The sequence below is a fragment of the Methanocella sp. genome (assembly GCF_035506375.1).
Lineage (GTDB): Archaea > Halobacteriota > Methanocellia > Methanocellales > Methanocellaceae > Methanocella.
Genome location: NZ_DATJPM010000048.1, coordinates 1 through 46,537 on the forward strand (window position 1 = coordinate 1; position 46,537 = coordinate 46,537).

Consider the following 46,537-nt stretch of genomic DNA (forward strand, 5'->3'; position numbering starts at 1 on the left):
GATATGTAGTTACTATCGGCAATAGCGTATACTCTGCACAGAGTATGATTGTTCAGCCCATGTCGCTTGGTAATACTATTTCACAGGGACAGACACAATGGGCACAAAAAACAATAAGCGGTTACTATACATCAATAGGATCTGAGTTATATTGGGGTAATCCATCGAACTCGTTAACGATGAGGATATATACCCCAGATGGATATGTCCTTGGTCCGTTTTATGATAACTTTGATGGTTTGCTCAATGGGGATATACCAGTAAAAATAACAAGAAGTTCCGGTGTTGCCCAGGGCACATATTACTACGAAATTCATGGTGATAGAGTATCGGGATCGCAATACTATACATTCTCGTAAACCTAATATAGCACATACTCTGAGAATATATTATGCATAAAATGCTCAATATCTTTTTTTTATCAATTTTACTTATTACCATTTGCTATACAGTAAATGCACAAAGTGCTGATTCAAATGGTGGATATACTACGACTCCATTTGATCCGCACAAAACACCAGAGATTAAAGATAACGGGGTTATTAGCTCAAATTTGGTATCATTTTGGCAATTGCCATTATGGGTCCAATTAACATATATTTCGCTAACTATCGTTGGAGCTTTAGTATTAATTAAGATGTTTCCATTTGTCTCCGGCCGCCTGAAGCACGCCCTGGAGAACCCTAAAACAAAGGAGATTTTCTATTTCATCCAGCGTAACCCCGGCATGACCATCGCCGAACTTTCCGAGGAGCAAAATATGAACCGGGGCACACTCAAATATCACTTGAGCCAGCTTCTCACGAATAATAAGATCGTTTTCATCCGAAAGGGTAAATTCTCAAGGCTATTCTATAATAGCATGTCCGCCATGGATAAGGAAAGCATCATATCCAGCTACTTAAGGAACGAGAAGAGCCGGGATATTATCTTTACCATCATGGACACGCCCGGCGTCACCAATCAGGAGCTATCCGGCAGGTTCGACTTAGCGAAGAGTACGACCCATGAGTACCTGAAGAGTCTCTCTGATGAAGGCATCGTCGAGTTTCGTCAGGACGGTAAGTTCAAGCGGTGCTACATTGTGCAGGACGCCCGCATGATCCTGCTGCGCTATAGGCCGCAATAAGCTATTATTCCAATAATTTTTCATAGAGCAGTGGATAGTCTTTTGCCTTCCATGCGGTTATGCCGCCCAGGACATTATAGACGTCTTTAAATCCAGCTTTTTTAAGTATGCTGGCCGCCAGGCTGGCTCTCAGCCCGGTCGAGCATACACAGGCTAGGGGCTTTCCCTGCGGCACTTCGCTAATGCGATTCCCGAGCTCGCCCACGTAAATATGCATCGCTTCCTTGATGTGGCCGTTTTTCCATTCGGCGTCGCTACGGACATCGAGCAAAGCCAATTTTTCGTGGGAAAGCATGCCGGCCAGGGCATCGGGCACGAGCAGGCCTAAAAATTCCGTGTCCAGAGCCTCGTTAAGCCAGGGCTGAAAGCCGCCGCAGAGGTATCCCTGCACGTTATCAAAGCCCAGCCTGTATAGATATGTGGCTGCGAGCGCTGCATCCTTATCCCTTTCGAGCAACAGATAAATGGGCTTTTTGTAGTCTCCGACCCATCCTGGCCACGTCGCCATGCCTTCCAGCCATATGCTGTAGGCGCCGGGGATATGGACTGAGAATGCCGGTGGCATGCGGGCATCGACGAGGAGGCCCGCGCCGATGGCAGCCTTGAATTTTCTGGTGGACATGGGGCTGCATACCGCAGGCCCGCCGGTGACCGGAGGGCCATTCTGGTTATACGATTCCATCATCCTAAAATAAGGCGGCGTCTCCAGTGGCTCGGCCTTCTTTTTCGCGATGAACGCTTCCTTCTTGAGCCGGAGGTCCGGATTAGCCAGGCGCTCGCCGCCGATAGAGCCCTCGTCTCGGTCGCTGAATCCGGTGCCGCAGACTGAGCCCGCACCGTGGGCCGGGCACAGGATCGTCTGGTCGCCCAGCGTGAGTATCTTATCATGCAGGCTATCATAGAGCAGGCCGGCCGCTTCTTCCGGCGTTCCCCACAGGTCCGTGCGGCCCGTGGTCCCGAAAAAGAGGGCGTCCCCGCTAAAGGCCATGAGGGGCACAGTACCGTTATCGTATAGGACATAAGTCATGCTTTCCGGCGTGTGGCCCGGCGTCTCAAGCGCTTTTATGATCAGGCCGCCGAGGCGGATAATCTCGCCGTCGCCGATACCCTCGCCATATTCGAAGGGCAGTCTTTTACCGTGGAGGATCCGGCACTGCGTTCGGGCTTCCAACTCCAGGGAGCCGACGACGTAATCCTCGTTGCGATGCGTCTCGAGGACGTACCTGATGCCCATGCAGTTCTCGCGGGCGATGTCCAGGTAGACGTCCACGTCTCTGCGGGGGTCGATGACCGCCGCCTCGCCGCCCGAGCCGATGAAATAGGATAGATGGGCCAGCCCTTCTGACTTGATGCGCCGGAAGATCATGAGTATCTCATTAATATTTATCGCAGGCAATATTTAAAATGCGTTCATTCTGCTTCAACTACCCCATTGTCCGGACAAATGTGTCACAACCTATATATTTGGTCGCAACGATACAATTGAATTAGTCATGAGCCAATCAGCCCTGAATATTGCTGCCCAGAGGTTTAGTTTTAACGGCAGCTTCGGCTATTGGTGGTTTAACTAAGGGACAACGCCGGCTGGCGCCTGTTTTTCGAGACTCTGCGGCTTTGTTGTCCCGTATTTTTCGAAGATCATCAGCGTCGGCCCCGTAAGGAAGGATCGAACATGGATGGCAAGATAATTCGAATGAATCGGATACTGGAATCGGGCCGGGCAGTCATCGTACCGATGGACCACGGCGTCAGCGAGGGGCCCATAGAGGGCCTGACCGATATGGGCCGCATGGTATCGCTCGTGGAAAAAGGCGGCGCCAGCGCCGTACTGTTACATAAAGGCGTCGTAAAATCGCTCAGGGTGCCGCCAAAATGCGGCCTCATCGTGCATATGTCCGCGGGCACGAAGCTCGGAGAGGACAAGAACAGGAAAGTGCTCGTCTCCTCGGTCGAGCAGGCTATACGCCTCGGGGCGGACGCGATCTCCGTCCACGTGAACATCGGCGGATGCAGCACCGAGAGCGACATGCTCTGCGACCTGGGCGAGATGGCGGACAGGTGCGACGCAGTGGGAATGCCGCTGCTGGCAATGACCTATGCAAGGGGCAAGAATACTACCGGCACTCCAGCAGAGATCGCCCACGTGGCCCGGGTCGGCGGAGAGCTGGGCGCGGACATCGTGAAATGCCCGTACACCGGCGACATTAAGTCGATGCGCCTGGTCACGGAAGGATGCCCGGCGCCGGTCGTCATCGCCGGAGGGCCGAAATGCGAGAGCGACTATGAAGTCCTGAAGATGGTCGAGGACGCTATGGCCGCGGGCGCGATAGGCATCTCCCTGGGCAGGAACATTTTCCAGCACGCCCGCCCCGACCTGATGACCGCCGCCCTCCGGGCCGTCATTATCGACGGCATATCGGCGAAGCAGGCCGCGTCCATTCTTACCGGGTATGTGAAGACCGCTACCGTGGAGCACGTGCCAGTGGCCATACATTAGGCTACTTCCTGGCCCATGCGAGCTTTAACGCGATGGCGATCCCTCCGATAGAGGCCAGGGCTGCCGAGCCATAGGCTATCCATGGAGGCGTGGCCTGGGCGCTTTGTCCGTCCTTCCTCACGTCCACGACAATATCGTGGCCCAGGCTTACGGCCTCCGAAATTCCGTCGTGCCGGACCAGGTAATCGCCTTTTTTAAGCTCCGGTATCCGGTAAGTCCCGTTGAATTTAAATGAAACGTTCAGGCCCGGCCCTGTGACGGTAACTTCCGCCGGGCTTTCGGACCAAAAGAACATCGTCGGTTTTTCTTTTACGGGCAACGGCACGCCGTCGCACAGGCTCAGCGTGTTCGGCTCGTCCAGGAGCGAGAGGAGCGTCGGCGCCAGGCACTCCTGGCCATAAGTTCCCCCGCCCGGGATACTCTCGTTCGAATAGATGAGTAATGGCGTCAGAATGCTTTCGTTGCGGCCTGCAACATCGGCGGACTGGTGCGCTCCTTTTGCCGTCGCGTTCTTAAAGCTCATGCCGTGGTCGCCCGTGATAAGCAGAAGGGTATTTGATCGTTCGCAGGTATCGATAAGGCTGCCCATATCGTCGTCCATGCCCGATAAGACGGCGCTGTAGCCGGAATATCCAAGGTTGTGGCCTGCGCTGTCCAGACCGCCGATGTTGACGATGAGGACATAATTCGTATCCGGATGATACCGGCTCATATTATCGACCAGGTCCCGGGTAAAATCGATCCCCCAGGCATTATAGACAATATATGGCCTGGAGGCGTCCTTGCTTTTAGCGGACTGCAATGCATGCGTATGGTCGCGCATCATACTTTCGATGTCCTGAGGCACGTCATGGCCATTCTCGACGAACTCGTAGTCGGGCGACATGACGGACTCGTTACTATTGTGCGCGATAGCGTCGAGCTCGCCCATCATTTCAGGCGTATCGCCGTTCACCATGATGCCGAGCGCGAGATATCCGTCGTCCCTCAGGACGTCGAAGACCGTTGAATGATAATCTGCGACCGTCTCCTGGGATGCGTTCGAGTATCCCGTAACGATCACCGCATGTCCGAATTCGGTGGCCGGGACGGGCACCTTAAGCTGATATCGGGCACCTGCCCTGTCGAAGGACTTTATGTCTACGGCGCTGATGGCGCCGCCGGTCGACGCATAGGTCGCGGTATTGGGGGCGATATATGACGACCCCAGCGCATCCACGACGAAAATTACCGCGCCCCTGGCAGAGGCGCTTGCCGGAATAAAAACTAAGGCCACGAGTATTATGAATATCAGGTAACGCATAGATACTTATTTTCATATTTTTGATATTTAGTCGTTACCCTAGAACGGCGAGAAAGTATTATGCCCCATCATAAAAATCTCATGATGATGAAGATAAAGAATGCCGAAGGCGTTATCCGGGACGATAAGCGAAGGGCGGACGCTTTGGCTATTCTGGAGGCGGGCATTGAGGCGGTGCTGCCTGAAAATGTCGTCCGGAACTCCGTCCGGCATGAGGGTAATAAGCTGTATGTGAAGGGCTGTGAATACGATCTCTCCCGGTATAAGCACATATACGTTGCTGGCGGCGGTAAAGCATCGGGCACCATGGCCGTGGAGCTGGAAAAGCTCCTTGATGGACGCATCACGGCAGGCATCGTCAACGACCGGTACGGGGTCGACGTAAAAACCCGTATCATAAAGGTCCATCATGCAGGCCATCCGCTGCCTACGGAGGATGGCAGGCGGGGAGTGAAAGAAATGCTTGAAATACTTTCGAACGCCGGCCCGGACGACCTGGTGATCTTTTTAATATCCGGCGGCGGCTCGGCGCTGCTTCCCTATCCCGCGAAAGGCATCAGCCTCGAAGAGAATATCCGGATGACCGATCTTCTTCTCAAGAGCGGCGCCCGCATCTCGGAGATGAATGCCGTCCGCAAGCACATATCGGCTATCAAGGGCGGGCAGATGATAGAGTACGTGGACGGGGCGACCATCATCAGCCTCATCGTTTCCGATGTCGTGGGCGACGATATCGGCTTTATTTCCTCGGGCCCCACGTCGCCGGATGCCACGACATACGAAAACGCTATCCGTGTCCTCAAAAAGTACGATATCTACGACCGGGCACCGGCAAGCGTGAAAGCCCACCTGAAAGCAGGTGTAAAAGGTGAAATCCCTGAAACACCCAAGCCGGGGGACCCCCTGTTCGATAAGGTTTACAATGTGGTCGTAGCGAGCAGCATAATTGCCCTCGAGGCGGCGGCGAAAAGGGCATTTGAGCTCGGCTATAAGCCGCTCATACTGGGCTCGGGCATTATCGGCGAAAGCCGTGAGGCGGGGCTGGTACTGTCGGGCATCGCAAAGGAATGCCTGAAGTCGGGCAACCCCGTGAAGCCGCAGGCCGCCATTATTTCGGGCGGCGAGACGACGGTGACGATAAAAGGAAAGGGCAAAGGAGGCAGAAACCAGGAGCTGGTCCTGGGATTCTTGCAGAACTACACGCCGGGCATCACAATTATTTCGGCCGATAGCGATGGCATCGACGGCGTGACCGATGCCTTTGGGGCCATCGCCGACGGCACAACGCTGGAGAGAGCGCATAAAAAGGGGCTGTCGATCACAGAAACGCTCAAGGAAAACGCCTCGTATGACTTTTTCGAGGCGCTGGGCGACCTCGTCTTTACCGGCCCGACCGGCACGAACGTGAGCGATATCCGCGTTATTCTCGTCTATGAGGATTGAGTCTCGTGCATTTCGTCCATCAGGCCTTCGGCTCGATGTAAATGGACTGCATCCTTCTTTTGTAAAGCCTCTTCGAGCTGTACCATCCTGGCGGCGAGCCCGCGGTAGTGGGGCAGGTAAGCCTCATAATAGAATATTTTCTCCGGGTCGACGCCCTCTATGGCGAGCGCTTTTTTAAGCTCGTCCACCCGCCTGGCCACGTTCGCCTTCACCGCCCCTTCGGGAGAGTTCGTCGTGCCATCGCCCAGGAATATGCCTGAAGCGCCTCTACTCAAAGCATAAAGCAGGTGTTTTGGCTCCAGGCGCATGATGGAAGGCACGCGGATTATGCGTATGGCGGAGGGATAGGCGACGCGGTTGACGCCGGCGTTATCCGCCGCCACGTAGGCGATATTCTCGTCCAGGAAGGCGATCACGCGGGGACCGCTGGCGAGCATGCCGTCGATCCTCGCGAGCAGGGCGTCGTCGCTACAGGACGGCAGGGATATGGCATGCTCCGGGCAGCGTAGTATACAGCCGCCCAGGCCGATACATGAAAGGGGGTCTATCGTGATCCGGCCGTTCGTGTAAGCGGCCCCATAGGGACAAAGCTTAACGCACGCGCCGCATTGGGTGCATTTCTCGGAATCGATGACGGCGTATCCGGGCTCGATCTCGACCGGGGCGCTCACCAGCTCCGCCGCCTTTGACGCTGCGGCCCTTGCCTGCAGGATCGAGTCGGTAATATCCTTAGCTCCCGCGGCCGTGCCGCAGACGAATATCCCCCGGGACGTCGTCGACACCGGGTCCAGCTTCGGATGCTTTTCCTTCACGAACAGCTCGGGCGTCAGCCCGATGCCCAGGGCCTTCGCCGTCTGCAGCGTTCCCGCGGACGGCTCGAGGGCACAGGACAGGACGACCATGTCCGCCTCCAGCTCCATGGGCCCGCCGCCCAGCGTATCCTCGACTTTGACGATGAGCGCGCCATCCTTCTGCACTTCGCCCACCCGCCCCCTGATGAATTTCACGCCCTTCTTCTGCACCTCGCGATAATAGTTCTCGTAGGAGCCGGGCGCCCGAATATCCGTATAGCATATATAGACCTCTGTCTCCGGGAAATGATCCTTTATGTAGCTGGCGTGCTTTAGCGCGACCATACAGCAGATCTTAGAGCAATATGGTATAGAGCCGGGCTTTTCATCCCGGGAGCCGACGCACTGCACCATGACCAGCCGACGCGGGGCCCGGCCTGTCGCCGGGTCTTCCAGCCTTCCCGAGGTCGGGCCGTTGATGGCAAGCAGCCTGGCCAGCTCCGTCTGGGTAAAGACGCCGCCGTATTTGCCATAGCCGAACTCGTATTTTGCCGTGGGGTCCAGCTCACGATGGCCCGTGGCCACGATAACGGTCCCGACGTGAAGCGTTTCTATCGTGCCTTCGGCGCTCAGGTCGATGGCTCCGGCCCCGCAGGCTTTCACGCAGCATCCGCACTTCTTGCAGCTCTTATCGTCAATGGTGAAAGTAGCGGGTACTGCCTGAGAGAATGGCTTGTAAACGGCTTTTCTGGTAGAAAGCATGGCGTTCCATTCGTCTTTTACATTAACCGGGCATGCCTTTGCGCACTGTCCGCAGGATGTGCACTTATTCGGGTCGATATACCGGGGCCCGGATTCGATGGTGACCGTTAGGTCTCCCACGTGCCCTTTTACATGAGATATCCAGGAGAGCGTCCTTATGTGAATGCGCTTATTCCTTGCGACTTCGCTCATGATGGGGGCCAGCGAGCACATGGCGCAATCCTCGGTGAGCCGGTCTGGCGAGAACACTTTGCCGATCCTGACCATGTTGCCGCCGATGGTGGGGCTGGACTCGATGAGATGAACGTGAATGCCCTGCCTGGCCAGCGCCAGCGCGGCGGTCATGCCGGCGATGCCTCCGCCGGCGACGATTGCGCTCTTCTCCGCGGTGATCGTGATGTTATCCAGAGGGATTGCTTTGCGAATGCCGTAAATCGAGGAGCGGACCTGGTCGATGGCCCGGGCCGTCGGGTCCTCCGAGGGCACCCAGGCACACTGCTCGCGGACGTTGGCGATGTCGAGCAGGTACGGGTTCAGGCCCGCCTCTTTTACGCACTCCCGGAACGTGTGCTCGTGAATGTTCGGCGAGCACGCGGCGACGACGACGCGTTCCAGGCCATGCTCACGGATAGCGTCCTTGATCAGCGCCTGTCCACCGGCCGAGCAGAGATATGGATAATCTTCGACGCGCTCGGCGCCTTCGGCGCAGGCCGCCTCTTTTAACCGACCTATGTCGATGGCGCCGCGGATATTATCGCCGCAGTGGCAGATGAAAACGCCTGTCCTGGGCCTCATGGCCGGCCCTCCGGAATGCCGAGCTTTTCGAGCAGCGGCTCGACGGGCACGGCGTGCATGTCCAGCCCGATGGCGAGCGGGTCCGCTCCCAGTGCAAGCGCTATTAGCTCAGAAAAATACAGGACCGGGATATTTAACGGCCCGACATCGTCCTCGAGAGTTTCCTGGTAGTAGTCGAGATTAAACGTGCACCCCGGGCATTGCGTAACGATGACGTCCGGGGCGGCATTGGCGATGGAGGCGAATTTTCGCCTGAGCAGAGTCCGTGGGTATTCCCGGTCAAGCATGGTATAGTGGAAGCCCATACCGCAGCACAGGGAGCGCTCGCCGTAGTCGGCGACGCGGCACCCGAACGCCTTCACGAGGTCGTCGAGCACTTCGGGCTTTTCATAGCTTCCCGAGGCCACGTCCCTATAAAATATTTTAGAGTAATGGCAGCCGTGGTGGGTGACCGCCGTGATGCCGTCGAAGCTGTATAGGGCTTTGGCCCGAATATCGTCAAGCCTCGCCAGAAATACATCGGAGACGTGGTGGACGCCCGGGCTGATGTCCATCGTTCTGCCGATCTTTTTCATCGCAGCGGCGGCGTATTCCTTCTGTTCTGCGTCAGTCGACAGTATCTCCCTGCATTCCTTTAAATTGCCATAGGATGTCGGGCACGTGCAGACGATATGCTTATCGGCCGAGCCGGCGGCCAGCGAAAAGTTCCGGGCGTTGAGGGCCAGGTTCGCCCGCAGCGGTACTACGCCCGCGTGATAGCCGAAGCCTGAGCACGATGATTGTTCCGGATCGTCGGTATACTGAGCGCCGATGCGGTCGAGCACAAAGCGGATCGACTTCTCGATGCCTGGGTACATCGAGCCGGTGACGCAGCTTTTAAAGAGATAATAGTTATTCTTCGGTATGGCCTTAAGCACAGGTATCGCCTCCAGGCCAGGTCATATCCAGGATCGCGCGGATCTCGCGCATGGCCCCGTCTGGTACCGGATGTGCATGGGCGTCGTCCCGGCCGAAGCCCAGCCGAACGCGCCTTTTCCGGTTATCTTTACATCGTTTTATTGTACGGGGGCCGAATTCTCCGAGAAATGTGAACGTGGAGGGAAGGAACGTCTCGCCACGGTCATAGAGATTTTTCCGCAGGAGTGCCGCGACTTTGTTTATTGCCGGGGGCGCGCGGCCTGCGGCGATGGCCGCCTCACGGAGGGCGAGAATGCCGGCGCCGACGCTGTTGTTCCGTGGACAGCGTGAGGCGCAGGAATAGCACTGGCCGCAGCGCCATAAAAGATCAGTCAGGGAAGCACGGTCCCCCAGCTGCAGCTTGCGCATGACATCCCGGGGACGATAATCGTCATACTTGAAGGCGGCGGGGCAGCTCGCCGTGCAGCGGCCGCACTGCATGCACTTATCGAAACCGCACGTGAGGCCGAGCCGGATATCCGGAGCGGCTCTTTCAGGATATTTTAATGCTATCCTCATGGCGCCAGCCATCTCCCATGGACCATACAATTTTGACCTTTAATTAGCTTTTCCTAAAAAGGTATTAAAATTACCTTTATAGGATATTATTTAATATATTATGCCTTATTGTCAATGATATAAGACGAAAACGCAAAAACATATAATACGATACATGCGATATTGACACTTATACAAAGAGGTACCTATGGGCTCGTATACGCTGGAATGTACAGGATGCAGGCACACGATACCCGACCATTATACCCTCCGGTGTGAATGCGGGGCGGGCCTGATACGGGCAAAATATGCGGCGAGACGGCTTTCGTTGCGAAATATGCCCGGAATGTGGCGCTATTACGACTGGCTGCCGACAAAAGGCCACCTCGATACGCCTGGGGCGCCCATGACCTATAAAAGCGAGGGCCTCGCGAAAGAACTTGGCCTTAAAGAGCTATATATCTCTTTTAACGGCTACTGGCCCGAGATGGATGCTCGCATGGATACGTGCAGCTTCAAAGAGCTGGAGGCTCCGCCCACGGTCGTGAGGGCCCGGGAGCACGGCGGCAGGGCGATGGTCCTGGCCTCCGCGGGCAATACAGGCCGGGCGTTCGCCTGGCTTTCGACGCTCACGGGCTTTCCCGTGGTCATCGTCGTGCCCAAGAAGAACGCCTATAACCTCTGGATACCCGGGAGGGATCCTGGAAGCTCGATCAGGCTTATCACTATGGAGGAAGGCAACGATTACACGGACGCCATTCGGCTTTCGGAGCGCATCGCCTCAATCGAAGGCATGATGCCCGAAGGCGGCGCCCGGAACGTGGCCCGGCGGGATGGCATGGGCGTCACCCTGCTGGACGCGGCCGTAATCATGAAGAGAATGCCCGACGACTATTTCCAGGCCATCGGGAGCGGTACGGGCGGCATCGCGGCCTGGGAGGCGGCACTGCGCCTGCGGGACGACGGCCGCTTTGGCGAGCGCCTGCCCGAATTGCATCTGGCGCAGAACCTGCCGTTCGCTCCGATGTACTACGCATGGAAGGCGGGCCGCCGGGACATCATACCGGATCTTGACATGCCCGACGCGAAAAAGCAGATCGAGGCGATGTACACCGATATCCTGTCTAACCGCAACCCGCCGTACACGGTCGGGGGCGGCGTCTACGACGCGCTCATCGACACGCAGGGCACCATGTACGCGATAACGAACGATGAGGCGATAAAGGCAAAAGCCATATTCGAAAATGCCGAGGGCATAGACATCCTGCCGCCTGCGGCCGTGGCCGTGGCCGCGCTGCTGAAGGCCTGCGATAATGGCCTGGATAGGGGCCGCCGGGTGCTCCTTAACATCACGGGCGGCGGCCTTGAAAGGCTAAAAAAGGAGGTCTGTCTCAGCATGGTGGAGCCCTGCCTCGACGTGAGCGGGCCGGGCGTGCCCCTGGAAAATATCTTAAAGGTGATGGAATGGCCAGCGTTGAGCAAGAAGTCATCGACATAATGAAGTCCTGCGGCATCGACGTCGTCCTGACGCTGCCCTGCGACAAGATCAAGAACTTATTGGCGATGGTCCCCCCCAGTTTCAAGGAGGTCCCCCTTACGCGAGAGGAGAATGGCGTGGGCATCGCCGCCGGGCTCTTCATGGCCGGGAAAAGGCCGGCCCTCATGATCCAGAGCACGGGCATCGGCAACTCGCTGAACGTGCTTTCATCCCTAAACCGTACTTATGAGATACCTCTGCCCATCCTGGCGAGCTGGAGAGGGTACTACAAGGAGGCGATCTACGCACAGACTGCCTTCGGAAAGTGCCTCCCGGCCATACTGGAAGCGTCCGATATACCGCACGTCGAGATCGGCGCCAATAGCGAGCTGGAGCTCGTCAAGAAGGCCATCAACTCCTCGTACAAGTCCAACCTGCCGACCGTCATCCTCCTTTCCCCGAGGCTGTGGGAGATCTCGACGGAAAAGCACTGGAACCCTGACTTTACGTCCAGGGAGAGGCGCTTCAATATCGACTGCCATACCATTGTCCCGAAGGCGACTCATACCCGCTACGATATGATCCGGGGCATTGCCCCATACCTGAGCGGCAAAGTCGTAGTCTCCAACATCGGCGTCCCGAGCAAGGAGCTATATGCGGCCCACGACCAGGGCACGAACTTTTACATGACCGGCAGCCTGGGCCTCGTCTCCTCCATCGGCCAGGGCCTGGCCATGGGACTGGGCCGGGAAGTCATCACGCTCGACGGCGACGGCAGTATTTTGATGAACCCGAACGTGCTGGCCAGCGTAGCCCAGGAAAAGCCGGAAAATTTAACGATCATCTGCTTCGATAACAGCGCCCACGGCTCCACCGGCAACCAGAAGACCTATTCGGAAAGCATGGACCTGGAGCTGCTGGCAAAGTCTTTCGGCATCGTGAACACGGCCAAAGCCTCGACGCCGGAAGAGCTGTTGAAAGTGCTGGAGGCCGGAGGCAAAGGCCCGAGGTTCATCCACGCTATCATAGAGGCGAAGAACGCTGACGTCCCGAATATCCCCTTAACGCCGGTCGAGATCAAGCACCGTTTCATGAAGGCTATCGGATATTGAGTCACATGGCAGCCCGGCGAAGCCCGAAAATTTTAAGTAGGTGGAAGTCTATCTGATGTCTCGTATCCCTGGTTGATACCTAAAAACCCGCCTTAGCTCAGCCTGGTTAGAGCGGTCGGCTGTAGACCTTACGACTGCGGAAACCGACAGGTCCCCGATTCGAATTCGGGAGGCGGGACATACTCATTTGCCCCGGAGCAGGGCAAACGGAAAACTATAAATTCAATCGAGGATATGTGTAAAACCCCGTTTTGTAAAAAGCTCGGATAGTGTAGCGGCCTATCATGGGGCCCTGTCGAGGCTCCGACTCGGGTTCAAATCCCGATCCGAGCGCTTTTTATTTTCACCAGAGATTTAACAGTATCTTGTGCGCGCGGTGTCTAGATTGTGATTAAAAATGGCTGAGAAAAAAGAGAAGAGTAAAATGACAGTCAAAGAGGCCGGACATAAGGGCGGCGAGAAGACGGCCGAAACACACGGGAAGGAATTCTACGAGGAGATCGGGCACAAGGGTCGGGCACAAGGGCGGCCAGGAAATCCGCGAACTCATAAAAAAGGGGAATCCGAGGAAAAGAAATAAACAATATATTCAGGGGAAGCCCGCCCTGATGCTGCCCCGTTCATAATTAAATAAAATTGTTCCAAAAATTACTGTTATTACTAAATTTTAATTTATATAACTTGATTTAGTGCAAAATTTATTAATATAAGGAACAATAATTTCTTATTGACCATTCGATATATATTCTGGAATGAGCGTCCGGTCCGGGACAAAAAGCTCTGTTTATACGGGCCTTACGCTCATCCCCGTGGTGAATTGCAATGCAAACCCTGGCAGACCCAATGGTACTCATGTTTATTATGGGATTTGGTTTGCTTGCCGTCCTCTGGTGTCTCTATAGGGCCATTCGCTAGCCCCGTTTTCCAGCGCTTCCCTGCTATGCGATAGCTGTATAAAAATCCGCCCACGTCATCCCTGATTAAGGGTAACGCAAGGGATGCGCGCTCATGATAAAAACAAAAAAAATCTGCAGTTTTATTCCTTATTTTTACAGATATCTTAATTAAAATACAGTCTAAACTTCAAACCGGGTGTTAAGCATGGCTGAGCGAAAGGGACAGGATAAAGGGAAGATGACGGTCGAGGAGGCGGGACATAAGGGAGGCGAGCGGACATCCGAGACCCATGGGAAGGAATTCTACGAGGAGATCGGGCATAAAGGCGGCGAAAAGACGTCCGAGACCCACGGGAAAGAGTTTTATCGGCAGATAGGGCAAAAGGGCGGACAGAAAGTAAAAGAGCTCATAGGGAAGGCAGAAGGCAAGGAAGAGGAATAAAGGCGCTAAGCGCCTTATGGAGGTAATTATGGCTTCGATCATTGCAAAGGTTTCAAAATCTTTAAAGGGCATCCATTTCCCCGCAGATAAGGAGAAATGCGTCGAGTATGCGGAAAAGAACATGGCTTCGGACGACGTCATAAACACGCTCCGGCATATGCCGGACGAGGAATACGACAGCATGGCCGGCGTCTGGCATGCGGTAGGCCAGATGAAGCAGTAAAAAAGAGCGAGAAGGCCGATCTTTCACTTTTAATTTTTAATCAGCTATAAGCTATTAGCGCAATGTATTTAACCCGGGGAAGGTTAAAGATAATTAATGATTGTTCGTAAAGTATAAAACAAATACGAGGTCAGTTTATGAAGTGCCATGTTCATACGGATACCGAAGCGGTCGATAAATGCACCATCTGCGGCCAGATGATCTGCCAGGATTGCCGGCTGGATTTCGACGGTAAGGCGGTATGCAAGTCCTGCGCGATACCTTTATCGAAGGTTTATGCCTCCATCTGCTCGGGCTCGGCCGGAGCGCTGGAATCCAGGGTGAAAATCATCGATAATAAGGAACAAAAGAAATAAGCCTGTTTTATTTTATTCGTCTTTCTCCTCGTCTGTTTCGAGGTCAAGATCCCGCTCGTCCTCGTAGCTGCAGTTCTGGTTCCCGGGGACTGTGGTCAGCTGCCTGATAGTGGCGACGGTATCTTCCGTCGTGTCCCGGAAGTGCTTCAGGAAGGCGTCATAGGCGGATAGCAGCTCGATTAGCCGATGCATGCTCTCGCCGTCGAGCGTCATCTCGTCGTTCACGTCCAGCTTGGCGTCCTCCAGCATGATCGATATCCGCTCAATGAGTAGTATTTGCTCGTCCAAGCGCTCGTTCAGCTCTTCACCGGTGAGCTTCACGGTCATTTTTTTCATCATGTACGCTATGGCCTTCTGCTTACATATATTTTTTATGAATCATTTCCCGGCACTTCACAGAGTGCGCGCGCCGACTGCTATTACGCTGACTTGATATCTTCCACTTTTTCTTTCTTCCGGTAGACCATGCCCTGGAAGATGGCGAGCAGCTCACCCGACTCGTTGGTGATGTCGATGGTGTACGTGCCGATCTTCGAGTTGATAGAGACCTCCCGCGCGTCCGCGAATAAAAGGCCCGATGACACGGCCTTCATGTAGGAGATGTTGGCGTTGATGGCCACGGCCACGTTGCCCCGGGAGTTGGACGCCGCCGCGAAGGTGAAATCGGCAAGCGTAAAAAGAGCCGCTCCATGGACGATGCCCAGGCCGTTGAGGTGCTGCGGGGTCACCGGCATGGACGACCGGGCGTGCCCGTCGGCCGCCTCGAGCAAAGTAATGCCGTTATATTCTGCGAACTTATCCCTTTTGAAAAAACGTTTTAAGTCTTCGGATGTCATCTACGACTATGATACGTGCTAACATATATCTATTTATCGTTTATCACGCTACGGAAAGGCTTTAAAGTTAACCGCAAATGGAGCAATTGGTGATTTTTTGCCCATCAAGAAGCCCAACTATAGTGAATTCGCGCAGGCACCGGGTGACTCCGCGATCAAAGAGCTGGAAATGATGAAGGTGACCATCGTCTCGCAGATGGAAGGCGCGGGCGTGAAGTTCCCCATCAAGAATAAGGCAGAGCTGCTTAAGGTCTTCCCTAAGGCGACGCCCATGGGCTGCAGCTATAAGGGAAAAACCATGACAATGTTCGACCTGATATCGCACCTCGACGACTCCGACTTCCCCATCAAGAACGCCGGGGACGCGGCGGCCCTCATCACCACGCGGTGCTTTATTTAGACGAGCTTGTTTTAATTTCCTTATTTTTACTCCGTTGAATATAATATGTTATTGGTGCCTGTAAGGCCCCCTAAGAATTGTTATATTGCTTAAAAATAATCGTTTGCGCTCTTTAAGGCACAAAGTCGACGGAGGCGCTATTTTTACCACAAAGGCCAATATTTCCGCGCTTATAATAGAGGCGCCTGCTTTTCCGCCTTAAAATTTCATTCTGGCTTTAAGTTGACTAAGGGCACTTAAAACCAGATCGTTTAAGAACTAATATGTGTATATATGCAACACATAGCTTATTTTGAGGCGTTTTTCCATAGCGTGTCAGTCCAGCTCAGCGGCGATGCCTCAGGCATGGGCGACCAGGCCGGCATGGGTTTCCACGGTTCCATCGCTGCACTCGTGGTCGGCGAGGGCGCGTGGCTCGGCGTCGGGCTCGGAGGAGCGGCCGGCTTACGATGTATTACATTAGTTGGTGCGGGGGACGGCGTGGCGGTTATGTTAACCGGCCCTGGGACTATGTCGGAGGTGTTTAGCATCGCAATGACCGGCTTCCCGGCATTCGCGGCGGGCGTTGCGGACGGCGATACCGCCGGGGCGGTCGCGGGCTGGTTCTGGTTGATAAGCAGCAGCACGACGAAGGATGATAGCAGAAGGATAGTGATGGCAAGGGCTTTACGGTCCATGATTACTCCCACAGCGATTATTATATTATCATATATTTATAAAATGCTGTGTATAAAAACTATTAAACGCTAAAAAAACGACGGCCCGTCGATAATCCATGCAATGTACGCCACAAGGGGCGGCATTCTGCACGATAGAGGCATAAAGCTATTTTAAATGGCACGGACCCGGTATAGAGTGACGATCATGTACTCCGAGGAGATGAATGTCGAAAAGGAGAATAAGGCGCTGGTGAGGCGCTTCTACGAGGACTTCTACAACCGGTCCCGCCTGGATGCGATCGACGATATGTTCGACCCGTCCTACATCCATCACACGCCCGAAGTCCCTGAAGAGAAAATGAGCTACGAGGAGTACCGTGAGCACATACTTTCTCTGGCCCGTGCCTTCCCCCACATGAAAGTCACCATCGATGACCAGGTCGCGGAGAAGGACAGGGTCGCGACCAGGTATACGATGTATGGCATACAGGAGGGCGACTTGCCGGGCATACCCGCACGAGGGCGTGACGTCAAAGTCGCCGCGATGACCATACTGTCCGTGAAGGGCGGCCGGATCGTGGAAGGCTGGGAGGTCTATGACTCGCTCGACATGGCCCTTCAGCTAGGTGTCGCCCAGGTCGTTTCCACCTTGAGTAAAGGGCCGCAGGAGAAAGGGTATTTTACCGGCTGGGAAGACTATAACGTATAAACACTTATTACCCATTCCGGCCTAATGCGTATTTGTCATGCCTTCTACACACGATAGCCCGTCCCTTGCGACCATTGGCGGATTACTCTCATACTGCCATTCTGTATTTCACGCTCGCCTCCGCGAGGCTGTGAGCGTGCCAAAAGCTTTATTCTTCTATCCAACTTTTTCAGTTCCACATGAGCACGGGCAATTTTTTCGAGCGGTGTAAACGATGCAAGGCCTGCTGCCGCACGTCGGACCGCTTCGTGCACATCCACGTCTGCGGCCACGAGAAGCGGCTAATGGAATTGCTGGCATATCAGGGAAGGGACACTAAAGAGATCCTCGTCCCTTACGGCGCGTCGTGCCCGTTCCTGAACGGGTCGGGCTGCACGCTGGCCGATATTAAGCCTTTACAGTGCCGCATGTACCCGCTGCTCTTTCTCAGGGGCGGTTCGCTGGGAGTCGACCCGGCCTGTACGAGCAGCGAGGAATACATGGCTCAGCTCGAGGATGCGTCCAGCGAAGCCTGGCAGCATTACGACGCCATGCGAAAAGAGGCGGCCATGCTCTCGGATAAGGAAAAAGCGCTCCTTGCGGAATGGAGCCATTATGTCCCGGACGTTGTCGTCATTAAGACGGATGGCGAATAACTATAACTACCCTCAATGGAAATATCCGGGATGATGCAGCCCCACTGTTCCATTAACGTCCGGCGGTATCGGGCAATCCTGTTCGACCTTGACGGTGTTATCACGGACACGATGGAGTTCCACTACGAGGCGTTCCACACGGCGTTCAAGCGGCTCGGCATCGACGTTACGCCCCGGGATATTTACACGCGGGAGGGCATGCCCTCTATGAAGCTGGGTAAAGAGCTGATCGAGGAATATGGCGTCCGGGCGAGCGAGGAAGAGCTAAGGCGGACCGTCGAGGAGAAGCGGGAGCTGTACCGGGAGATCGCTTCGGGAAAGATCAAAGCCTATCCCGGCGTCCCGGAGACGCTGGCCATGCTCCGCGAGAACGGCGTGAAGCTGGGCCTGGTGACGGGCAGCAATCGTAAGTCCGTCATGAAGGTCGTGGGAGAGGCAGGCTTGAACGGCATGTTCGATACCATCGTGACCGCCGAGGACACGGAGAAAGGCAAGCCGTTTCCCGATCCATACTGGAAGGGAATGGAGATGCTCGGCGTGGATAAGGCGTATAGCGTGGTCGTGGAGAACGCGCCGATGGGCATAATGTCGGCAAAAGCGGCGGGCGCCGACTACGTCATCGCCGTGACGACGACCCTGCCGAAAGAATATTTTAAGGACGCCGACGACATCATGCCTTCTTTTGTAGATCTTGGCGATTGCCTGGCGCGGCGAATGGAAAATAAGCTCTCCTGAGGGACTTTCCTGTAGATCTCATCCATATCTACAGGCATTCTGACCTTTATTGCTGTGGTATATCCTTCTTACATTGTTGTATAAGCTTCGCGGGCTTAAAACGGGCCATCCGGACAGATAACGGCTATTTTTCAACACGGCAACCGTTATTAATAATTATAGTTATCAGAATAAATACATAGATTTGCCCGGCGGGCGAATAAGCCGGCCTTTATAATTATACCTTTTTTATTATTACGGCAGGAAAAGGCATATATCCTATACTTATGCTTATAAAATGTGTGGATTTCAGCCAGGACTATTACGAGATACTGGGGCTTAACAGTAACGCCACCTCCGACGATATCAAAAAAGCGTACAGGGAGCTGGCTAAAAAATACCACCCGGATATAAACAGGTCATCGACCTCGGAGGAGCTCTTCAAGCTCATCTCGGAGGCGTACGAAGTCCTGTCCGACGATGCGAAGAGAAAGGAATATGACCTCTACCGTAAGTTCGAGATGGGAGGAGAACACGAAGAAGGCCAGGCAAAGGAGGCCCGTGCCGCCACCAACGGCGGCATGAGCACCCCTGCGACCGAAGTCGCGCGGCCGAAAACGAGGGCATCCCGCAACGTCCCGACGATGGACCGTGCGCAGATACTCTTCCTTTCGCTCATCGTCCCTGGCTATTACAATATCCTTGCCGGCGAAAAGAAGCTCGGCTACATGATCTTCGCCATATACTTCGTATTCTGGGCCCTGGCCTTTACCCTGAGCCTGCCCATCGGAGTTCTCGCTATACTGGTCTGGATCGGCTCATTCTATGACGCCTATAGTAATACAACCGGCAGCTCGCATGGGGTGAAGCGATGAAGCCTGTGATCCGTGCCGCTTTTATCCTGTTGTTTATCTTTGCCGTCACAGGGATGCTTGCGCTGCAAATGCACACATCCCGGGCTCAATACCTCGGCGGCCAGGACTCGATCTCAGGGCGGGTGTACGACGCCAATCATAACGCCATTCCTGGGGCCAAGGTCACGATATATTATACGAAGTTCGTGGTCAACAGCTACGTGGCGGCGGATGCCATTAAGTCTGCCGATAACCCCCAGTTCACGAGTAACGGGAGCAAATCGCTCACCGGCTTTTACCAGTTTTCGGGCTTGACGCAGGACGTCTATATTATTACGGCCGAGAAGGACGGCATCGCATACTCAGAGACGGTCCAGCTTCGCGAAGGGACGAAAACCGTGGACATCATGATACCTGGATATATAGAAAAGAGTTATTCGGCCAGTGTGACCCCCACTCCAAAGCCCAGCCCGACATCTTCTAACGTCATTCCGCCTGTCATCGTCCCGGAGCCGGATTTAGGCGCAATTATTTCAAGCGTCGCCCGCCTGGCGCTGATGACGATCGTCGGCCTGCAATTCGTTGCCGGGATGTTCATCATCGCTTTACGTATCGGCCAGCCTAAATAGTATAATGGCCATATGGATATACTTTTAAGGTTTTAGGGCTACGTGTATGTGATATAATGACGTTCAGGATCCTTCTTGCGACGGACGGCTCGCCTTTTAGTAATAAAGCGGCCGATTATTGTATCGACATGGCGAAAAAGCTTAACGCCGACGTGACGGCCGTATACGTCATCAGCATGAAGCACTTCGAGATCTACGCGCTGGAGCACCACGACGATATAACCGGCTACGAGGACGAGAACATCCGCGTCTCGAAAGAGGCAAACTCGGCGGTAGACTATGCGGCACACCGGGCAGGGGAGAAGGGCGTAATCATGACGACGCGTATAGTGCGCGGCTATCCGGCCGATGAGATCGTCAAGATCGCAAAGGACGAGAACTTCGACCTCATCGTCGTAGGTAACCTGGGCAAGTCCGGCATCGAGCGGGCGCTCATGGGCAGCGTCTCCGGGGCCATAGTCATGCACGCGCCATGCCCGGTACTCGTCGTGCGTGGCAGGTGAATTAATAAGTCCCTCTAAGCATTAAAAGAATGCTCTAAGACGTTTTCAGCCATGGGCAACTTCGTGGCTGAAAACGTCTTTTATCATGCTTATTATTTTTCGATGAACTTAAACTGGCAGTTAGTTGCAGTCTATCCTTGCCGTGGTGAGTATCGGCCGGGCCTTGAGCGCCTTCTCGACATCTTCCAGGGGCGCCTCATGGAACTTTAACGAGATGGCATCCTTAACGTTTTGCAATGCGCCCCCTATCGTGGTGGATTTTACGCGGACGCCCGCCTGCGGTGCATTGGCAAGGTAATATCGTGTGCCGTTCTTGTAGGGAGAAAGCGATATCAAAAAGCGTTTCACGGAAAAGGAGTTTTTAAGGGTTAATTGCACGTCTACCGGGCCAAAGATCGGCTCGGCACACAATATATGACCCCGGGCTACACCGGGGTTATCGGATAAGGCCCGTTCAAGCCGGCTTAGCGCTTCACACGGGTCAGCCGCACTTGAGCTCAGGGAAATCTCGGGGGATGAAGCCTTGAAGGAGCCGTTATTGCGCTCTATGATGGCGCTGATCTCGGTGGGGCGCTGCATCTCCCCGTTAAGGTCGAACGTAGTGACCAGCGGGGCCCGGGGCAATTCACGTATCAGGTCGTTCATGCACTCGTCCTGATAGCGGGCCTCGATTATCTCCCCCAGAGTCTTGAAAGATTCGAGCAGCGTATCGGACTCCGTGGAAGAGTAGTTGGTCGGACACGTGGAAACGAACTGGCGGCGGCCATGGTCGTCCAGGGCGTCATAGGAGCAGCCGAGAAAAGTCTGTTTTAAAGAGCCGTCGCGCAGGGGCAGGACCGTGTCGATACAGGTGATATACGGGCGGACATAATCAAAACGGCCGAGAGAATAAAAGCCCGAAGACAGGTCTGAGCGGACCCGCGACCTCAGCCGCATGAGCGAACGATAAAAGTCTCTGTCTTTGGCCCTTGAGCAATCGTGCTCGGAGATATAACACGGGTTTGACCCGCCGACCTGGTATACGATCGCGTCAAGCCTGGCTCGCCGGAGCATGTACAATCATCCGATCTTATCATATATACATTTTACTATTTATTGTAGAATTTATTTACAATTATGATTAATTTGTCATAAATGTTCGGAATTAATTGCATGACAGTTAAAATTTTGTAATAAAGTGCATTTACCCTTAAAGTCGGTTAATCTTATAAATGCGGCATTACGAGTATTTACTTGAGGGGATACTATGAGCAGATCATTGAGGAGCATAGGCTTGCTCATCATTTTCATACTATTGATAACGGCGGTTGCAGGCGCGTTCTTACTCGTCGTGAACGCCGCTTCCGGCGGCCCCGCGGACGATGTCAGGATTACTTCAGCCAGGGATTTCCTGTTCGCATACCAGCCGCAAAGCCCGGCGGGGGACGCCGTATTAGTTACTGCACAGCTCTTCAGGGGCGGCCAGCCGCTCAAGCAGGCCGGCATACCGGTGAAATTCAGCCTGAGCGACGGGAGGTTTGCCACGCTCGACGATAGCACGGCCTACACGGACGAATGGGGCATGGCGACGACTCACGTCAGGTCCTATGACTCGGGCCAGGCGATGTCAGAAAAGCCTTTCCTGCTGGTCGTATCGGCTTCAGCCGCGGGTAAGTCCGCGCAGCTCACGCTGCCCGTCACGCACTACGTCTCGCTCAGGGGCACGGTGAAAAATAAGAACGGGGACCTGGTGCAGGGAGCGACGGTCGCCGTGCTCTACAAAAGGACACACAGCCCGGTCAATGCCATGGGCGCCACGTCCACGAGCGATATCGACGGGAGATACAGCCTGGAAAGAGTGCCGACGGACCTGGGCGACATGGTAGTCTATGCGAAAAAGGGCGACCTCGAGACATACATGCCCGCCAGCTTTCCATCGGGAGGCTGACGGGCCAATATTTTTAATCGCGATATTTTTGCCTCGCAATCACAAAACATAGCCATTTCTTTGCCAATATATAAACTCCCGAATACGAAAATTATCCTTGTGAGCTGGATAATCTTTCGATTAACTATACATTCGTTTTAATCGTTTATGCCATGGGGAGCGTGTGGTATGCGATGTGACTGGGACGGCATTAAGAGACTGGGAGCATATCTCGGGCTGGCCATCGATGATGCGCCCGGGACTCCGGGCTCCATACAGGTCATCTGCTGGTCCCTGCGCGCCTTTAAGAAGAAATATTCGCCTGAGATATGCGCCCGTATTCCGGGCCTGATCCTCGAGACGGATTTTTCGAGACTGCCCCGGGACGGGGATCCGGATGGGGCCCTGGCCCGCGACGTATTCTCCAGGCTCTTCCCGAAAGGCGAAGACCGGGAGCTTCTGGAGTTTAGCATTACCTTTCGCCGGTTTGCCGGATGGTTCCGGGCCGCGGCCGACGTGACGCTAAGCGTTATGGGGGTGAAAAAAGAGGATATAAGCCTCGACCGGCCGGAAGTGAAGAACGCCGTGTCCGAGCTCAAAGAGCTCCCATGCAGGCGCCTGGGAGAGATGAACTTTTACTATCGCACGCATGGCTATGCCGCCATATCCCGATACGTCGAGTCCCTGCTGAGCCGGTACGAGGATAAAGCCCTCACCCGCGAGAACTGCCGGATGGTCATCGAGATCATGAATAAGGTCTCCGGCCACCCGGCATATTTCAAGTCCATGAGCGCCGCCCAGAAGCTGAGTGAGGCCCGGCCGCTGCTCGTGGCCATATCGGAGCTGCAGCTGTATTCCGTCAAGGAGCCGGCGAAGGATGACCTGCTGGCGGCCCTGAGCCTCCTGCTCTTTAACGTGTTCCCCGCCCCGAAACTGCTAAAATTCATCACGCGCCTCGAGCCCAGTCCAGGAAACGAGGCCCTGCAATATGATTACAACGCGATCCTGGCGATGAACTTCATGCTGGCCGGCATGCTCGACAGGGCGTCTGCCTACAACGAGAAGGCCCTCAAATACGCCGGAGACGAGGAAAAAAGAGCTTATGCGCATATCCTCGACAGCTGTATCTGCCTCAGCCGCGGCGCGACTGAGGAGGCGATGAACGCGCTATACCGCTGCTCGACACAGACGAAGGATAAGCGGATGAAGGCCACAGCGTTATTCTACCTTGGAATCGTCCAGTATGAGTCGGGCAACGTGAAAGAGGCTATGGAATCGTTCCAGATATCCCGGATCGGGCTGGAGGATGAGCTGGACGTCATGAACGCCTGTAATAACATCGGCACCTGCGAGCTGCTGCTGGGAGACATGAAGGCAGCGGCCAGCGAGTTCGAGAACGTGGATTATGTCGGCCGCTGCATGACCAGTAATTCGGCCCTCCAGCTAAAGTCGGTCGCCTGCGGTAACCTGGGCCTGATATACCTGCATACGGCGAACTATGACCGCGCTATCGAACGCTTTAAGGAGGCCCTGAAGCTGGGCCGGGACCTGCATAATAAAAAGGGCGTGGCGGACCAGCTCGGCAACATCGGCCTGGCGCTGAAGGCGAAAAAGGATTACCATGCCGCGCTGGAGTACTTCAGGTCGTCGGTGAACGTCTCTTTCCTGGAAGATTACCTGGACGGCGCACGGTTCTCGCTCGCCCAGATCGACCAGCTGATGGCGCTGGAGGGCCGGTATGACGAGGCCGAGGCCTTCAGGCAGGAGATGATCCGTCGCAATCCTGGCATCGCAAAGATGCTCCGCCGGTGAATCTTTTATTTGTAATTTACAAGGTTGTGTCTTCTTATACAGAAATTTATTGCGAGGCCCAAAATCTTTTATCTATGCGCTGTGTCTTAGCACTCGATGCCCGATAAGGAGATCACTTCGGCCGTGAAGTACGTCTCGAGGATGAAGCCCGAGTTCATGCTTTCGGAGATCCGTGACTATGTTAAGGGCGACGTGAGCCTCGCGGATATTTATCGTACGATACAGCCGTTAGCGTATGATATGGGCATCCGCCTGGAGCCGGCCGGCGGCGATTACAGGGCCAGGAGGCTGCCTGCGGCTAAATCATTAATCCTCAATGAGAGCGAGCGAAAAGCGCAGGAAGAGTTCCTCGCATCTCCCGGAGTGCCGGATAGGCTGGAGAAGCTCATTGAAAAATATGTGGGAAAAAAGACGGGCAAATCGTGGAGCGATCCGGCCGTCATCGGAAAGCTCAGGAACGCGATTACCGGCCAGAAGGCAGAATACTGGAAGGAGGGCAGCAAGAGAAGGATCACGTACGAGACAGGCTACAGCATCCTCGGATACCTCGCCTACCAGTTTCCTGTTTATTTTATCCAGTCGGAGCATATCCTTTTCGAGCTTGCAGTGGACGGCCTGCTCAAGGACCGCATGAAAATGCTGGACGCCGGCACCGGGCCGGGCACTGTGCCCCTTGCTCTCATCGACATTTATCGCAGGATAGGCCGGGGAGAGGCCGTCGTCTATTCGCTCGAAAAATATGACGAGAACGCCGAGGCGTTCAATGCCCTGGTGCCCGCATATGCGAAAGGCACCGGCGTAAAGGCTGAAAAGCCGATGAGGGCCGACCTCCGGAGCCTGAAAATGGACGAGCTTCCGGATAATGTCGACCTAATGTTCTTTTCCAACGTGCTGAACGAGCTGGGCGGCGACATCGAGCGAAAAGCGGGCATCGTCCGAGGTATGGCCGATAAGCTATCAAAGGACGGGAATATCGTCATCGTCGAGCCCGCGGATAAGGCCAGCTCGATGGAGATGCGAAGGCTTGTCGTGGCCCTGATGAATAAAGGCCTGGGTGTCTACAGCCCGTGTTCGTTCATCTGGTGCGTGCGCTGCCATCCCGAATCCTGCTGGACATTCCAGGAAAGAGAGGATATACGGCCAACCCGGTTCATGCAGAAGGTCGCCGAAGAGGAGCCGTTCAAGTTCATCAACACGGATATCAAGTACTCCTACGCCGTGCTGCGCCACGATAAGCTGTCCCGGGAGAAGTACCGTGTCCCGGAAAAGGCGAAGTTCGCCCGTCTCTCGAGGATGAAGGACCACGTCGGGAAGCACATAAACGTCGTGGCGTCGGTCATGTCCGGCGACCTGGGCGATAAAAATGACCACGTCTATAAGATATGCGACGGCACTTCGGCCAAGCCCGTATACGCCATCCTGTCCGATTACCATATAAGCCCGAAGAACGAGGCGCTCAAGGCAGCGAAGTACGGGCAGATCGTGGAGATTTACGGCGTGCTGGTACGGTATAATAAAGACTACGACGCATACAACCTTTTTGTCACACGGAACACAGATGTAAAAGCGGCCGGCATTGAAGAGCCTCACCAGTAGGCGACGGCGCTGTCGACGATGCCGAAGGGCTTCGTGATGACCCACTTTGCCTCATCGCTCTGTCCAAGAGCGCGTTTCGCCTCGATGAGCTCCTGCTTTTTCGCCGCCATCGAGCCGTTAATTGTCCCGTTAAGCGCCCGGACCTCCGCATTATACGCATCGACATCGTCCAGGAGCCGGCTCACGTTCTCCATATAGAGGGCATACTGGCAGGACCGCTGCTCATAATAAGAATAATTGAAGCTCTCCGACTGGTTTAGCGCGATCTCGCCCAGGGGCATGCCTTCCTCAAAATATACGGCCATCTTTAAAGGCTCGGAGCCTTTTTTCTTTTCGGCCTTCGTCATGCCGGTGGCGTCGACGTAGACCAGCCCCCGGTCGGTCGTGTTGAAGACGACCAAGGCATGGCCTTTATCGCTGCTCGCCGTACTGTTATCGTCGGTCGTCACATTCAGGTAGCCGGTCGTGTTCAGCGTTATGGCCACGAGGCCGCAATCGATGCCGTGGAGCTCGGCCGCGTCATGGAGATGCAGGGCAAAGTCCCCGCATGTATAGTCCGGATATCGATAGTCGGCCGTCTCCGTGGTATCGTTGGCCAGGAACGCGCACAATTCGGCATAGCTGGCGTTCGCCGCTCCCCGGTATTCGCTCAACGTCAGGCCCTCGTATGTGGAGTTCATTACAGGTATGCGCTGGGACCAAAAAGTCGGGTACATTATGGCATAAGTAACGTTCGCCCCGACCACAAGAATAAGCGTCCCCAGGATGCAGACGACCATAAGCCAGGCTCTCCAGGAATATGATCTCTGATAAAAGCGACGATCATCCGGGGACATCTCGAGGAAAAGTTAGGTCAGGCGCTTATATATTTTCTTGTACGTTCCTGGGGCATTCACTAAAAAGAGATCAGGATTTAAACGCGTCGCCGATCTTCTCGAAAATGTTTTTATTGTCATTTTTGTTCTTCGTGTTTTCTTTCTCGTCGACGGCAAGCTCCTCGTAAAGCTTTCTCTGGTGCTCGGTCAGCTTCTTGGGCACCTTGACGAGGACTTTCACGTGCATGTCGCCCCGGCCCCGCATGCGCAGGCTTTGCATGCCTTCGCCCCGGAGGCGGAACGTGGTGTCGGTCTGCGTGCCCGCCGGTATCTTGAGCTTCGCCTTGCCGTTGAGCGTCTCCACCTCGACCTCGTCGCCCAGCACGGCCTGCGTGATCGATATGGGCAGGACGCACAGGATGTCGTCCCCGTAGCGCTGGAAGTTTGGATGGGACTTGACGTGGACGACGACATAAAGATCGCCTGGCGGCATGCCGTTCATGCCGGACTCGCCCTCGCCGGCGACTCGAAGCTGCATGCCCTCCTCGACGCCCGCCGGTATCTTGACCTTGATCTGCCGGACGTGGCGGGACTTGCCGCTGCCGTGGCACTCGGGGCACGGCGTATCGTATAATTTACCTCTGCCGTGGCATTTATTACACGGCCCTACGCGGACCATCTGGCCGAACAGGCTCTGCGTGACCTGCCGGGTCTGGCCGGTGCCGCCGCAGTCGCTGCAGTTCTTCACCTTCGTCCCGGGCTTCGCGCCCGAGCCATGGCAGGTATCGCAGGTATCCATCCTCGGGAATATTACGTCTTTCTCGACGCCGAAGGCGGCGTCCTTGAAGTCGACCTCCAGGTCATAGCGCAGGTCGGCGCCCCGGGACTGGCCGCGCTGGCCTCCGCCCCGGCCTCCGAAGAACAGGTCGAATAGATTATCGTAGTTCCCGAAGCCCATGTCCCGGAAGATGTCGCTGAAGTTCGCGTTATTGTAAAAGTCGGCGTCGGAGTAGCCCGACATGCCGGCGTGGCCGAATTTATCGTACTGAGAGCGCTTCTGCTCGTCCGAAAGCACGGCATACGCTTCGGAAAGCTCCTTGAACTTTTCCTCCGCCCCAGGCTCCTTGTTCTGGTCCGGGTGGTACTTCATGGCGAGCTTACGATAAGCTTTCTTTATGTCGTCGACCGTCGCGCTCTTATCGACGCCCAGTACCTCATAATAGTCCCTTTTTTCAGCCACTATCGCTCACCATTATCTTTAAAAAAAATGAGGGAGAAGAGCCTTAGTTCTTCTTCCCGTCATTCTTTACTTCGAACTCTGCGTCGACCACGTTCGGGTCCTTGCCGCCGCCGTTGGGCTGGGCCTGCTGCTTGGCCTGCTGCTGGGCCTGCTGCTGTTGCTGGTAGGCCTGGGCCGCCTGCTGGTACATCACGGTCGCTGCCTCGTTGACGACTTTAGTGAGGCTCTCGGTCTCCGCCTTTATTTTGTCCAGGTCGTCGGTCTTCTGGGCTTCTTTTAGCGCTTCGATGCCCTTGTTGATATGGTCCTTCTGGTCGGCCGTGATCTTATCGCCAGCCTCGGTGATGGTCTTCTGGGCCGCGTATAGTATGGAGTCGGCGTTGTTTATGACCTCCGCCTTCTCCTTCTTCTTAGCGTCCTCGGAGGCGAACTTTTCGGCGTCTTTCATCATGCGGTCGATCTGGTCCTTGGACAGCTTGGTCGACGCGGTTATGGTGATGGCCTGCTCCTTGCCCGTGCCCAGGTCCTTCGCCTTGACGTTCATTATGCCGTTGGCGTCTATGTCGAACGTCACCTCGATCTGGGGAATGCCCCTCGGTGCCGGCGGGATCCCGATCAGGTGGAACCGGCCGAGGGTCGTGTTGTCTGCGGCCATGGGCCTCTCGCCCTGGAGCACGTGGATCTCGACGGACGTCTGGTTATCCGCGGCGGTCGAGAACACCTGGCTCTTTCGGGTGGGGATGGTCGTGTTGCGCTCGATGAGTTTAGTAAATACGGCGCCATAAGTCTCGATGCCCAGCGACAGGGGTGTGACGTCCAGGAGTAACAGGTCTTTGACCTCGCCCGCCAGAACGCCGCCCTGGATTGCCGCGCCCATCGCGACGCATTCCATGGGGTCTATTCCGCGCTCCGGCTCCTTGCCGAAGAACTTGCGGACCATTTCCTGCACCATGGGCATCCTCGTAGGGCCGCCGACAAGAATTATGTGGTCGATGGCGTTAGCCGTGAGCTTGGCGTCCGAGACGGCCTGCCTCATGGGGGCGTAGCACCGGTCAACGACGTCCCGGACCAGCTCTTCGAGCTTGGCCCGCGTGAGGGTCATGTCCAGGTGCTTGGGGCCGTTCTGGTTGGCCGTAATGAACGGCAGATTAATGTTCGTCTGCAGGGTGCTGGACAGCTCGATCTTCGCCTTCTCGGCCGCGTCCCGCAGGCGCTGCATAGCCATCTTGTCCTTCCGCAGGTCGATGCCATTTTCCTTTTGGAACGTGTTGGCGATGTAGTCGATGATGCGGTTATCCATGTCGGTGCCGCCGAGCTGCGTATCGCCCGAGGTGGAAAGCACTTCGAAGACGCCCTCGCCCATCTCCATGATGGTGACATCGAGCGTTCCGCCGCCCAGGTCGAAGACAAGGATCTTCTGGGTGCCCGACTTGTCAAGTCCATACGCTAACGCGGCCGCGGTGGGCTCGTTAATGACGCGCAGGACTTCCAGGCCGGCGATTGTGCCGGCATCCTTGGTGGCCTGCCGCTGGTTATCGTTAAAGTACGCCGGGACCGTGATGACGGCCTGCGTGACCTTCTCGCCCAGGAACGCCTCCGCGTCCTGCTTTATCTTGGACAGGATCATGGCGGAGATCTCCTGCGGCGTATACTTCTTGCCGTCGATGTCCACCTTGAAGTCCGTGCCCATCTTACGCTTGATGGCAAGGACCGTCCGCTCCGGGTTTGTCACGGCCTGGCGCCGTGCCGCCTCGCCAACGAGCCGCTCGCCCGTCTTCGTGAACGCCACGTAGGAGGGGAATAGTCTGGCACCCTCCGCGCTCGGTATAATGGTCGGCTTGCCACCTTCGAGGATGGCCGCCTCCGAATTGCTCGTACCAAGGTCTATGCCGATAATCTTGGACATTAGTCTTCACCTTTCTTTGAAACTTTGACTTTTGCACAACGAATGACTTTCATGTTCAGCGTGTAGCCACGCTGGATCTCCTCGAGGACCGTGTCGTCCTCGTGGTCGTCGTCGGCCTCCTGCAGAATGGCCTCGTGCAGGTACGGGTCGAATTTCTCTCCCACGGTCTTGATCGGCCTGAGCCCGTGCTTTTCTAGCACCGTCTTCATGTTGGCGTAGATCATCTCCAGCCCTTTCGCCATAGAGTCGTTGGACTTCCGGGCGGTCTCGACCGCCCGCTCCATGTTCTCGTAGACGTCCAGGAGGTCCAGGATGAGGGGCTCGTTCGCGCTTTTTACGTAATCTTCGCGCTCGCGGGCGACCCGCTTCTTATAGTTCTCCAGGTCCGCACGCAGGTACATGGCGAGATTCTTATACTCCTCGACCTGTTTTTTGGCGAGGGCCAGCTCGTCATCCGCTTTCGACTCTTCGGTTTTTTCCTTCACTTCAGCCGAGTCCATAAAACGCCATCCTTCCGTGGAAGCCGGTCTTAAATAATGTTTGCACTTCTATAAATACTTATCCATAGCCGTGCATCCGCATATCGGTCGACGGCACGCGAAAACAGGCTTGCTTCGCAGCTATCGTCCGGCGAAGTATATGACAACACCGGAGGATAAATAGTTTCCATCATAATCATACCGGGGCAGGCGACCAGATTTTTTTAATAACGTTTATATATAAAACTAATTATATAATTACCTGGAGTGCTTTAGCAAATGGACGGTACCGTTGAACAAAAAGGCAATATTAAGGTGGAGCTGACCAATAAAAAGAATGGCTTACTTGAGTTCCGGGTGCGCCCCTCACGGGGCCTGGAGAAGTATTTTATGGCCGATACGTTCTACGTCGGCTACGATAAGGACGTCGAGGACGTAAGCGAAAGTATCCTGTATATACCGGTCGTCGCGAACCTGGCCCCCATATCCTGGGCCACCGGGGCGGACATCCATGTAAACACGCTGGACCGTACGTTCCTGGAGTCCCTGCGCAAGATAAGGACGATCGTCAATGGCCTGTTCACGGGCTTTTCCTGCGCGGGCGACGTTGTCGTAGACGATGTCAAAGAGAACCGCTTTGGCAATACCGGCTCGGCCCAGCTATATACCGGCGGCGTCGACTCGTTCACCACCTACGCCCGGCACCTGGAAGAGAAGCCGGAACTCATATCCTTTGGCATTTATACGCTCTTCGATAAAAGGCTCCAGCGCCGGATCTTTAACGAATTGTACGCTTTCGCGGGAAAAGAGGCCCTCGCCATCCATCGGGTAGAGTCGAACATGAACTATACGTTCTTTAATCATACGACGCTCATCTCCGACTTCGACTCCAGCCTGCGAGGCGATTCCTGGTGGGCGAGCGCCCAGCATGGCCTCGGACTTCTCGGAATATGCGCCCCACTTACGGCGATCCGCAATATGGGCCGGGTCTACATCGCATCGTCGGCCACAAGGGACCGGGCCTTAGATATCCGCCAGGCCTGGGGCTCGCACCCGGGCATCGACGGCAACGTGGCCTGGGCTGACGTGAAAGCCATCCACGATGGCACCGAGCTGTCCCGGCAGGATAAGATACGGTTTGCGATCAAGCCATATATCGAAAAGACCGGCGAATATCCCCATCTTATTGTATGTAATGAAAGAGAGCGCGGGGATGGGCTGAACTGCGGCCGATGCGAGAAATGTTGCCGCACCATCGTCGGCCTGGCACTTGAAGGCATCGATCCCAACCCGTGCGGGCTCCATGTAGACGATAGGACTTTCGAAAACATCCGGCGAAAGCTGCTCCTGCGCCCGCTGCGGTTCACGCATATCAAGTATGGCTTATGGAGGGATATCCAGCGCGCTATCCCCGAAAAAGTAAACGATGACATATATGGCTCCCGGGAGTTCTTCAAATGGCTCAAGACCTATGTGTTCCCCGAGGACGACGGGAAATACCGGCCGCGGCTGGAGCGGGTCCTGGAGAAGTGCCTGCAGCTTGGCTTGATTAAATAGCCGAAGGGTAGTATATGCGCCCGTCAAAACCTCTACGGCCCGGGGGCGAGATCCGGGTAAAGCTGGAAGATAAAGAGCGTGGCCGCCTGTCGTTCTGCCTGTCATTTTCGGCGTGCGTCGTGCAGTATTTTAATGCAGACCGGCTCTTCGTCAATTATGACGTGGACGTCGGGGACGTGAGCGAAAGCATCCTCGCCATACCCGCTATCGCGAACGTCGCCCCTGTCGCGTGGGCGGCCGGCGCTAACGTACGTGTAGATGAGCTGGACAGCACGTTCTTAAGCTCGCTTCAAAAGGTCAGAAAAGTCATGGAAGCCATGTACCCGGATTTTTCCACTGCCGGCGATATCATTGCGGAACATATAGTCTCTAACCGGTTTGGCGGCCGTAGCTCGGCCCAGCTATTCACTGGAGGCGTCGATTCTCTGGCGACCTATGCCCGGCACCGGGACGAAAAGCCGGAACTCATATCCCTCGGGCTGTTTAAGCCCTATAGCGAGGCGCTCCAGCAGAGCGTCTACCGGGCACAGGAAGCGTTCGCTCAAAAGGAAGGCGTAAGGCTGCATCGTGTCGAATCGAACCTCAACTATGCCTTTTTTAACCAGAAAAAGCTCCTCGAGGACCATGGCCAGCATCTGTTCGAGCGCTCCTGGTGGGCCGGAGTCCAGCACGGCCTCGGACTCCTGGGAATATGTGCCCCCCTGGCGGCGGTCGGCGGCACGGAAAGGGTCTATATCGGGTCCTCGATGACCAAAGACCAGATGCAGGGGCCGATGAGGCCCTGGGGCTCTCACCCGCTCATCGACGGGAATGTGGCCTGGGCCGACGTGCAGGCGGTCCACGACGGCGCCGAGTGGTCGAGGCAGGAAAAGATACGGCACGAGATTAAGCCTTTCATAGAAAAAACCGGCAATTATCCGCCCATCATTGTCTGCGACGAGCCTGGCAGAGGAGACGTACTGAACTGCGGCCGCTGCGAGAAGTGCAGCCGCACCATCGCCGGCCTGGCCCTTGAGGGCATCGACCCAAACCTCTGCGGGCTCAAGGTCGATAACAGGACCTTCTGCCGCATCCGGCAAAAGCTCCAGTGGGACCGGCTGATGTTCGCCTATAAGAAGTCGGGCATGTGGAAGGATATCCAGAGCGCGATACCCGCCACGATAGAAGGAGACGCGTACGGCTCAAAAGAGTTCTTCGAATGGCTCAGGGCCTATAAATTCCCCGACGTATGGGGCAAGAATAAGCCATTTTCCCAGAGATTGCTCCAGAAGTGCCTGAAATTAGGGATAATCCAGTAAGTTGGCTGGAAAAATATAAATTTATTATTATATTATATATTTATACCTGGTGCCCTTATGCTGTCCGGAAATGCGTCTAAGCCAAAAGGCGATATATACGTAGAGTTGATTGAAAAAAAGGCTGGAAGACTATCATTTAAGCTGTCATACTCGCCCGGCCTGAAAAAATATTTTAAAAAGGACCTGTTCTCGCTAAGATACGACAGGAACATCGAGGATGTTCCCGAAAGTATCCTCTATATCCCTGCCATCGCCAACGTGGCGCCCGTATCCTGGGCGACGGGCGCTGACCTGCATGTAAAAGAGCTTGATGCCACGTTCATCGAGTCCCTGCGCACGATAAAGGCCGTCATGAAGGACATGTACCCGGATTTTTTCTGCACGGGCGACATCAATGTCGGGCTTGCGGTCAATAATCATTTCGGGAATAAGGGATCTGCCCAGCTATTCACGAGCGGCATCGACTCTTTCGCCACTTTTGCCCGGCACCGGGACGAGAAGCCGGCACTCATCACCATGGGGATATACGCCCCGTACAGCGAATCCCTTCAGCGTTTGATATATGGTGAAATGGTCAGGTTCGCGAAAAAAGAAGGCGTGGCGCTCCACCGCATTGAATCGGATTACATGAATGATTTCTTTAACCAGAAAAGCCTCCTGGCAGACTATGGCAGGTACCTGCACGAGGCCTCCTGGTGGGCGACCGTCCAGCACGGCCTCGGGCTTTTAGGGATCTGCGCGCCCGTGACGGCGATGAGCGATATTCAAAGGATCTATATCGCCTCGTCGATGTCGAAGGGCAATAACAAGGCCTGGTGGAACTCCTGGGGCTCGCACCCGCGCATAGACGATAATGTGGCCTGGGCGGACGTAAGAGCCGTACACGATGGCGTGGAGCTGTCGCGGCAGGAAAAGATCGCGAATTTCATTAAGCCTTACATAGAGAAGACCGGGAATTATCCGACGATCATCGTCTGCAACGAGCCATTCAGGGGAGACGTTTATAACTGCGGCCGCTGCGAGAAATGCAGCCGCACCATCGTCGGCCTGTCCCTGGAAGGCATTGACCCTAACCGGTGCGGGTTCAGCGTGAGCGGCAGGACATTCGAGCGAATTAAGCAAAAATTGCTCATGCGGCCGCTCCGGTTCATCTATAAGCAGCCGAACATGTGGCGGGATATCCAGAATAGCATCCCGGACACCATCGAGAACGACCTGAACGGCTCGAAGGCGTTTTTTGAATGGCTCAGGACCTTCGAGATAGCGGATGACCGGCGAAAGAGCCGGCCAATCTCCCAGAGAGTACTGGAAAAGTGCCTGCAGCTAGGGATCATCCAGTAAATGCCTGGCCAGCATCAGGCGAATGCCAAAGCTTTAATATTATTAAAATATTAATTATATAATAATTGCTTAATATAATATTCGATCGTTATCACGACGAATGTTCCTGGATGTACCGATATGAAAAAGAGAGGTCTTAATTGGAGAAGAGATGCAGAAAAATTCGCTTTAGCGATTCTGGCCGTTTGTCTGCTGATGGTCGCCCTGTCCGGCTGTACGAGCTCTTCGATGCAGCCTACACGGAATTTTACGACGATAACGCCTGGCATGCTCGAGGTCGTGACCGGGTCGACCAATGCCCCGTTCGTCTGGATCAACACATCGGTCAGCGACCCGCAGGAAAGATACACCGGCTTCGACGTCGATCTGATGCGGGAGATCGCGAAGGAGCTCAAATGCCAGGTCGAGTTCGTGAGCCAGCCTTTCAGCACGATCATCACGTCCGTGCAGGCGGGGCAGTATGACTGCGCCATCGACTCGCTCTCGATCACGGGCGAAAGGCAGACCCGTGTAGCCTTCTCCGATCCGTACTATATGGCACAGCAGTCAATACTCGTCAGGGCCAACGACTCGTCGATAAACAATGCCAGCGACCTGGTGGCAAAGGGCAAGCTCATCTGCGTCCAGAGCGGCACCACGGGTGAAGCTGCGGCCAGGAACCTGCCGGGAGTTAACCCTGCGAATATCAAGTCATATGAGCGTTATAATGACATGCTTACCGAACTCCAACTTGGCTCCGTTGACGCGGTCATCATGGACTATCCCATCAATCAGTATTATTCTGACATATACGCCGGGTCCTTCAAGTTCACGGGACAGCTTTTCCCGGAAAAGGAGCCCTATGCCATCGTCATCAATAAGGAGAACGTAAAGCTCACCGCCGCGATCGATCGAGCGCTGGCGAATATAAAGGCCGACGGCCGGTACGAGGCGCTATTGAATAAATACCACCTGGACGCGACTTCTGCATTTAGCGGTTAAGGCGAAAATGGTCCAACAACAGGAATTGGGAGGGTATGATTAAATGAAAAGACAAACCATGATGGCTTTTTTTGCCATTCTCATCTGCATAGCCTATATGTTATTCAGCGGGTGCACGAGCTCTTCGGCCCCCGATATTCGGGCGATGAATTTTACGACGATCACTCCGGGTAAGCTATCCGTGGCGACCGGCACGTCTTACCCGCCGTTCGTCTGGATCAACACGTCGGAAAGCGACCCCCAGGCAAGATATACGGGCTTTGAGATCGACCTGATGCGGGAGATCGCGAAGGAGCTGAACTGCCCGGTCGAGTTCACCAGCCAGCCCTTCAGTGCCATCATCACGGCGATCCAGGCGAAGCAGTATGACTGCGCCATCGATAGCCTGTCCATCACGGGAGATCGGCAGACCAAGGTATCCTTCTCGGACCCGTATTACTATATCCAGCAATCCATCCTCGCACGGGCGGACGATAATTCGATCACGGACCCGTCCGACCTCGCGGCTAAGAATAAAACTGTGGTCGCCAGCCCGGCTTCGACTGGCATGGACCTCGCAAGGAACGGGCTGGGCATCAAGCAGGAGAACATCAAGACATACGGGCACATAAGGGACGCGATACCGGAGCTGAAGATCGGCGCCGTGGATGCCATCGTAATGGATTACCCGACGGCCAGAAGCTACTATGACGCATACCCCGGCTCGTTCAAGTTCGTCGGCCAGCCCTTCCCGCAGAAGGAGCCCTATGGCATTATCGCCAATAAGGAGAACACGAAGCTGATCGCCGCGATCAACCTCGCGCTGGCAAAGATCAGGGCCGATGGCCGGTATGACAACCTATTAAATAAGTATCACCTGGAAAATATGTCAGCCAGCCCATAAGCGGGAGGGAAGCCTGGAAGCATGCCTAAAAAATGGGCGCCGCTGCTCATAACGGTCTTCTTTGCCATTATGGTAGCGACGCTCATGGCCTCCACGGGCTGGGCTAATGCGGGCTTACAAAAAAATGCCGGGCCCGACACTAAATCTTCCTCATCGTGGGATGGGCCCATGCAACCGGTTACGATCACCGTCCTGGAAAATACTGAGGCCCGGAGCAAGGTCGCCGGCGCGAAGGTCTATATCGACGGGATGCTTGTCGGGGAAACCAATACTGCGGAAGGAAAACTGGTCGTGCCGGTCGGGCCCGGCGAACATACCGTTATTGTCAGTAAGACAGGCCTGGAAAATTCCACGGCGATCGTATCGTCGGCCGCTGAAGGGAACTATACGTTCCTGATGGCGGGCGCGGGTAAAAAATATTCGATATTCGACCTTGACGTCTTCTTCTACGCGCTTTCAAAGGAGCTCGAATACGGGGCCGTCAATACCATAGTGCTTTCCGTAATTTCCACGATCATCGGCCTGGCCATTGGACTCATCATGGGCATCGGGCGGATATCGGCCAACCGCGTTACCCGCGGGCTGGCATCGATCTATGTCGAGGGAATTCGCGGCATACCGATGCTGTTATTGCTGCTGTTCATAAAGTACGGCCTGCCATTCTTTATCCTGGATACGTTCGGCGTCCAGCTGGTCCTGGACGCGTTCGCCGCCTGCGTGATCGCCATATCGATGAATTGCGGGGCATATATGGCGGAGATCTTCAAGGCCGGCATCAACGCCATCGGCAAGAGCCAGATGGAGGCAGCCCGGTCGCTCGGCATGAGCTACTGGCAGGCCCTGCGGTTCATCATCATGCCCCAGGCGGTGAAGGTCGTCCTGCCCGCGCTGGGGAACGAGTTCATATCCGTCATCAAAGGCTCGTCCATCGCCCTGGTCATCGCCTACCCGGAGATCGTGTGGTGGTCGAACAACATCGGGGCCGAGGCCTATAATACGTTCATGCCCCTGGTGGCCGCGGGAATCATTTACCTGTGTATGACCGTCCCGCTCAGCAATTACATCCAGCGTATCGAGAGCCGGATGGGCGCGGGCAACGCTCAGGAGCAAAAACAGGGCTCGCTGCAAAGGAAAGAAAAAGCGGATGCGGCTCTCGAAGGCACGATCTGAGGCTAGAGCTTTTTCGCCGTGATGATGGGCGCTTTTTTCGCAACGGATACCCGACGCATGATATCGCCCTTTACCCGGGATACTTCGTAGTGAAGTTTTCTATCAAAGGACTGATAAAGCGAATTCAGCCTCATCGCCGGAGTCGGCGGGCGCTGGAATATCCCGGCGCTGTAGCTCTGGAGGTCTTTCATGATCATATCCGGCTGCATTGCCGTTTCGCCTTCCGGCAACAATTCCTTGAGCCGCTCCACGTGCCGGAATAGCGTTTGCCGGTCACGTGCGACTCTCGTGCTATAATCCGGAAGATCATCGCACAGACGTTCAAACGTATCTTTCATGCCATTGAAGCCCCGGAAAACATATTCCTGTAGCCCGCGGTCCTCCATGAAAGCGCTCATCTTCTCATCGTAGCCCAGCACGATGAATGGCGTATTATGGGCATACGCGAAGATGGCGCCGTGTAGCGAACTGGTGATGAGGCGGTCGATCCGGCCCATCAGAGTAAATATCTCCAGGGGACTGAGCAGCGGGAGGATGACGGAATTCGGGATGCCGGCGCTGAGCCTCTGCATATAGCGGTAGTCCTGGTTGTAATGGGTGATCGGTATAAAATAGACCGTGTAGGGGAGCGACGAGGCCCAGCCGGTAAAAGCCTTCTCCTCCCTTGCGCCCATCATGCCCGGCAGGAGATGAACGCCGAGCGCAGGGCTTTTAATTCTGATTGGAAAGTCTTCCATGTCTTCAAGGAGCAGGGTCGTGCATGGAACGACGTGGGCCGTGTTGCGTAAGCGGTACAGCTTTTCCCGGTCGCATTTACTTCGCACTGTGACGTACCGGTAGTCCTCAAGGTAGCCCAGGTCACGGGGCCTTCCCACGATCCCTGCGGCGTTGAGGATGTGGGGGCCGGGGACCCGGAAATTATCATAAAAATAGTCGGGGCGTGGGCGGATGATATGGCCGCCGCCGATGACGATCGTTTCGTAGTCGGCCGCCTTGAAGCAGCCGGGGAAAAGCACCTCGAAGCGGACACCGGCCTCGTTGAGTATTTTAATCATACTGAGGCCGATCGCCGCGTCGCCGGTATTATTACTCAGGTTATCGTATAGCAAGCCCGCCTTTCCCGACATGCATGCCCACCAAATTTATATTAAGTTAATTATTATAAAATATATGTATATAAAATTAATACTACCCGTTTAGCCGATATTACGCCAGTGGAATAACGAAAAGAAATAAATTACATAAGAGATTGATTAATTTGAGTCGATCATTTAAGGCGCCGCCCAGGAGGGCGGCAAAAGGCGCGTGTAAACATGGGAATATTCGATGGCAGAACGGGCAAAAAGGAAAAGAGCGATGAAATGATCCTTGAGCCGCACGAGGGCGGCTATAAGCGGAAAGGCGGTCATGGCTCCCGGATAAGCCGGGTCTGCGTATATTTTGACCGGGCGACGCCACTGGAGGACGAGCGGGAGCTGCTCCGGAGCATCATCAAGGAATCGGGCCTTTCGAACGATATCGCCCCCGGCGCCTTAATATCCACGAAATATGATGCCGTGCCTGGCATCAATGAGTACATTGCCCGGGGCGAGATGCCCGAAAGCCTGAACGCCTACGTGATGGCGCAGGCAATGCTGGAGGGGCTGGCGCGCGGGCAGGCCGATATGGCGAAGCTGGCCGTGAATCCCGTCAATTACCGGGGCCACAAGGGAGTGCTCGTCTACAAAGAGGCCTAAATATAGCCGACGTCGACGAGAAGAAGCTCGGCGTCATCGCGTGAGTTTACTTTTATGTGAGGCTCTAGGTGGATCTCCGCGGCCCCGAATCCGGCAGCTCTTTATCATTTAGGGCCACAGGGCGGCCTTCGACGACATAAAAATAGCCTCCACGGCCATCCTGGAACGAATGCTCGACGGAATGGCCGTACTCTAAAAAGCTCAAGTATAAATGAACCATGATTGATACCCGTAGAAAGTCTGACCCACAATAATAATACTGCCATATAGAAACAGATATTATTATAATATTTTTAAGATGCAAAGTTTTTCGTAAAATTAAAATTTATTGGAAATAATTAAAAATTAACGTATACAATAATGCAATATGCACTAAAAAAAATTAACCTTATATAGTTGGTACTTGAATAATAAATTAAAATATGTTTAATGGGTGAGCGCAGGGATGGAAAGCCGTGCAGTTACAATCCGTGTGACAGAGGATGGGGGGATACCGGCACAGTTTACTGGAACGAACGTGAGGGTCCGATGCATGAAAAAGACCGTGGCGATCATAGAGGATGAAAAGGATATCGTGGACTTATATTCAAAGATATGCGAGTCCATGGGCCTGAAGGTCTCCTTTGTCGCCTACGACGGCCTGGAGGGGCTCGAAACTTTTAAAAACTCTTTCTGTCCGGACGTGATCCTTATAGATCACCGTATGCCGGCCATGACGGGGCTGGAGGCCATGAGGGCGATGCTGGATGTCGAGCCCGAAGCCCGTTTCGTCTTCCTGAGCGCTTCCCAGGAGGTCCAGGACGACGCACTCGAGGCGGGCGCCCGGGCGTTTTTAATGAAGCCCGCGCTTATGGCCGAGATAAAAAATACAATATCGAGGGTGCTCGACGAGCCATAATACTCTTTTAAATCTTCTACGATTTTTAGGAGATGATAATCTTGCTTTTAACATATGTCAGTTATTTAGAAAAATTTTATAAAATTAATGGAACAATATGTTCGAAAATAACATTATTAAAAAAAATTTTATCCATAATTTAGGTATTTATCCCATATTTTGACAAATATATCGAAAGATTTATCTTGTGATGAAGCGACAATTTAACTACAGGATATTAAGCATATCCTGAGGGGGCAATCCCCGGGTGTCCCTGTAAAAACGTTACAAGGCCCCGGGGACGTGCGACTTTTTATTATAGACTAGTGACGGGCATTTAGGCCCAGGATCTTCCTTGCATCGGCGGGCGTCGCGATCTCGCGGCCGAGCTCCTTCGCGATCCTGGCGATTCTCCTGACCAGGCGCTCGTTCGTGGCCAGCTCTCGGGTCGTATAGTCGTAATATATCGAGTCCTCGATGCCCACCCGGACATGCCCGCCCATCAGTATGGCCGCCACGTTTATTCGGGCCTGGTAGCGGCCTATGCCGGCGGCGGACCAGGTATCGCCGCGGGGTATGGACTCGACCAGATACACGTGATCCCGAAGGTCCGCGGGAATGCTGCCCAGAGAGCCGAGGAGCAGGTTAAAGTGTAACGGCGCCTTAAAATAGCCCTTTTTCGCCAGGTATTGGGCTGTGTTGATGAACCCCGACTCGAAGATCTCCAGCTCCGGCTTGATACCCCGCCGAGCCATGCGTATCGCCAGATCTTTTATCGTCTCGATCGAGTTGATACTGATATCGGAGGGAAAATTGAGCGAGCCGACGGTAAGGCTCGCCATTTCTGGGCCGAGCTCGAGCACCTCGGCGCGCTGGTCAATGTCGGAGTATAGCCGGCCGCTAGTCGAGGCGCAGATGACGATATCCGGACATTTCTCCCGAACCCTGGAAAAGATCTCCTCGTAGACTTCCTTTTTATAAGTGGGACGCCCATCCTCTCCCCGGGCATGGAGGTGGACGACGGAAGCCCCGAGCCTATATGCCTTATACGTATCGGCGGCGATCTCCTTAGGGGTGATGGGGACATGGGGCGTATCCTTCTTTGTCGGAACCATGCCCGTAGGGGCGAGTTGTATAATGAGCTTCTCCTTGAATTCGTCATGCATATTTCCCAGACCTATCCGGTATTTACTTCGATCACTGCTTCGTGGCTTTTTGACGGGACGCCGGCGACCGGCGTATCGTTATTCCTCAGGAACCGGGCGGGCACGCCGGCATAGACCGCGTTGTCCGGGACATCGCCAACGACCACGGCTCCCGCCCCGATGATGGCATTGGAGCCGATGCGGACATTATCGATGACCGTGGCGCCGATGCCGATGGTCGTTCCGGGCCCGATCCTGACCATGCCGGCGATGGATACGCCCGGGGCGATAAAGGAGAGCGGGCCGATCTCCGTGTCATGGCCGATGGACAGCGCCCGGTTGATGACACACATGTTTCCGATCTTACAGTTGGGGGCGAGCACAGCGTGGGGGCCTATGATAACGCCTTCGCCATACTGGACATTGGAGCCAAGATATGCGGCCGGGTGGATGAGCGGCGAGAACACAAGCCCATATTTTTGTTTTAATTTCCCGGCAAGCCGGTCCCTGCGATTGATAAAGCCCAGGCAGTATTTTTCGCCGGCCGCCGGCAGGAAGTCGTCCAGCTCGATAACGGGTATGTCATATCCCAGAAGCTCTGTCCGGCGCTTAAGCCCTTTCAGCGGCTCTTCCGGCCGCCGAAGGTTATTCACCACAGCCTTGATCCGCCCCTGGCTGGCATGTATGGAATCGGCGATATCGCTGAAAAAGTCCCCGAACCCGAATACTACCCAGTCGTCCATTCACTCTGCCCCCGAGTTAAGGTGAATCTGCTATAGTCTAATGGTTAATCCACATAAGTATAAACGATTATACAAAAGATTATAAGACTATTTTGAAGATAAATTTGGCATTTAGCGTTTATTCGGCTATATATCTGTCGAAAATGACTAGCCCTGACATTAGTCACGAGCGCTCTGTGCGGCGCAGCAACCAAAACCCGGAGTATCCCGCCCTGGAAAATGCCCGGTGTAAAGGCCGGGTATGGGTGAAATGAACAACTTTGCCAGCCCTAATATCCGATGCTAGCTCCAAATTCCGTTAGGTTTTCTTCTTGTCGTACAATAAGTTCTTCGAGAAGAAAATACTCGTTATAAAGAAAATCCGAGAGGTTAGCCTATGAGTAAAGCTGATGAAGCAAAGAGGACCATCAAGATCGAGAATGTCGTGGCATCCACAGCCATTGGACATGGAATCGATCTGAAGTCCATGACCCTCGAACTGGAGGGCGCGGAATACGACCCGAAACAGTTCCCGGGACTTGTATACAGGACTAAAAATCCCAGGACGGCATCCCTCATATTCAGCAGTGGCAAGATCGTTTGCACCGGCGCGAAGAACATCGCTGACGTCGACACGGGCTTAAAAATCGTGTTCACAAAGATGGAAAGCATAGGCATCAAAGTCATGCCGAATCCCGATATCACGGTTCAGAACATCGTCGCATCGGCAGACCTCGGATCAGTTCTTAATCTTAACTCGATCGCCATCAGCCTCGGCCTCGAGAACATCGAGTACGAGCCCGAGCAGTTCCCCGGCCTGGTGTACCGGCTGGACGCGCCCCGGGTAGTATTGCTGCTATTCGGCAGCGGAAAGCTGGTCGTCACGGGCGGCAAGAAGCCGAAGGACGCCGAAGATGCCGTAGAACGTATCGTCAAGGAGCTCGAATACAATGCCTTACTATAAAGCTGAGCCTGCATAACTTTTGTTAGCTCTGGGAAATCTTCGGTTAGTGGGGAGATAAAATCGTCGACATAATGCCATGAAAATTAGTATCGACCACTTAATGATACAACCTGTAACCTGGTATAAAAAATTGAATATATAATATGATCTACTTATAAAGTTCAAATTTAAACTTTTCAGCTTCTCTAAGGACTGAATTTCGGATGGCTCTGGCTTAAGCGTATTTTATTGGTGAGCAGTATCATTCCTTTAGGATAAAATCGCTCTACTGTGCCGCTAATTTATTGTCAGATGGCTTGGTGAATCGCCACTATTTGCTACTCAACATTTTATTGATAATTATACCACTATGCTATTGAAGGGGGAATGAAATGGATTATAAGAAAACAGCCATATTCGTTCTTCTCGTGTTTGCTGTTCTGGCACTCGCGCTCCCTGCAGCCGCCTGGTGGGGCGGCTGGGGCTGGGGCGGCTTTGGCCGCTGGGGCTGGCCTTGGGGCGGCTGGGGCTGGGGCGGCTGGGGCTGGGGCGGCTTAGGCGGCTGGGGCTGGCCTTGGGGCGGCTGGGGCTGGGGCGGCTGGTGGTAAGCCACCCGACCTGCTCTTGCATAAAATGCCAACCGCTAAGACCAGTTACACGAGAAGTGAGATTGGATTGTTTTATAGTGGGCGTTATAACGCCTACTATACTATTTTTTATCAGGCAGCGTACCGCCCTATACAAGGCCGCAGGATTGCGTGCCCTCACACTACCTGGAATTTGTATTTCAAGAAAGCGATAATACGAAAGTCGGATCAATCGCCATAGTAAAAATTTAACTAAGCGTAAGCTTCTATCAACGATGGGTATAAAGGATAAGCGGCCGGATTTGACCACCGGCCATTTCAATTATACCAGTTATATCCTTACCCGTTTAATAGGACTGATAACACATCTGTGCGCACTGCTCGGGCGTGTACTGGCCTGAGGCCACGCAAGCCTGATAGCAGGCGTTGGCGTCGCCACCATAATTCACCGGCACATAGACCGGATAGGCATAACCCTGGTTGTACCATGGATAATAGCCGCCCCCGATCACATTAATATCGCTACCGGGCCTGTGCAGGGGTGGTCTCACTCCAAAGCCGGGGTCAATTGCGCCAGGCCGGTCAATGTTCGCCGGGAACCTGTTACCGGCTCCGATATTGCCTGTTCCCTTGCCAGGTAATTTGTTATTAATATTATTACCGCCTCCAAACCCGCTGGCGACCTTTGCCCCGCCGCCAACATTTTTAACACTGCCTCCGCTTACTTTCATATTGCCACCAGCCCGTACTCCGCCTCCACCGCTTCTAGCCATGGAGACGGGCGCTGCGAGTAGCGTGGCAACCACCAGTAATACCAGGGTGACTAACACTAATCGAATCCAATCCTTCTTCATATGTAATCCCCAATAACCATTGGGAAATTGCCCATATAAAGATGACACTAAAAATATTCTTATTTTCCGCTTAATATCCCCAATTAGACCAAAAGATGAGGGCCGTCGGATTGTCTATATATGCGCCACTTGCGTTTAATGTATTTTCGAACTTATGGTATGTTCCCCAATGACCAATAAATATTATTTTTTGTAGGTTATTTATTGCGTGACGCTCGAATTGTCAGAATTATATTTAGTCCTTCAGGATTAATTTCTTAGGGGGATGTATTATGGGCAAAGTAAACGAAATAGCGCTCGCGTTAGCGCTTGGAATATTATATGGTGCAATTTTCCTCGTCTTCGGGCTGTTATCCGCGACGACCGGATGGGGGAGTGAGGCAATACGTGTACATAGTGGGTTCTTCCCCGGCTGGGGGCCAACGATAATTGGAAGCATTATCGGAGCTATATGGGGTATAATATTTGGCGCCGTATTTGGATATATACTCGGAATATTGTACAATTATTTTGATAATAAGATAAAATTATAATGGGCAGAGAAATATACCAAACTATATCTAAATCAATACTCGAATAGCCCATACGAGCTTAAAGTTGGTGTGGATAGGAGAGAATGCCATTGTAAGGAATGCAAATAAGATAGATAATTGGTTAGCGTAAGATAAATCAGGAAATAGACACGCCGGTCGGAGTCTGGACCTAAACACCGGTTTTTACTGCGTTCCATCGGAAATAAAGGAGTTCGAGGCCTATTTATGCATATATATTCTATTTATTGATATTTAATGGATTTTGCTGAAACTTCTTGTACCAGTACAATTTGGAGTGTTGCGTGATTCAATATGCATGTTTTTAACATTGATATGTACTTGCCGGCGAGATTGGCCTAGATAAAAAAATTGAAAATTTAGGCGGGGCATTTTTTTCTGCATGCTCCAACCTGGACGTTGCACTCCGACGAATAGTACCCTTGTTCATGAGTACATTGCCAGAACGCATCTTCACATTTTTTCCGGCAATCAAGCCACTGGGGGGATCTGGTAAAGCCCGAGGAGAAAGACTTGATGTGCCCATCGTCCACACTTCCGGCCCTCAGGCCTGTATGCACCGCTTCCGCCGGGACCACTGGCACTACGCCCAATCCAGCGACGAGGAGCACCAGGATGGCCACCGTAATTAATTTTTTCACATCATCCATGCCATGCACCCGCGTACCAGATGGATGCGCGTGGATAAAAAGTATGCCCGCCCTGATGCCGCCGCGGCCTTACGCATAGGGGTATATAAGGCGTTAATTAAGAAACGGTAGGCTGACGCTGAACCCTAAGATAAAAAAGGTAAACTTTGTCGCAAAAGAGTGCTACCTTCTTTTAATTACTTTATATTTCTTCTTGTCAGTCTTTTGCGAAGACATAGTTGAATGGTATTGCGATTAAGTCTCCGATAATAAATGTGGCGAATATGACGACCATAGGAAACGAATACGATGGCAGATTTCCCCCAATTACACCTGGAATAATGACGGCGATAAACCAGATTAATTTATAAGTAAGCTGCATGAGTAGTACTGGCACAAACTTCAATGGAGACCATAGTCCCAATATAGCTAATAGAGCAAAAGCTACCCATACACTGGCCGCCACACCCGCAAAAATGGGCTCTTCACTGGGGAATCCACATAAAGACATGAAAGTGCCTGGCGAGATCAAGTATAATAAGCCTATACCGCCGGCCACAACGATAGTATAAGCATACATTATCCTCAACCAATTATAATGGATCTTAACCGTCTTACCTTCCGCTACAACTACATTCTTAGGACTCAAAGTACTTTGATCGGGTTCAACCATAAAAACCTCCTTATATTATAATCGTTTAATAAGTATAAAATTTTTATTCAATTGGGTTTTATTATTTTAGAACTAAAAGATAATTGCTGTGTTGAATTACTCCCGTATTTTAAGCTTTTTAAGGGCGCGGATGGCACTATTTTTCACAACAAAATCGTTGATGACCGGGTTGCGTTCAGATAAAAATAATGAAAATTCCGTAAAATGGTAACAAGG

49 protein-coding genes, 2 tRNA genes and 1 pseudogene are annotated in these 46,537 nt (G+C 54.0%); 32 read left to right on the plus strand and 20 right to left on the minus strand.

Annotation, left to right across the window (positions count from 1 at the left end; genetic code table 11):
* Positions 1-359, plus strand: a 359-nt coding sequence (locus tag VMC84_RS06265; RefSeq protein ID WP_325379126.1) for a hypothetical protein, incomplete at its 5' end; no start/stop codon positions are given.
* 278 nt (positions 360-637) lie between these two features.
* Positions 638-1,129, plus strand: coding sequence for a winged helix-turn-helix transcriptional regulator (locus VMC84_RS06270; RefSeq protein ID WP_325379127.1), 492 nt, complete (start codon positions 638-640; stop codon positions 1,127-1,129).
* 4 nt (positions 1,130-1,133) lie between these two features.
* Here VMC84_RS06270 and VMC84_RS06275 read toward each other — a convergent pair whose 3' ends face one another.
* On the minus strand, positions 1,134-2,495 hold the full coding sequence (locus VMC84_RS06275; protein ID WP_325379128.1) for an MBL fold metallo-hydrolase: 1,362 nt from the start codon (positions 2,493-2,495) through the stop codon (positions 1,134-1,136).
* A 306-nt stretch (positions 2,496-2,801) separates the two neighbouring features.
* Here VMC84_RS06275 and VMC84_RS06280 point away from each other — a divergent pair, with 306 nt between their 5' ends.
* Positions 2,802-3,626 (plus strand): 2-amino-3,7-dideoxy-D-threo-hept-6-ulosonate synthase, encoded by an 825-nt coding sequence (locus VMC84_RS06280; protein WP_325379129.1) that lies wholly within the window; start codon positions 2,802-2,804, stop codon positions 3,624-3,626.
* A gap of 1 nt (position 3,627) precedes the next feature.
* Here VMC84_RS06280 and VMC84_RS06285 read toward each other — a convergent pair whose 3' ends face one another.
* Positions 3,628-4,929, minus strand: coding sequence for a sulfatase-like hydrolase/transferase (locus tag VMC84_RS06285; protein WP_325379130.1), 1,302 nt, complete (start codon positions 4,927-4,929; stop codon positions 3,628-3,630).
* Between the two features lie 81 nt (positions 4,930-5,010).
* Here VMC84_RS06285 and VMC84_RS06290 point away from each other — a divergent pair, with 81 nt between their 5' ends.
* Complete coding sequence (locus VMC84_RS06290) at positions 5,011-6,372, plus strand: glycerate kinase (RefSeq protein WP_325379131.1); 1,362 nt, start codon at positions 5,011-5,013, stop codon at positions 6,370-6,372.
* Here the strand turns inward: VMC84_RS06290 and VMC84_RS06295 are convergent.
* The 3 genes from VMC84_RS06295 to VMC84_RS06305 are packed head-to-tail and all read right to left on the minus strand — an operon-like array spanning position 6,360 to position 10,226.
* Complete coding sequence (locus VMC84_RS06295; protein WP_325379132.1) at positions 6,360-8,720, minus strand: hydrogenase iron-sulfur subunit; 2,361 nt, start codon at positions 8,718-8,720, stop codon at positions 6,360-6,362. The genes VMC84_RS06290 and VMC84_RS06295 overlap by 13 nt on opposite strands.
* Complete coding sequence (locus VMC84_RS06300; RefSeq protein ID WP_325379133.1) at positions 8,717-9,637, minus strand: CoB--CoM heterodisulfide reductase iron-sulfur subunit B family protein; 921 nt, start codon at positions 9,635-9,637, stop codon at positions 8,717-8,719. Before VMC84_RS06300 ends, VMC84_RS06295 begins: the two co-directional genes overlap by 4 nt.
* Entirely contained in the window at positions 9,630-10,226 is a 597-nt protein-coding gene (locus VMC84_RS06305) for a 4Fe-4S dicluster domain-containing protein (protein WP_325379134.1), read from the minus strand. Before VMC84_RS06305 ends, VMC84_RS06300 begins: the two co-directional genes overlap by 8 nt.
* A 157-nt stretch (positions 10,227-10,383) precedes the next feature.
* On the opposite strand from VMC84_RS06305, the gene VMC84_RS06310 reads away from it, so the two are divergent.
* The 8 genes and pseudogenes from VMC84_RS06310 (at position 10,384) to VMC84_RS06345 (ending at position 14,681) form a co-directional block, all read left to right on the plus strand.
* A complete protein-coding gene (locus VMC84_RS06310; RefSeq protein WP_325379135.1) occupies positions 10,384-11,673 on the plus strand; it encodes a cysteate synthase in 1,290 nt (429 codons plus the stop codon).
* On the plus strand, positions 11,640-12,764 hold the full coding sequence (comE, locus tag VMC84_RS06315; RefSeq protein ID WP_325379136.1) for a sulfopyruvate decarboxylase subunit beta: 1,125 nt from the start codon (positions 11,640-11,642) through the stop codon (positions 12,762-12,764). The genes VMC84_RS06310 and comE overlap by 34 nt, the downstream gene beginning before the upstream one ends.
* Before the next feature lie 86 nt (positions 12,765-12,850).
* Positions 12,851-12,942 (plus strand) — tRNA-Tyr (locus tag VMC84_RS06320).
* A gap of 82 nt (positions 12,943-13,024) precedes the next feature.
* Positions 13,025-13,097: transfer RNA gene (locus tag VMC84_RS06325), tRNA-Asp, on the plus strand.
* Positions 13,098-13,161: 64 nt separating this feature from the next.
* Positions 13,162-13,390 (plus strand): annotated as a pseudogene (locus VMC84_RS06330) (Em GEA1 (EM1)).
* A 475-nt stretch (positions 13,391-13,865) separates the two neighbouring features.
* Entirely contained in the window at positions 13,866-14,102 is a 237-nt protein-coding gene (locus VMC84_RS06335; protein WP_325379137.1) for a KGG domain-containing protein, read from the plus strand.
* Between the two features lie 28 nt (positions 14,103-14,130).
* The gene (locus tag VMC84_RS06340; protein ID WP_325379138.1) at positions 14,131-14,325 is read left to right on the plus strand and encodes a DUF2795 domain-containing protein; all 195 of its coding nucleotides are present in this window, start codon (positions 14,131-14,133) and stop codon (positions 14,323-14,325) included.
* A gap of 137 nt (positions 14,326-14,462) precedes the next feature.
* Complete coding sequence (locus VMC84_RS06345) at positions 14,463-14,681, plus strand: hypothetical protein (RefSeq protein ID WP_325379139.1); 219 nt, start codon at positions 14,463-14,465, stop codon at positions 14,679-14,681.
* Between the two features lie 12 nt (positions 14,682-14,693).
* On the opposite strand, the gene VMC84_RS06350 is transcribed toward VMC84_RS06345, so the two are convergent.
* Entirely contained in the window at positions 14,694-15,020 is a 327-nt protein-coding gene (locus VMC84_RS06350) for a hypothetical protein (RefSeq protein WP_325379140.1), read from the minus strand.
* Positions 15,021-15,100: 80 nt separating this feature from the next.
* The gene (locus tag VMC84_RS06355; RefSeq protein ID WP_325379141.1) at positions 15,101-15,517 is read right to left on the minus strand and encodes a PaaI family thioesterase; all 417 of its coding nucleotides are present in this window, start codon (positions 15,515-15,517) and stop codon (positions 15,101-15,103) included.
* Positions 15,518-15,614: 97 nt separating this feature from the next.
* On the opposite strand from VMC84_RS06355, the gene VMC84_RS06360 reads away from it, so the two are divergent.
* Positions 15,615-15,917: an MTH865 family protein gene (locus VMC84_RS06360; RefSeq protein ID WP_325379142.1), complete on the plus strand. Its 303-nt coding sequence runs from the start codon at positions 15,615-15,617 to the stop codon at positions 15,915-15,917.
* Positions 15,918-16,204: 287 nt separating this feature from the next.
* Here VMC84_RS06360 and VMC84_RS06365 read toward each other — a convergent pair whose 3' ends face one another.
* Entirely contained in the window at positions 16,205-16,594 is a 390-nt protein-coding gene (locus VMC84_RS06365) for a hypothetical protein (protein WP_325379143.1), read from the minus strand.
* 187 nt (positions 16,595-16,781) lie between these two features.
* Here VMC84_RS06365 and VMC84_RS06370 point away from each other — a divergent pair, with 187 nt between their 5' ends.
* The 6 genes from VMC84_RS06370 to VMC84_RS06395 all read left to right on the plus strand — a co-directional run bounded on the left by VMC84_RS06370 (position 16,782) and on the right by VMC84_RS06395 (position 20,620).
* Positions 16,782-17,285 carry an ester cyclase gene (locus tag VMC84_RS06370; protein ID WP_325379174.1) on the plus strand — a complete coding sequence of 168 codons (504 nt, stop codon included), beginning with the start codon at positions 16,782-16,784 and terminating at the stop codon, positions 17,283-17,285.
* Positions 17,286-17,464: 179 nt separating this feature from the next.
* Positions 17,465-17,920, plus strand: coding sequence for a YkgJ family cysteine cluster protein (locus VMC84_RS06375; RefSeq protein ID WP_325379144.1), 456 nt, complete (start codon positions 17,465-17,467; stop codon positions 17,918-17,920).
* A 15-nt stretch (positions 17,921-17,935) separates the two neighbouring features.
* Positions 17,936-18,655 carry an HAD family phosphatase gene (locus VMC84_RS06380; RefSeq protein ID WP_325379145.1) on the plus strand — a complete coding sequence of 240 codons (720 nt, stop codon included), beginning with the start codon at positions 17,936-17,938 and terminating at the stop codon, positions 18,653-18,655.
* Positions 18,656-18,936: 281 nt separating this feature from the next.
* Positions 18,937-19,509, plus strand: coding sequence for a DnaJ domain-containing protein (locus VMC84_RS06385; protein WP_325379146.1), 573 nt, complete (start codon positions 18,937-18,939; stop codon positions 19,507-19,509).
* Positions 19,506-20,117 carry a carboxypeptidase-like regulatory domain-containing protein gene (locus tag VMC84_RS06390; protein WP_325379147.1) on the plus strand — a complete coding sequence of 204 codons (612 nt, stop codon included), beginning with the start codon at positions 19,506-19,508 and terminating at the stop codon, positions 20,115-20,117. Before VMC84_RS06385 ends, VMC84_RS06390 begins: the two co-directional genes overlap by 4 nt.
* Before the next feature lie 56 nt (positions 20,118-20,173).
* Positions 20,174-20,620: a universal stress protein gene (locus VMC84_RS06395; protein WP_325379148.1), complete on the plus strand. Its 447-nt coding sequence runs from the start codon at positions 20,174-20,176 to the stop codon at positions 20,618-20,620.
* A 120-nt stretch (positions 20,621-20,740) separates the two neighbouring features.
* On the opposite strand, the gene VMC84_RS06400 is transcribed toward VMC84_RS06395, so the two are convergent.
* Entirely contained in the window at positions 20,741-21,673 is a 933-nt protein-coding gene (locus VMC84_RS06400) for a hypothetical protein (RefSeq protein WP_325379149.1), read from the minus strand.
* Positions 21,674-21,866: 193 nt separating this feature from the next.
* Between VMC84_RS06400 and VMC84_RS06405 the strand changes: the two genes are divergently transcribed.
* The 3 genes from VMC84_RS06405 (at position 21,867) to VMC84_RS06415 (ending at position 25,934) form a co-directional block, all read left to right on the plus strand.
* Positions 21,867-22,547 carry a carboxypeptidase-like regulatory domain-containing protein gene (locus VMC84_RS06405; RefSeq protein ID WP_325379150.1) on the plus strand — a complete coding sequence of 227 codons (681 nt, stop codon included), beginning with the start codon at positions 21,867-21,869 and terminating at the stop codon, positions 22,545-22,547.
* 168 nt (positions 22,548-22,715) lie between these two features.
* Positions 22,716-24,338 (plus strand): tetratricopeptide repeat protein, encoded by a 1,623-nt coding sequence (locus VMC84_RS06410; RefSeq protein ID WP_325379151.1) that lies wholly within the window; start codon positions 22,716-22,718, stop codon positions 24,336-24,338.
* A gap of 96 nt (positions 24,339-24,434) precedes the next feature.
* A complete protein-coding gene (locus tag VMC84_RS06415) occupies positions 24,435-25,934 on the plus strand; it encodes a small ribosomal subunit Rsm22 family protein (protein ID WP_325379152.1) in 1,500 nt (499 codons plus the stop codon).
* On the opposite strand, the gene VMC84_RS06420 is transcribed toward VMC84_RS06415, so the two are convergent.
* The 4 genes from VMC84_RS06420 to VMC84_RS06435 all read right to left on the minus strand — a co-directional run bounded on the left by VMC84_RS06420 (position 25,925) and on the right by VMC84_RS06435 (position 30,395).
* Positions 25,925-26,713, minus strand: a complete 789-nt coding sequence (locus VMC84_RS06420; RefSeq protein WP_325379153.1) for a hypothetical protein — start codon at positions 26,711-26,713, stop codon at positions 25,925-25,927. The genes VMC84_RS06415 and VMC84_RS06420 overlap by 10 nt on opposite strands.
* 127 nt (positions 26,714-26,840) lie before the next feature.
* Positions 26,841-27,989 (minus strand): molecular chaperone DnaJ, encoded by a 1,149-nt coding sequence (gene dnaJ, locus VMC84_RS06425; protein ID WP_325379154.1) that lies wholly within the window; start codon positions 27,987-27,989, stop codon positions 26,841-26,843.
* Positions 27,990-28,032: 43 nt separating this feature from the next.
* Positions 28,033-29,895 (minus strand): molecular chaperone DnaK, encoded by a 1,863-nt coding sequence (dnaK, locus tag VMC84_RS06430; RefSeq protein ID WP_325379155.1) that lies wholly within the window; start codon positions 29,893-29,895, stop codon positions 28,033-28,035.
* Complete coding sequence (locus tag VMC84_RS06435; protein WP_325379156.1) at positions 29,895-30,395, minus strand: nucleotide exchange factor GrpE; 501 nt, start codon at positions 30,393-30,395, stop codon at positions 29,895-29,897. The genes dnaK and VMC84_RS06435 overlap by 1 nt, the downstream gene beginning before the upstream one ends.
* 258 nt (positions 30,396-30,653) lie before the next feature.
* Here VMC84_RS06435 and VMC84_RS06440 point away from each other — a divergent pair, with 258 nt between their 5' ends.
* From VMC84_RS06440 to VMC84_RS06465, 6 genes are all read left to right on the plus strand, one after another.
* The gene (locus tag VMC84_RS06440; protein ID WP_325379157.1) at positions 30,654-31,931 is read left to right on the plus strand and encodes a hypothetical protein; all 1,278 of its coding nucleotides are present in this window, start codon (positions 30,654-30,656) and stop codon (positions 31,929-31,931) included.
* A gap of 14 nt (positions 31,932-31,945) precedes the next feature.
* Positions 31,946-33,229, plus strand: a complete 1,284-nt coding sequence (locus VMC84_RS06445) for a hypothetical protein (protein ID WP_325379158.1) — start codon at positions 31,946-31,948, stop codon at positions 33,227-33,229.
* Positions 33,230-33,286: 57 nt separating this feature from the next.
* Positions 33,287-34,570 (plus strand): hypothetical protein, encoded by a 1,284-nt coding sequence (locus tag VMC84_RS06450; protein ID WP_325379159.1) that lies wholly within the window; start codon positions 33,287-33,289, stop codon positions 34,568-34,570.
* Positions 34,571-34,690: 120 nt separating this feature from the next.
* On the plus strand, positions 34,691-35,551 hold the full coding sequence (locus VMC84_RS06455; protein ID WP_325379160.1) for an ABC transporter substrate-binding protein: 861 nt from the start codon (positions 34,691-34,693) through the stop codon (positions 35,549-35,551).
* Positions 35,552-35,648: 97 nt separating this feature from the next.
* Positions 35,649-36,434, plus strand: coding sequence for an ABC transporter substrate-binding protein (locus VMC84_RS06460; protein WP_325379161.1), 786 nt, complete (start codon positions 35,649-35,651; stop codon positions 36,432-36,434).
* A 21-nt stretch (positions 36,435-36,455) separates the two neighbouring features.
* A complete protein-coding gene (locus VMC84_RS06465; RefSeq protein ID WP_325379162.1) occupies positions 36,456-37,604 on the plus strand; it encodes an ABC transporter permease subunit in 1,149 nt (382 codons plus the stop codon).
* Positions 37,605-37,606: 2 nt separating this feature from the next.
* Here the strand turns inward: VMC84_RS06465 and VMC84_RS06470 are convergent, their stop codons facing one another.
* Positions 37,607-38,731, minus strand: a complete 1,125-nt coding sequence (locus VMC84_RS06470) for a polysaccharide pyruvyl transferase family protein (protein WP_325379163.1) — start codon at positions 38,729-38,731, stop codon at positions 37,607-37,609.
* Between the two features lie 186 nt (positions 38,732-38,917).
* Here VMC84_RS06470 and VMC84_RS06475 point away from each other — a divergent pair, with 186 nt between their 5' ends.
* Entirely contained in the window at positions 38,918-39,340 is a 423-nt protein-coding gene (locus VMC84_RS06475) for a hypothetical protein (RefSeq protein ID WP_325379164.1), read from the plus strand.
* Positions 39,341-39,404: 64 nt separating this feature from the next.
* On the opposite strand, the gene VMC84_RS06480 is transcribed toward VMC84_RS06475, so the two are convergent.
* Complete coding sequence (locus tag VMC84_RS06480) at positions 39,405-39,560, minus strand: hypothetical protein (protein ID WP_325379165.1); 156 nt, start codon at positions 39,558-39,560, stop codon at positions 39,405-39,407.
* A 225-nt stretch (positions 39,561-39,785) separates the two neighbouring features.
* Here VMC84_RS06480 and VMC84_RS06485 point away from each other — a divergent pair, with 225 nt between their 5' ends.
* Entirely contained in the window at positions 39,786-40,238 is a 453-nt protein-coding gene (locus VMC84_RS06485; protein ID WP_325379166.1) for a response regulator, read from the plus strand.
* 302 nt (positions 40,239-40,540) lie between these two features.
* On the opposite strand, the gene VMC84_RS06490 is transcribed toward VMC84_RS06485, so the two are convergent.
* Both VMC84_RS06490 and VMC84_RS06495 read right to left on the minus strand, forming a co-directional pair.
* On the minus strand, positions 40,541-41,383 hold the full coding sequence (locus tag VMC84_RS06490; protein WP_325379167.1) for a 3-keto-5-aminohexanoate cleavage protein: 843 nt from the start codon (positions 41,381-41,383) through the stop codon (positions 40,541-40,543).
* An 11-nt stretch (positions 41,384-41,394) separates the two neighbouring features.
* Complete coding sequence (locus VMC84_RS06495; RefSeq protein ID WP_325379168.1) at positions 41,395-42,105, minus strand: NeuD/PglB/VioB family sugar acetyltransferase; 711 nt, start codon at positions 42,103-42,105, stop codon at positions 41,395-41,397.
* Positions 42,106-42,481: 376 nt separating this feature from the next.
* On the opposite strand from VMC84_RS06495, the gene VMC84_RS06500 reads away from it, so the two are divergent.
* Entirely contained in the window at positions 42,482-43,048 is a 567-nt protein-coding gene (locus tag VMC84_RS06500; RefSeq protein WP_325379169.1) for a TATA-box-binding protein, read from the plus strand.
* A gap of 913 nt (positions 43,049-43,961) precedes the next feature.
* Here VMC84_RS06500 and VMC84_RS06505 read toward each other — a convergent pair.
* The gene (locus VMC84_RS06505; protein WP_325379170.1) at positions 43,962-44,468 is read right to left on the minus strand and encodes a hypothetical protein; all 507 of its coding nucleotides are present in this window, start codon (positions 44,466-44,468) and stop codon (positions 43,962-43,964) included.
* A 272-nt stretch (positions 44,469-44,740) separates the two neighbouring features.
* Here VMC84_RS06505 and VMC84_RS06510 point away from each other — a divergent pair, with 272 nt between their 5' ends.
* Positions 44,741-45,001 carry a hypothetical protein gene (locus VMC84_RS06510; protein ID WP_325379171.1) on the plus strand — a complete coding sequence of 87 codons (261 nt, stop codon included), beginning with the start codon at positions 44,741-44,743 and terminating at the stop codon, positions 44,999-45,001.
* A gap of 377 nt (positions 45,002-45,378) precedes the next feature.
* On the opposite strand, the gene VMC84_RS06515 is transcribed toward VMC84_RS06510, so the two are convergent.
* Both VMC84_RS06515 and VMC84_RS06520 read right to left on the minus strand, forming a co-directional pair.
* Positions 45,379-45,669 (minus strand): hypothetical protein, encoded by a 291-nt coding sequence (locus tag VMC84_RS06515; RefSeq protein ID WP_325379172.1) that lies wholly within the window; start codon positions 45,667-45,669, stop codon positions 45,379-45,381.
* A 196-nt stretch (positions 45,670-45,865) separates the two neighbouring features.
* A complete protein-coding gene (locus VMC84_RS06520) occupies positions 45,866-46,321 on the minus strand; it encodes a hypothetical protein (protein ID WP_325379173.1) in 456 nt (151 codons plus the stop codon).
* Positions 46,322-46,537: the final 216 nt, after the last annotated feature.

Bases quoted from the DNA above. Each gene is read 5' to 3' on its own strand.
- VMC84_RS06285 (WP_325379130.1), bottom strand. From the start codon at position 4,929: ATGCGTTACCTGATATTCATAATACTCGTGGCCTTAGTTTTTATTCCG.
- VMC84_RS06415 (WP_325379152.1), top strand. From the start codon at position 24,435: ATGCCCGATAAGGAGATCACTTCGGCCGTGAAGTACGTCTCGAGGATG.
- VMC84_RS06505 (WP_325379170.1), bottom strand. From the start codon at position 44,468: ATGAAGAAGGATTGGATTCGATTAGTGTTAGTCACCCTGGTATTACTG.
- VMC84_RS06520 (WP_325379173.1), bottom strand. From the start codon at position 46,321: ATGGTTGAACCCGATCAAAGTACTTTGAGTCCTAAGAATGTAGTTGTA.
- VMC84_RS06480 (WP_325379165.1), bottom strand. From the start codon at position 39,560: ATGGTTCATTTATACTTGAGCTTTTTAGAGTACGGCCATTCCGTCGAG.
- VMC84_RS06290 (WP_325379131.1), top strand. From the start codon at position 5,011: ATGATGATGAAGATAAAGAATGCCGAAGGCGTTATCCGGGACGATAAG.
- VMC84_RS06270 (WP_325379127.1), top strand. From the start codon at position 638: ATGTTTCCATTTGTCTCCGGCCGCCTGAAGCACGCCCTGGAGAACCCT.
- VMC84_RS06335 (WP_325379137.1), top strand. From the start codon at position 13,866: ATGGCTGAGCGAAAGGGACAGGATAAAGGGAAGATGACGGTCGAGGAG.
- VMC84_RS06295 (WP_325379132.1), bottom strand. From the start codon at position 8,720: ATGAGGCCCAGGACAGGCGTTTTCATCTGCCACTGCGGCGATAATATC.
- VMC84_RS06465 (WP_325379162.1), top strand. From the start codon at position 36,456: ATGCCTAAAAAATGGGCGCCGCTGCTCATAACGGTCTTCTTTGCCATT.
- VMC84_RS06490 (WP_325379167.1), bottom strand. From the start codon at position 41,383: ATGCATGACGAATTCAAGGAGAAGCTCATTATACAACTCGCCCCTACG.
- VMC84_RS06500 (WP_325379169.1), top strand. From the start codon at position 42,482: ATGAGTAAAGCTGATGAAGCAAAGAGGACCATCAAGATCGAGAATGTC.
- VMC84_RS06485 (WP_325379166.1), top strand. From the start codon at position 39,786: ATGGAAAGCCGTGCAGTTACAATCCGTGTGACAGAGGATGGGGGGATA.
- VMC84_RS06405 (WP_325379150.1), top strand. From the start codon at position 21,867: ATGAGCAGATCATTGAGGAGCATAGGCTTGCTCATCATTTTCATACTA.
- VMC84_RS06340 (WP_325379138.1), top strand. From the start codon at position 14,131: ATGGCTTCGATCATTGCAAAGGTTTCAAAATCTTTAAAGGGCATCCAT.
- VMC84_RS06510 (WP_325379171.1), top strand. From the start codon at position 44,741: ATGGGCAAAGTAAACGAAATAGCGCTCGCGTTAGCGCTTGGAATATTA.
- VMC84_RS06495 (WP_325379168.1), bottom strand. From the start codon at position 42,105: ATGGACGACTGGGTAGTATTCGGGTTCGGGGACTTTTTCAGCGATATC.
- VMC84_RS06345 (WP_325379139.1), top strand. From the start codon at position 14,463: ATGAAGTGCCATGTTCATACGGATACCGAAGCGGTCGATAAATGCACC.
- VMC84_RS06470 (WP_325379163.1), bottom strand. From the start codon at position 38,731: ATGTCGGGAAAGGCGGGCTTGCTATACGATAACCTGAGTAATAATACC.
- VMC84_RS06365 (WP_325379143.1), bottom strand. From the start codon at position 16,594: ATGGACCGTAAAGCCCTTGCCATCACTATCCTTCTGCTATCATCCTTC.
- VMC84_RS06375 (WP_325379144.1), top strand. From the start codon at position 17,465: ATGAGCACGGGCAATTTTTTCGAGCGGTGTAAACGATGCAAGGCCTGC.
- VMC84_RS06355 (WP_325379141.1), bottom strand. From the start codon at position 15,517: ATGACATCCGAAGACTTAAAACGTTTTTTCAAAAGGGATAAGTTCGCA.
- comE (WP_325379136.1), top strand. From the start codon at position 11,640: ATGGCCAGCGTTGAGCAAGAAGTCATCGACATAATGAAGTCCTGCGGC.
- VMC84_RS06440 (WP_325379157.1), top strand. From the start codon at position 30,654: ATGGACGGTACCGTTGAACAAAAAGGCAATATTAAGGTGGAGCTGACC.
- VMC84_RS06400 (WP_325379149.1), bottom strand. From the start codon at position 21,673: ATGCTCCGGCGAGCCAGGCTTGACGCGATCGTATACCAGGTCGGCGGG.
- VMC84_RS06450 (WP_325379159.1), top strand. From the start codon at position 33,287: ATGCTGTCCGGAAATGCGTCTAAGCCAAAAGGCGATATATACGTAGAG.
- VMC84_RS06460 (WP_325379161.1), top strand. From the start codon at position 35,649: ATGTTATTCAGCGGGTGCACGAGCTCTTCGGCCCCCGATATTCGGGCG.
- VMC84_RS06350 (WP_325379140.1), bottom strand. From the start codon at position 15,020: ATGATGAAAAAAATGACCGTGAAGCTCACCGGTGAAGAGCTGAACGAG.
- VMC84_RS06455 (WP_325379160.1), top strand. From the start codon at position 34,691: ATGAAAAAGAGAGGTCTTAATTGGAGAAGAGATGCAGAAAAATTCGCT.
- VMC84_RS06435 (WP_325379156.1), bottom strand. From the start codon at position 30,395: ATGGACTCGGCTGAAGTGAAGGAAAAAACCGAAGAGTCGAAAGCGGAT.
- VMC84_RS06390 (WP_325379147.1), top strand. From the start codon at position 19,506: ATGAAGCCTGTGATCCGTGCCGCTTTTATCCTGTTGTTTATCTTTGCC.
- VMC84_RS06310 (WP_325379135.1), top strand. From the start codon at position 10,384: ATGGGCTCGTATACGCTGGAATGTACAGGATGCAGGCACACGATACCC.
- VMC84_RS06420 (WP_325379153.1), bottom strand. From the start codon at position 26,713: ATGGTCGTCTGCATCCTGGGGACGCTTATTCTTGTGGTCGGGGCGAAC.
- VMC84_RS06275 (WP_325379128.1), bottom strand. From the start codon at position 2,495: ATGATCTTCCGGCGCATCAAGTCAGAAGGGCTGGCCCATCTATCCTAT.
- VMC84_RS06515 (WP_325379172.1), bottom strand. From the start codon at position 45,669: ATGGATGATGTGAAAAAATTAATTACGGTGGCCATCCTGGTGCTCCTC.
- VMC84_RS06410 (WP_325379151.1), top strand. From the start codon at position 22,716: ATGCGATGTGACTGGGACGGCATTAAGAGACTGGGAGCATATCTCGGG.
- VMC84_RS06280 (WP_325379129.1), top strand. From the start codon at position 2,802: ATGGATGGCAAGATAATTCGAATGAATCGGATACTGGAATCGGGCCGG.
- VMC84_RS06395 (WP_325379148.1), top strand. From the start codon at position 20,174: ATGACGTTCAGGATCCTTCTTGCGACGGACGGCTCGCCTTTTAGTAAT.
- dnaK (WP_325379155.1), bottom strand. From the start codon at position 29,895: ATGTCCAAGATTATCGGCATAGACCTTGGTACGAGCAATTCGGAGGCG.
- VMC84_RS06475 (WP_325379164.1), top strand. From the start codon at position 38,918: ATGGGAATATTCGATGGCAGAACGGGCAAAAAGGAAAAGAGCGATGAA.
- VMC84_RS06445 (WP_325379158.1), top strand. From the start codon at position 31,946: ATGCGCCCGTCAAAACCTCTACGGCCCGGGGGCGAGATCCGGGTAAAG.
- VMC84_RS06380 (WP_325379145.1), top strand. From the start codon at position 17,936: ATGGAAATATCCGGGATGATGCAGCCCCACTGTTCCATTAACGTCCGG.
- VMC84_RS06370 (WP_325379174.1), top strand. From the start codon at position 16,782: ATGTACTCCGAGGAGATGAATGTCGAAAAGGAGAATAAGGCGCTGGTG.